At 34.4% G+C, this 57,671-nt stretch carries 51 protein-coding genes (1 of these 51 running past the window's edge); 33 read left to right on the forward strand and 18 right to left on the reverse strand.

Going from position 1 to position 57,671, the window contains the following annotated elements:
- Positions 1–244 precede the first annotated feature (244 nt).
- From KC460_01805 to KC460_01825, 5 genes are all read left to right on the forward strand, one after another.
- The gene (locus tag KC460_01805) at positions 245–1,204 is read left to right on the forward strand and encodes a rhodanese-related sulfurtransferase (protein MCA9770081.1); all 960 of its coding nucleotides are present in this window, start codon (positions 245–247) and stop codon (positions 1,202–1,204) included.
- A gap of 2 nt (positions 1,205–1,206) precedes the next feature.
- A complete protein-coding gene (murB, locus tag KC460_01810) occupies positions 1,207–2,130 on the forward strand; it encodes a UDP-N-acetylmuramate dehydrogenase (protein ID MCA9770082.1) in 924 nt (307 codons plus the stop codon).
- Positions 2,131–2,218: 88 nt separating this feature from the next.
- Entirely contained in the window at positions 2,219–2,884 is a 666-nt protein-coding gene (locus tag KC460_01815) for a queuosine precursor transporter (protein ID MCA9770083.1), read from the forward strand.
- A 35-nt stretch (positions 2,885–2,919) separates the two neighbouring features.
- Positions 2,920–4,050 (forward strand): tRNA-guanosine(34) transglycosylase, encoded by a 1,131-nt coding sequence (locus tag KC460_01820; protein ID MCA9770084.1) that lies wholly within the window; start codon positions 2,920–2,922, stop codon positions 4,048–4,050.
- A 25-nt stretch (positions 4,051–4,075) separates the two neighbouring features.
- Positions 4,076–4,837, forward strand: a complete 762-nt coding sequence (locus KC460_01825; GenBank protein MCA9770085.1) for an RNA methyltransferase — start codon at positions 4,076–4,078, stop codon at positions 4,835–4,837.
- A gap of 1 nt (position 4,838) precedes the next feature.
- On the opposite strand, the gene KC460_01830 is transcribed toward KC460_01825, so the two are convergent.
- The 3 genes from KC460_01830 to KC460_01840 form a co-directional block, all read right to left on the reverse strand.
- Positions 4,839–5,987: a leucine-rich repeat domain-containing protein gene (locus KC460_01830; GenBank protein MCA9770086.1), complete on the reverse strand. Its 1,149-nt coding sequence runs from the start codon at positions 5,985–5,987 to the stop codon at positions 4,839–4,841.
- Positions 5,988–6,176: 189 nt separating this feature from the next.
- A complete protein-coding gene (locus tag KC460_01835) occupies positions 6,177–7,481 on the reverse strand; it encodes a hypothetical protein (protein MCA9770087.1) in 1,305 nt (434 codons plus the stop codon).
- A 108-nt stretch (positions 7,482–7,589) separates the two neighbouring features.
- Positions 7,590–7,991: a hypothetical protein gene (locus KC460_01840; GenBank protein MCA9770088.1), complete on the reverse strand. Its 402-nt coding sequence runs from the start codon at positions 7,989–7,991 to the stop codon at positions 7,590–7,592.
- A gap of 100 nt (positions 7,992–8,091) precedes the next feature.
- Here KC460_01840 and KC460_01845 point away from each other — a divergent pair, with 100 nt between their 5' ends.
- Positions 8,092–9,396 carry an APC family permease gene (locus KC460_01845; GenBank protein MCA9770089.1) on the forward strand — a complete coding sequence of 435 codons (1,305 nt, stop codon included), beginning with the start codon at positions 8,092–8,094 and terminating at the stop codon, positions 9,394–9,396.
- On the opposite strand, the gene KC460_01850 is transcribed toward KC460_01845, so the two are convergent.
- Complete coding sequence (locus KC460_01850; GenBank protein ID MCA9770090.1) at positions 9,382–10,446, reverse strand: phospho-N-acetylmuramoyl-pentapeptide-transferase; 1,065 nt, start codon at positions 10,444–10,446, stop codon at positions 9,382–9,384. The two genes, KC460_01845 and KC460_01850, sit on opposite strands and share 15 nt — an antisense overlap.
- A 179-nt stretch (positions 10,447–10,625) precedes the next feature.
- Here KC460_01850 and KC460_01855 point away from each other — a divergent pair, with 179 nt between their 5' ends.
- The 12 genes from KC460_01855 (at position 10,626) to KC460_01910 (ending at position 26,345) form a co-directional block, all read left to right on the forward strand.
- Positions 10,626–11,393, forward strand: a complete 768-nt coding sequence (locus tag KC460_01855; GenBank protein ID MCA9770091.1) for a hypothetical protein — start codon at positions 10,626–10,628, stop codon at positions 11,391–11,393.
- A 111-nt stretch (positions 11,394–11,504) separates the two neighbouring features.
- Positions 11,505–13,337 carry a tRNA uridine-5-carboxymethylaminomethyl(34) synthesis enzyme MnmG gene (gene mnmG / locus KC460_01860; GenBank protein ID MCA9770092.1) on the forward strand — a complete coding sequence of 611 codons (1,833 nt, stop codon included), beginning with the start codon at positions 11,505–11,507 and terminating at the stop codon, positions 13,335–13,337.
- A 192-nt stretch (positions 13,338–13,529) separates the two neighbouring features.
- A complete protein-coding gene (locus KC460_01865; protein ID MCA9770093.1) occupies positions 13,530–14,093 on the forward strand; it encodes a hypothetical protein in 564 nt (187 codons plus the stop codon).
- Positions 14,094–14,265: 172 nt separating this feature from the next.
- Positions 14,266–14,832 (forward strand): hypothetical protein, encoded by a 567-nt coding sequence (locus KC460_01870; protein MCA9770094.1) that lies wholly within the window; start codon positions 14,266–14,268, stop codon positions 14,830–14,832.
- Between the two features lie 161 nt (positions 14,833–14,993).
- Positions 14,994–15,947, forward strand: a complete 954-nt coding sequence (locus KC460_01875) for a hypothetical protein (protein ID MCA9770095.1) — start codon at positions 14,994–14,996, stop codon at positions 15,945–15,947.
- Positions 15,948–15,980: 33 nt separating this feature from the next.
- On the forward strand, positions 15,981–16,754 hold the full coding sequence (locus KC460_01880; GenBank protein MCA9770096.1) for a prolipoprotein diacylglyceryl transferase: 774 nt from the start codon (positions 15,981–15,983) through the stop codon (positions 16,752–16,754).
- Positions 16,755–16,761: 7 nt separating this feature from the next.
- On the forward strand, positions 16,762–18,594 hold the full coding sequence (dnaG, locus tag KC460_01885) for a DNA primase (protein MCA9770097.1): 1,833 nt from the start codon (positions 16,762–16,764) through the stop codon (positions 18,592–18,594).
- A complete protein-coding gene (rpoD, locus tag KC460_01890; GenBank protein ID MCA9770098.1) occupies positions 18,575–20,773 on the forward strand; it encodes an RNA polymerase sigma factor RpoD in 2,199 nt (732 codons plus the stop codon). The genes dnaG and rpoD overlap by 20 nt, the downstream gene beginning before the upstream one ends.
- 13 nt (positions 20,774–20,786) lie before the next feature.
- Positions 20,787–22,115 carry an HlyC/CorC family transporter gene (locus KC460_01895; GenBank protein MCA9770099.1) on the forward strand — a complete coding sequence of 443 codons (1,329 nt, stop codon included), beginning with the start codon at positions 20,787–20,789 and terminating at the stop codon, positions 22,113–22,115.
- A 124-nt stretch (positions 22,116–22,239) separates the two neighbouring features.
- The gene (locus KC460_01900; GenBank protein ID MCA9770100.1) at positions 22,240–22,929 is read left to right on the forward strand and encodes a hypothetical protein; all 690 of its coding nucleotides are present in this window, start codon (positions 22,240–22,242) and stop codon (positions 22,927–22,929) included.
- A gap of 145 nt (positions 22,930–23,074) precedes the next feature.
- Complete coding sequence (locus KC460_01905; GenBank protein MCA9770101.1) at positions 23,075–24,409, forward strand: hypothetical protein; 1,335 nt, start codon at positions 23,075–23,077, stop codon at positions 24,407–24,409.
- Between the two features lie 31 nt (positions 24,410–24,440).
- Positions 24,441–26,345 (forward strand): ABC-F family ATP-binding cassette domain-containing protein, encoded by a 1,905-nt coding sequence (locus KC460_01910; GenBank protein MCA9770102.1) that lies wholly within the window; start codon positions 24,441–24,443, stop codon positions 26,343–26,345.
- A gap of 74 nt (positions 26,346–26,419) precedes the next feature.
- Here the strand turns inward: KC460_01910 and KC460_01915 are convergent, their stop codons facing one another.
- The 3 genes from KC460_01915 to KC460_01925 all read right to left on the reverse strand — a co-directional run bounded on the left by KC460_01915 (position 26,420) and on the right by KC460_01925 (position 28,264).
- Entirely contained in the window at positions 26,420–26,665 is a 246-nt protein-coding gene (locus KC460_01915) for a hypothetical protein (GenBank protein ID MCA9770103.1), read from the reverse strand.
- 154 nt (positions 26,666–26,819) lie between these two features.
- Positions 26,820–27,818, reverse strand: a complete 999-nt coding sequence (locus KC460_01920; protein ID MCA9770104.1) for an SPFH/Band 7/PHB domain protein — start codon at positions 27,816–27,818, stop codon at positions 26,820–26,822.
- A 2-nt stretch (positions 27,819–27,820) separates the two neighbouring features.
- Positions 27,821–28,264 (reverse strand): NfeD family protein, encoded by a 444-nt coding sequence (locus tag KC460_01925; protein ID MCA9770105.1) that lies wholly within the window; start codon positions 28,262–28,264, stop codon positions 27,821–27,823.
- A 431-nt stretch (positions 28,265–28,695) separates the two neighbouring features.
- On the opposite strand from KC460_01925, the gene KC460_01930 reads away from it, so the two are divergent.
- The 4 genes from KC460_01930 (at position 28,696) to KC460_01945 (ending at position 33,302) form a co-directional block, all read left to right on the forward strand.
- Positions 28,696–29,244 carry a hypothetical protein gene (locus tag KC460_01930; protein ID MCA9770106.1) on the forward strand — a complete coding sequence of 183 codons (549 nt, stop codon included), beginning with the start codon at positions 28,696–28,698 and terminating at the stop codon, positions 29,242–29,244.
- A gap of 315 nt (positions 29,245–29,559) precedes the next feature.
- Positions 29,560–30,351: a hypothetical protein gene (locus KC460_01935; protein MCA9770107.1), complete on the forward strand. Its 792-nt coding sequence runs from the start codon at positions 29,560–29,562 to the stop codon at positions 30,349–30,351.
- Positions 30,352–31,005: 654 nt separating this feature from the next.
- Entirely contained in the window at positions 31,006–31,965 is a 960-nt protein-coding gene (locus tag KC460_01940) for a hypothetical protein (GenBank protein ID MCA9770108.1), read from the forward strand.
- Between the two features lie 119 nt (positions 31,966–32,084).
- Positions 32,085–33,302 (forward strand): hypothetical protein, encoded by a 1,218-nt coding sequence (locus KC460_01945; protein ID MCA9770109.1) that lies wholly within the window; start codon positions 32,085–32,087, stop codon positions 33,300–33,302.
- A gap of 97 nt (positions 33,303–33,399) precedes the next feature.
- On the opposite strand, the gene KC460_01950 is transcribed toward KC460_01945, so the two are convergent.
- From KC460_01950 to KC460_01960, 3 genes are all read right to left on the reverse strand, one after another.
- A complete protein-coding gene (locus KC460_01950; GenBank protein ID MCA9770110.1) occupies positions 33,400–35,316 on the reverse strand; it encodes a transketolase in 1,917 nt (638 codons plus the stop codon).
- Positions 35,316–35,822 carry a hypothetical protein gene (locus KC460_01955; GenBank protein MCA9770111.1) on the reverse strand — a complete coding sequence of 169 codons (507 nt, stop codon included), beginning with the start codon at positions 35,820–35,822 and terminating at the stop codon, positions 35,316–35,318. Before KC460_01955 ends, KC460_01950 begins: the two co-directional genes overlap by 1 nt.
- Before the next feature lie 146 nt (positions 35,823–35,968).
- Entirely contained in the window at positions 35,969–36,127 is a 159-nt protein-coding gene (locus KC460_01960; GenBank protein ID MCA9770112.1) for a hypothetical protein, read from the reverse strand.
- A gap of 101 nt (positions 36,128–36,228) precedes the next feature.
- Between KC460_01960 and KC460_01965 the strand changes: the two genes are divergently transcribed.
- From KC460_01965 to KC460_01975, 3 genes are all read left to right on the forward strand, one after another.
- Positions 36,229–37,233 carry a hypothetical protein gene (locus KC460_01965; GenBank protein ID MCA9770113.1) on the forward strand — a complete coding sequence of 335 codons (1,005 nt, stop codon included), beginning with the start codon at positions 36,229–36,231 and terminating at the stop codon, positions 37,231–37,233.
- A gap of 94 nt (positions 37,234–37,327) precedes the next feature.
- Positions 37,328–37,867: a DJ-1/PfpI family protein gene (locus KC460_01970; GenBank protein ID MCA9770114.1), complete on the forward strand. Its 540-nt coding sequence runs from the start codon at positions 37,328–37,330 to the stop codon at positions 37,865–37,867.
- Between the two features lie 237 nt (positions 37,868–38,104).
- A complete protein-coding gene (locus KC460_01975) occupies positions 38,105–38,584 on the forward strand; it encodes a hypothetical protein (protein MCA9770115.1) in 480 nt (159 codons plus the stop codon).
- 446 nt (positions 38,585–39,030) lie between these two features.
- Here the strand turns inward: KC460_01975 and KC460_01980 are convergent, their stop codons facing one another.
- The 5 genes from KC460_01980 to KC460_02000 all read right to left on the reverse strand — a co-directional run bounded on the left by KC460_01980 (position 39,031) and on the right by KC460_02000 (position 44,427).
- A complete protein-coding gene (locus tag KC460_01980) occupies positions 39,031–39,651 on the reverse strand; it encodes a cyclase family protein (protein MCA9770116.1) in 621 nt (206 codons plus the stop codon).
- Positions 39,648–40,553, reverse strand: a complete 906-nt coding sequence (gene gnd / locus KC460_01985) for a decarboxylating 6-phosphogluconate dehydrogenase (GenBank protein MCA9770117.1) — start codon at positions 40,551–40,553, stop codon at positions 39,648–39,650. Before gnd ends, KC460_01980 begins: the two co-directional genes overlap by 4 nt.
- Positions 40,550–41,941: a glucose-6-phosphate dehydrogenase gene (gene zwf / locus KC460_01990; protein MCA9770118.1), complete on the reverse strand. Its 1,392-nt coding sequence runs from the start codon at positions 41,939–41,941 to the stop codon at positions 40,550–40,552. The genes gnd and zwf overlap by 4 nt, the downstream gene beginning before the upstream one ends.
- 2 nt (positions 41,942–41,943) lie before the next feature.
- On the reverse strand, positions 41,944–43,239 hold the full coding sequence (locus KC460_01995; protein ID MCA9770119.1) for a hypothetical protein: 1,296 nt from the start codon (positions 43,237–43,239) through the stop codon (positions 41,944–41,946).
- A 69-nt stretch (positions 43,240–43,308) separates the two neighbouring features.
- Positions 43,309–44,427 carry a glucokinase gene (locus KC460_02000; protein ID MCA9770120.1) on the reverse strand — a complete coding sequence of 373 codons (1,119 nt, stop codon included), beginning with the start codon at positions 44,425–44,427 and terminating at the stop codon, positions 43,309–43,311.
- Between the two features lie 180 nt (positions 44,428–44,607).
- Here KC460_02000 and KC460_02005 point away from each other — a divergent pair, with 180 nt between their 5' ends.
- Positions 44,608–45,654, forward strand: a complete 1,047-nt coding sequence (locus tag KC460_02005; GenBank protein ID MCA9770121.1) for a hypothetical protein — start codon at positions 44,608–44,610, stop codon at positions 45,652–45,654.
- 7 nt (positions 45,655–45,661) lie between these two features.
- Entirely contained in the window at positions 45,662–47,944 is a 2,283-nt protein-coding gene (locus KC460_02010; GenBank protein MCA9770122.1) for an ABC transporter substrate-binding protein, read from the forward strand.
- Positions 47,945–47,969: 25 nt separating this feature from the next.
- Here the strand turns inward: KC460_02010 and KC460_02015 are convergent, their stop codons facing one another.
- Complete coding sequence (locus tag KC460_02015; protein ID MCA9770123.1) at positions 47,970–49,847, reverse strand: metallophosphoesterase; 1,878 nt, start codon at positions 49,845–49,847, stop codon at positions 47,970–47,972.
- A gap of 228 nt (positions 49,848–50,075) precedes the next feature.
- Between KC460_02015 and KC460_02020 the strand changes: the two genes are divergently transcribed.
- Genes KC460_02020 through trxA form a run of 5 tightly spaced genes read left to right on the forward strand, consistent with a single transcriptional unit; the run spans position 50,076 to position 55,004 of the window.
- Positions 50,076–51,464: a TolC family protein gene (locus KC460_02020; protein ID MCA9770124.1), complete on the forward strand. Its 1,389-nt coding sequence runs from the start codon at positions 50,076–50,078 to the stop codon at positions 51,462–51,464.
- Entirely contained in the window at positions 51,461–52,651 is a 1,191-nt protein-coding gene (locus tag KC460_02025) for an efflux RND transporter periplasmic adaptor subunit (protein ID MCA9770125.1), read from the forward strand. The genes KC460_02020 and KC460_02025 overlap by 4 nt, the downstream gene beginning before the upstream one ends.
- Before the next feature lie 6 nt (positions 52,652–52,657).
- Positions 52,658–53,890, forward strand: a complete 1,233-nt coding sequence (locus KC460_02030) for an ABC transporter permease (GenBank protein ID MCA9770126.1) — start codon at positions 52,658–52,660, stop codon at positions 53,888–53,890.
- 3 nt (positions 53,891–53,893) lie between these two features.
- Entirely contained in the window at positions 53,894–54,577 is a 684-nt protein-coding gene (locus KC460_02035) for an ABC transporter ATP-binding protein (GenBank protein ID MCA9770127.1), read from the forward strand.
- Positions 54,578–54,587: 10 nt separating this feature from the next.
- Entirely contained in the window at positions 54,588–55,004 is a 417-nt protein-coding gene (trxA, locus tag KC460_02040; GenBank protein ID MCA9770128.1) for a thioredoxin, read from the forward strand.
- A gap of 20 nt (positions 55,005–55,024) precedes the next feature.
- On the opposite strand, the gene KC460_02045 is transcribed toward trxA, so the two are convergent.
- Complete coding sequence (locus tag KC460_02045) at positions 55,025–55,609, reverse strand: hypothetical protein (protein MCA9770129.1); 585 nt, start codon at positions 55,607–55,609, stop codon at positions 55,025–55,027.
- Positions 55,610–55,712: 103 nt separating this feature from the next.
- On the reverse strand, positions 55,713–56,288 hold the full coding sequence (locus KC460_02050) for a hypothetical protein (GenBank protein MCA9770130.1): 576 nt from the start codon (positions 56,286–56,288) through the stop codon (positions 55,713–55,715).
- A 190-nt stretch (positions 56,289–56,478) separates the two neighbouring features.
- On the opposite strand from KC460_02050, the gene KC460_02055 reads away from it, so the two are divergent.
- Positions 56,479–57,671: the 5' portion of a phosphodiester glycosidase family protein gene (locus KC460_02055; protein ID MCA9770131.1), read on the forward strand. The gene runs 28 nt beyond the window's last position; 1,193 of the gene's 1,221 nt are visible here — the first part of the coding sequence; it begins with the start codon at positions 56,479–56,481; its stop codon lies off the right edge, out of view.

Below are 57,671 nucleotides of genomic sequence, written 5' to 3' on the forward strand. Positions count from 1 at the left end.
ATTTTTGTGTAATTCCGTTCTGTACAATTTCGTCAATTATGTAGTAAACTTCTTCTATGCTTTTTAGCATTGGCTAGCTCCTTTTTTTTCCAAAAAACGAAGCTAGCCTACTCTATTTTTACTTATTTTTTAATTTCACAATTCGCTCGTCAAATGTAATATCGACGTTTTATCAAAATTCTGTTATAATTCCGAACATATTGACAAACTTCTTTGTAACCAAAAGTAAATTCTGAGTTTGAATATGGGGAAAATTTTACTGTACTATAAATATACAGATATTTCGTGTCCAGGTTCAATTGCAAAGTGGCAACGTCACCTGTGTGAAGAGCTTGGCCTAAAAGGTCGTATCATTATTGCTAAAGAAGGCATTAATGGCACTGTAGGTGGTGTACAAGACGCAACTGAAAAATATAAAAAGGCCATGGAAGACCATGAGCTTTTTAGTGGCATTGATTTTAAAGAAAGTGACGGTGGTGCTGATTGTTTTCCTCGCATGCGAGTCATATTACGAGATGAAATTGTTAACCTTGGCATAGATCCAGAAAAAATTACTCCTAAACAGGGTGGTACATATCTAACTCCACAACAAACTCACGAATTACTAACCAACAAACCTAATGATTTAATTATTATTGACTGTCGTAATAAATGCGAATCTGATGTTGGTACTTTTATTGGTTCTATAAAGCCAAACACCAAACATTTTCGTGAATTTCCTAAGTATGTCGACGAGCATGCTCAAGAACTTAAAGATAAACAAATTTTAATGTTTTGCACCGGTGGTGTACGATGCGAACGCGCATCTGGTTATGTAAAAGAAAAAACTCAAGCAAAAGAAGTTTTTCAAATTAAGGGCGGTATACATCGTTATGTTGAACAATTTCCCAATGGTTTTTTTCGCGGCAAAAATTATGTATTTGACAGTCGTATTACAATAAAAATTAATGACGACATTTTGGGTAGTTGCTCTTTATGTAGTAAGCCTAATGATAATTACATTAATTGCGCTAATGCACTATGCAATAAGCATGTTATTTGCTGTACCAACTGCATTGAAAAATATAAAAACACGTGTGGAGCAACATGTCAGCAACTGTTGGTAGAAAAAAAAGTTGAAACTCGTCCGTTGCAACTTCGAGTCTCTTACGAAAGCAGCTTCGAGGAACAAGATCCTACGAAAAGTAAAAATTACGAATCATGAAAATGATTCAACAACGTGTTCCTCTCAAAAATAAAAATTGGTTTGCAACTGGCGGACCGGCGCATTTTTTTACCGAGCCCGCAACAGCACAAGAATTTCGGTACGCATTAGAGTTTGCACACAAAAATAATCTACCCATTTTTATTTTGGGTAGTGGTGCCAATGTATTAATTTCTGAAGATGGCTTTGATGGGCTTGTTATTCGACCAGCATTAAAAAAAATCTATACAAAAAATACATTTGTTACGGCTGGTGCAGGAGTAACTATGCATGATCTGATTGAGTATTGTTTAGATAATAATTTAATTGGCCTAGAAGAATTCAGTGGCATACCTGGTACAGTTGGTGGATCAGTATATATCAACTTACACTACTTCAATTTTTTGCTTGAACATTTTTTAGTTAAAGCACGGGTAATTAATAAAACAACTGGCAAAATTATTAATGTTGATAAAAAATGGCTCCATTTTGGCTATAATCAATCAACACTCCATCAAGAAGATTATTATTTACTCAATGCAACATTTGCACTAAAAAAAGTAATCGATTTAGAAACTGCATATGCACGTGGCCGCCGTGCAGAAATTACTCGTCATCGAGCAGCTCGTTATCCAACATCACACACATGCGGAAGCTTTTTTAGAAACTTTAAAGAGAATGAAGTTACGTTAACATGGAACGGCAAAAAAATAATTTGGGTTGCGTATTATTTGGACAAAATTGGCGTAAAAGGTCAATTAAAATTTGGTAATGCTATTGTCTCATATCAGCACGCAAATATGTTAGTCAATAGTGGCGGAGCAACAACAAAAGAGATCATTAACCTTGCTAAAAAAATGCAGATGCTTGTATACGATAATTTTGGCATCATACCACAGCCAGAATGCCGTTTGATTGGATTCAAAAAGTATCCGCTTTATAAATAACACAAGTTTTTCACTATCATAATAATGTAAAACTACTAAATTTCTGTAGTGTTATACTCATTTTTTCCAAAAATGTTATCATAACACTATGAATGAATTATTTTTGCTTATTCACACCCTTATAATTTCCATAGCGGCTCTTATAGCATTAAAGCTTGGTAAGCATTGTCTCATTGCTTTTATTGCTGCTCAAAGCATCTTGGCGAACCTATTTGTTGTCAAACAAATTACCCTTTTTGGCTTTAATGGAACAGCGAGTGATGCCTTTATGATTGGATCCATTTTTGGTCTTCATCTATTACAAGAGTACTACGGTACAAAAGAAGCACAAAACTCTGTAAAAATAAGCTTTTTTTTGCTTATTTTTTACACGGTTATATCGCAAATACATCTGCTATATACTCCAGCAACGCATGATATCATGCAACAGCATTTTTATCCTATTCTGCATTTTATGCCCCGTATTGCTGTTGCTTCAATTACCGTTTATACCAGTGTTATGTATCTTGATACATTGCTTTATGCGTTTCTTAGAAAGCTATTTGGTGGTAAATATTTACTTCTGAGAAACACCTCATGCATTATAATATCGCAGCTTGTAGATACCATTCTCTTCAGCTTTTTAGGCCTCTATGGTATCATAGATCACATAGGGCAGGTTATTGTGGTCAGCTATACGATAAAAATAGTAGTTATGCTCATCACGAGGCCGTTCTTGATATTTTCAAAATATGTAGTAATTCCCCAGAAATAGCACGCATTAATACGTAAAAAATTATATAAAATATTATGGGCTACTTTCGCTTTGAGCTAATTCATCAATCAAAAAAATCTCGTGCTCGTGTTGGCCGCATTTATACACCACATGGCATTATTGATACTCCAAACTTTGTTGGTGTAGGAACCAATGCAACATTAAAGGGAGTTGACAGCAGTATAGTAGAAAGCATCGGTTTACAGCTGATGTTCTGTAATACGTATCATTTGATGCTTCAGCCAGGAACTAAAACAGTTGCTCAAGCAGGGGGCCTACACAAGTTTATTAATCGCAACCAACCAATTATTACTGATTCTGGCGGGTTTCAGGTTTTCAGTTTGGCCTATGGTACAGTCAAAGATGAACTCAAAAGCAAGGGTAAGAAAACAGGTAACAATTCGGTGATAAAAATCACTGAAGACGGTGTTTTATTTCGGTCATATCGTGACGGACAAAAAGTTTTATTAACACCAGAAATATCAATTCAAGCACAAAAAGAATTGGGTGCAGATATTATTATTCCATTTGACGAACTACCACCCTATCACATAAACCCACGGAATTTACGTAATTCACTTGAACGCACCCACCGCTGGGAAAAACGCTCACTCGATACGCATTTGCAAAATCTAAACAAACAGGCAATGTATGCAGTTATACATGGTGGTATTGATAAAGAGCTGAGAAAAAAAAGTTGTGATTACTTAACGCAATTGCCATTTGATGGATTTGCTGTAGGCGGCAGCTTGGGAAAAACAAAAGAAGAAATGTTTGAGATTCTTTCATTTACTATGCCACAGTTACCTATAGATAAACCGAATCATTTACTTGGTATTGGAGATTTACCATCACTACAAGCATGTATTACCTTTGGTGTTGATACCTTTGACAGCTCACATCCAACACGTTGTGCACGTCATGGTTTATTATTCACCTGGCAAGGAAACAAAAAAATTCTGCATTACAGCAACAAGGAAAATTTCGATCCTGTAGATAGAAATTGCACCTGCCATACGTGCCAGCATTATACAATGGCGTATTTACATCATTTATTTAAAGCAAAAGAATTAACCGGCTATACACTTGCTACTATTCATAATTTGCATTTTATGGTTGAGCTGATGGCTGATTATCGTAAAAAAATTATGGATAATGATATATAAAAAAAATAAAAACTGAGTTAAGTCTGTGAAAAAAATAAGTTCTCGCCAAAATCAGGATATTAAAAACGTTACTGCGCTACACAAAAAAAAAGAACGCTATGCACAAAAAAAGTTTATTGCCGAAGGCTTAAGAGTCTGCAACACATTATTGGTTAACAATTACAAACTTGTGCATATGTATGTAACAGAAAAAACACAGCGCAGGGTACATGAATTAGTTTCTACAGATAAAATCACATTAGTTGACGATATTGTCATGTACAAAATGAGTTCTGTAAAAACACCAAGTAATATTTTAGGTGTTTTTGAACTACCACAACAGCCTGACACACAAAAAATTGCTCAGCACAATCACCAAAATAATTCTCCAGGTTTGGTTTTAGCAAATATCACTGATCCCGGAAACATGGGAACACTAATTAGATCGGCTGCAGCAATGAATGCTCAACATGTCGTTATTGTTGATGGAGTTGATCCGTTTAGCCCAAAAGTAGTACAAGCAAGTGCTGGAACATTAGCTCAAATTGATATTTTTCAACTGAGTTGGGAACAACTAGTAAAAAATAAAGGCAACACAAAACTCTGTGCACTCGTTGTTTTTGGTGGCAATAAACCTCAAGAGCTTAATTTTAAAAACTCACTATTAGTGATTGGTAACGAAGCTCATGGTATTGCAAAAAAATGGATTGATGATTGTGAACAAAAACTCACATTACCTATGCCCGGTAATACTGAAAGTTTAAATGCAGCTGTTGCAGGATCTATCGCATTGTATCTAACATTATAATCTACTGGTAAAAGGGTACCGCATCGTGCTTTTTTAATACATACGGAACAATTGGTAGATTAACTAGCACTTGATACTCATAATGTGAAAGTCCATAAAAATCAGCATCTTTATCTTTTGAAAGCTTTTCAAGCGGATTGTCTCTGACCTTACATTCCACTAAATTTTTCATTAACAAAATTGATTTTGGTATTTTTGAAATCATATTTTTTGAGAAATTTACAACTTTTAAGTGGTCTAAATTACTTATTCGCTCATCAATTTTTCTTAGCTGTGCACCAAATATACATAGTGTTTTCAATCCCGCTAGAGAAAAAATGACTTCTGGGATTTTATCCAAGCAACTATTGGTAATAAATAGGTGTTGCAAATTTTTAAATGCAGTTAACTCTGATGAAATATTTGTGACCGGAGTTTCATATATATTGATTTTTTTTATTTTTTCACATATACCAAGCTTTTTTGCTTTGTCAGTCTTGCTCGTCAAATCTTGAGTTATTCCGCAACAACAGCCCAATAAAGGATGATTAACTGAAAGAGTATCCAAAAAATCACTGTCCTGAACATAGGATTTATTTTTCTGTGTTTTTAGTACCTCTATTGTTATATATTTAGGGATCTGACCCCTAAAAAAACAGTTCTGAATCCCACTGTCAAAAACAGATGTTTTCTTTTTTAGAAAAAATGATACTTGCTTTAAGGCCTCTATATAAACAAGATTTCTTATATCCTGATTATAAGACTCGCTATTCTTCTCTTCCATTGTTGTATCTACACATTCCAAAAGCTCTTTTCTCAAATCTTGCATAAAATTATTGCACTGAACACTTAACTTCATACCTAGCATGGAGGCCAAATTATGAAACAGTGGACTTTTAAAATCAAATCCCTGTAATTCATTATCCGTTTCTAATATGTCATTAAATTCTTGCCGTTGTAAGATATCTTTTTTAATTTGGTCTACAATATCCAACTCTTTGAGATATTTACTTGCGGATAAAACAGTAAGTGGAGCTGGATTGCAGTTATCGCAGCGAGATACAACCTCTTTATTTCTGCTTTTATTTTCAATAGTTTCTTGACTTGCATAAAAAAAACTAAAAAAACTGGCACCAAAAAACAACATGTACAAGCTAAGTTTATTTGTCATAAAACCACCCCCCAAAACAAAAATTTATTTTTTAATATAAAGACTTGTGTAAAAAATAAACTAAAGATAGTAAAATTGCAATAATCACTAATATAAGAAGGTATTAGCAAAAACTCACCCTTGCAATGTCTGGCAATACTAAAAGTTTAAATGCCTCTGTTTCTGGCTTTATTGCATTATATACAGCAGTTAATATTTTTTAGATAAAAATTTCAGAATATCTTGAAAAAGCTTTGGAAATGCCATTTCGTATTTGTTATGCGAGATAATTGGCTTCTTCCACAAGCCATAGTAATCAACTTTACTGATCTTCAATTTACTCGGGTCAATTTCTTTTTCTGGAACAAATTGCAAAGGGTTGCAAGAAACAGCAAATTTTGAATATCCATCCAAAAAATTTTCTGTGCTCACAAAATCAACCGTTTCTTCAGGAACTCTGGAGATATAGTTATCCTTGAAATCCACGTTGCCCAGTTTTGGCAGTTTGAATATTGCACGAGGAATCTTTTCAATTGCATTATTAAAAGCTGACAAAGAACGCAAACGCACACATCTGCCGATACTTGAGGGAATTTTTTTAAACTTCTTGCTAAATCCAATCATTACACCCTCAAGAGAAGTCAATGAATTAAAAAAATCTTTCGGTAATGTTGTTAAACCAAGATAAAGAAAAATCAGTATTTTTAAATTTGTTAATCGAGAAATAGTTGGAGAAAGACGAATTAAACCTTTGCCCGCACAGGAAAAATGTTGAATACTAGCATAATTGCTGATATCGGGGCTTTCTACAAGTGAACTCGCACAACATAAGCTTAACTCTTGGGCATCGTGCGCATTTTCAACATCATTAATTCCGCAATAACAGCCAACATGCACTGCGCCTGGGACTTTTAGCACTTTTTTCTGAGAATAATTTAAGGTTATAGCCATTTTTTTCCCAAGCAAAGACTCTACCTCTTTAAATGTAAACGGCCGCCCTATCAGCCCTGTGAGCCTTGATTTTTCTCCGGGAAAATAAACCTTATTCACCTTACATGTTATATAAAGCGGTCTCATAGCTTCTTGGCAAACAAGCGCCTTTGCTTGTGGTGTCAATGTTTTTGGCATATGATTTTCAATAATATCATTAACAATAGCGATCAAAGCGCGCTGATAATACTTCCGTTCTTTATTTATTTTTTTGACTTTTTCTTTCTTGAAAGCAAACTCGCATGCATCTTGATGAGTCTCACCTTCCTGTATGTCACAGTCAACAAGCGCTTTAATCGTTTCTTGAGTTTTTTTATCGATATCTGGAATCATACATTGCTGAGCAATAAAAAAAGCCGTGCGCTGCGCAAGTGTTGGAAAAACACCACACTGCCCACACGTAAATACACGTAAACAAGCGCCTTTTCCTATTTGTTGATTACTCGTTTCAACTCTAGACTTTTGCATCGCTGCAAGTTGAATAGAAAAACACAATACAAAAAATAATACAGTTCGATTAAACATGTCCCAACCCTAACGATTATTTTTAAGATAAAAAACATTTGAATTAGAGACATTGTAAACAAATAAAATCACATTGCAACAATTTATCGGCGACTCATTTACTATGAGCTATTTAATTCCAAGAAGCTCACAACATTTCGGATCAGTAATTTGCTCACAAATCCAATTGGTATCATCTATATCACGCCCATTTTGAGAATCCGGTACTGCCCCCAGCTTTTTAAAAGCAGCAAAAATAATTTTTTCTTTTTCCATTAAACGATGTTCTTTAAATGTGTTACACAATAAAAACCTTGAAAGCACAAAATTCACCAGCGGCGTTCTCCCCTGACCGTTACGAATATTAACATAATATTCTCTTGCCGAGGCAGGTTTAAGCCAATCATCTCTTTGCTTCATGAGTATTGTATGCAACTCTTTTTTAGAGTGCTCTAGATCTTCTATTTTTGGTAAGTTCACACCTAAATCAACCTTAAATATTATGCTTGATAGGGTTTTTTTAATAAACATTGCCGCCATGCCACAAAACAACAATACCTGGTTTTTGTGGGACAGTTTGCTATCTTTTTTATAACAATACTGCAATCACTCTTAGCAAAGGAATAATTACATGTCACAAGATCATAAATTATCATTACCCGCAGCAATACTTGTTAATATCAACATTATGATGGGTGCTGGTATTTTTATAAACACAGTAGAACTTGCAAAGAGAGCAGGATCGCTAGGTGGTATTACTTATTTACTTGTTGGCACACTCTTGCTTCCACTAATTATTTCTATTGCTCGTTTAGTAAATATGTATCCTGAAGGTGGTTTTTATACTTTTGCACAAAAAGAAATAAATTCATTTGCGGGTTTTATTAGTTCATGGAGCTATTTTACTGGCAAACTTGCATCTGCAACATTAATGATGCATGCATCAGTACATCTGATTCAACAATTAATCCCTCCACTTGCAGTTATTCACCCTCTTATTTTTGACGGATGTATTTTGAGCATCTTTGTGACATGCAATATGCTAAATATTAAAACCGGCAGTTATATTCAAGCATTATTTATGGGGCTTAAATCTGTGCCTATCACATTTGCTATTTTAACTGGCCTGTTTTTAATTTTTAATAAATCAGTGACAACACCAAATTTTGTATGGACTGGTATTACCTCAAGTTTACCCCTTGTATTGTATGCGACCACAGGATTTGAAGCAAGCTGTTCATTGAGTAATAAAATAAAAGATGCACACAGAAATGGACCTTTAGCTATTTTTATTTCATATGGGATTGTTGTGTTGATTGCATTTTTATATCAAACAGTTCTTTACACAAGTCTTGGCTCAATTCTTACCGATGCGGGTAGTTATTTATTTGCATTTCCAGCATTAACTAACACACTTTTACCATTAAAAGTAGTTATTACAAGCAAACTCAATATGATGTTGCACCTTGCCATTGCCTCTTCGGCATTAGGTGGTGCATATGGAATTATTTTTAGTAACAATTGGAACTTGTATACACTTGCGCAAAACAATCATACATTTTTTCCAACATTTTTTACCACGCTCAACAAACACGCAATTCCATTTGCATGTGTATTAGTTGAGGGGTTAATTTGCGCAACCTACTTTATTTTTACACAAGGCACTACTGTGGGCTTGCAACAAGTTGCTGCTCTTGGCTGTGTACTTGCCTATACACTAAGCGTACTCGCATTGTTTATTGCTAAAATAAATCGTCCAACACTAAGCATATCAGCATGGATTCCAATACTCGGTTTAGTTAATTGTTCAGTTCTGATTGCTACTTGCCTAAAAAACTTTTTCACCTCTGGAATGACTCCACTATTTGCATTCATAGGACTGCTAGCAATTGGTGCTATCATGTTTGTTACAACAAAAAAATTAACGCAACTTTAATGAAACTAGCGCAAGCAAACAGAGTATCAATGAAATAATACCAAAGCGAGTGGTAATCTTTGATTCTTGCCATCCGAGTAGCTCAAAGTGATGATGAATCGGCGCCATTTTAAACACCCTTTTGCCCCGTAACCGGTAAGATAAAACTTGTATTACAACAGTAACCGTTTCTACAACAAATAAACCACCGGTAATAGGCAACAACAATTCTTGTTTTGCCATTAACGCAATTAGCCCGAGACAAGCCCCCAAAGCAAGTGAACCAACATCACCCATGAAAATTTGAGCAGGATATGTATTGTACCATAAAAAACCCAGTGAAGCCCCAACTAAATTTGCGCTAATGACTGCTATTTCTGCACTTCCAGCAAACGGAATTTGTAAATATGATGCAAAAGTAGCGTGGCCTGCTAGATAAGCAATAAGCGAAAACATTACAAAGTTCGGCAACAACGAACCAATAGCCAAACCATCCAAACCATCTGTCAAATTTACTCCATTGCTGGTACCTACAATTACAAAAATCGCCCACAGAATAAAAAATAAACCAATATCTGGCATTAACCACTTAAAAAAAGGAAAAACAATTGTAGTATCTATAACACCAAACCACAATGCCGCGCTAATTGCTATAAATGATGTAATAAGTTGCAGACTAAATTTTTTTACTGCATAAATACCCTTATTTCTCCGTATTTTACTCCAGTCATCCCAAAAGCCTATTGCGCCAAAACCCAACAAGCAAAATAAAAAAATCCACACTCGTAGATCTGCTAAATTATTCCATAATAGTATACTTATACATACTACAAACAAAATCCATAATCCTCCCATAGTCGGCATATCATCTTTTGTTTTGTGATTATCTGGTGTCCATGGACGTGCTTTTGATCGAAAAAATGATTTTGATTTTTTTATAAACCAATCACCTACAATAAAAGAAAGCAATAAGGTCGTTAATAATGAAGCAATAGCCCTAAAACTTACATAATGAATAACATTCAAACTCGATAAATAGAATCTTAAATAAAGCGCTATATAATATAACATGACAAAAAATTTCCATCTTAGAATATAAATATTTTTATACCAAAATGATACGCGATAAACCGATTAAATCAATATTTTTGAGTACCATTTGACTTCGTCAGCCTCTCATTTAAACTGTTAACATGCAAGAAGAGTTTCACCAGTATAAGAATTTTACCCCTAATTTAGGAGCTTTTGCTATGAGAATCGTTGCTTTAAAAACAAAAAAATATGCATTCATTGGCTTACTCAGTATGACAGCAACATCTGGCATGTTTGGTATGATAACAGTTACTTCTAATATAAAGACGGTAGTGCTCGCTGCGGCACATACAGGCTCAGCCCAAGTATCAGTGATAGATCCAATTACCAGGGCACCGATAGGCCAAGAAACTGGTAGCACTACATGCACCAACTCAGAAATTGCTTTTACACATGAAATCACAGAAAAAATAAAATTCCTATTTGATGATGCAGTACAATTACTATTGAACTTTGTTGATGACAAAAATACAGAATCATATGGAGTACATGTTGATAACTTCTCCGCAAAAATAAAAGAACTACAAGAAAACATCATTAATCCTATTGATAGACAACTTACATCTGCAACAGGAACGTTCAGAATAGCACTAGAAATTGCTCGCGACCTTGTACAAGATATGCTAGCAAATATTACTAAAGTACATACTGTATTAATAAAACACTTGCCTAAAAAAAATGCTATTGATCTTAAAGCTGATTTAGAACCCGTGATAACAAGAATTACTTCAACTGAAACATTCACCAATTTTAATAACAAATTGGTGAAACTTCATACAGCGCTTATAAATGCTGGACATATAAAAACCGCTGAAAAAATTGCTAATGTTCGCACAGAACTTAAAAAAGCAAAGGCTGAATACGATACACAAAAAGTAAGCGCTAGAATGCTTGGTGTACTTCGCCGTAGATTGCGTCGTAAGTAAAGAAGTTGGGGTAAATGGTGTTTTCTTGCTATAAAACAGTATTATTCGTAGACTAATAAAAGAGCTGGGAAATTACTTCTCGGCTCTTTTATTATATTATGGATATCAAAAATGAATACTGGTTATGACTTTGATGTTATTGTTGTTGGTGGTGGTCATGCTGGCATAGAATCAGCTTATGCTGCAGCAAAAATGGGTTCTAAAACACTCCTAGTTACACTCGATGTTGAAAAAATAGGCCTTATGCCATGCAACCCTGCTATTGGTGGTGTAGGAAAAGGACATATAGTATATGAAATTAGTGCGCTTGGCGGCTTAATGCCACAGCTATGCACGCAAACGTATTTACAAGCTCGCATACTCAATACACGCAAAGGACCTGCTGTACAAGGACTCCGTTTGCAAATTGATAAATATGCATACAATCAGCTAAGCAAAAAAAAAATATGTGAAACTGAAAATCTTACAGTATTAAGCGGCAAGGTAGAAAAAGTACTTGTAAATGATAAACGCATTGTAACCGGCATTCAAACAGAGGATGGTGGTACATACAATTCAACAAACGTTATTTTAACAACTGGCACATTTTTAAATGGAAAAGTTCACGTAGGTAAAAAACATTATGCAGCTGGTAGACGTGGAGAAGAAGCTGTCACACATTTATCACTTTTTTTGCAATCACTTGGTCTAAGCATGGGACGACTAAAGACAGGAACACCTCCGCGATTGTTACAATCAAGCCTTGATTTTAGCAAAATGGAATATCAAGAGGCTGACAATCTTGACCAATTGTTTGAATTTTATCCACACAAAACTAAAAATACACATCCTTGTTACATTACACATACCAACAAAAGTACTCACGAAATTATTAGAAAAAATCTGCACTTATCTGCAATGTACAGTGGTAATATTACTGGCATTGGACCACGTTATTGTCCATCTATTGAAGATAAAATTGCTCGATTTCCAAGCAAACAGTCACATCATGTTTTTGTAGAACCCGAAGGTGCTCATTGCCAAGAAGTATATCCAAATGGTATTTCAACATCACTTCCCCTAGAAATACAACAAGAGTATGTACAAACAATTGCTGGATTTGAGCAAGCAGTGATTACAAAACCTGGATATGCAGTTGAATATGATTTTGTTTTACCAAATCAGTTAAAACATACTCTAGAATTAAAAACAGTTAGCGGCTTATTTTTGGCTGGTCAAATTAATGGAACAACTGGTTACGAAGAAGCAGCCGGACAAGGTATTATCGCTGGTATTAATGCACACTTGAAAGCGACTGGCAAAAAACCATTTATTATAGACCGCACACTTGGGTATATAGGCGTGATGATTGATGATTTAGTTACCATGGGTGTTGATGAACCATATCGTATGTTTACCTCGCGTGCAGAGCGGAGATTATTATTACGTCAAGATAATGCATTTTTACGCTTGACCGATAAAGCACATAATTTAGGACTTATTGATCAAAAATTATACACAGACTTTTGCCAAGAAAAGGAAATTGTACATAACACCCTGCAAGCATTACGCAATGGACACAATACAACACAACTTCTGCGTTTATATGGTCAATCAGAATATGATATCAATTCTTTACAGGAAAAAATTGATCAACCAATTTCACGAAGAGGCCTGCAAAATATTCATGCAGAAATTCGCTATGCGCCCTATATACAACGAGAGTTAGATGAAATAAAAAAGTACGAACAGTTTAAGAAATTGACTATCCCAAAAACATTTAAATATACAGATACGCCTGGTCTCTCCAAGGAATTACAGTTAAAATTATCTAAGAACAAACCAAAAACAATTGCTCAGGCAACCCTTATTCCAGGTATGACACCGGCAGCGATTTCTCTACTCATTTTTAAGGTACGACAAATTCATACCAGCACAAACAAGCATATAAATCAAGAATCTTGACATAGCGCTTTCTTCACAAATAGAAATGGAATAATACCCGCTAAAATCACACTATTGAGGTACCATTTGAGGTTATAGTCCTGATATGCTATAGTGATAGTCGGCCTATTAAGCATGTCGGAGGCGAATCAAAACAGTGGCCATGCACTGCTACCTCTCTTAGTTATTATACTACCACCATGAGGAAAAATTATGAAAAAAATGATATTAAATAAGATTTTTTTACTTGTTTTCATATGTGCAATCTCATTGTCAACTTTAGTAAGGCCCATACATACAGAATTTACCATTCCTATGGTTACTTTTAAGAATGATATAACTACTTTACATAAACTTAACTCTGAAAAAATTATTAGAAGCTTGAATCTGTTAATAGACACATGTAAAGTATTGGTAAATGGCCAAATCATAAAAAAAGGACATATGGCAAAAGTACCAGTGATTAACGGAAAATGTACAGTAACTATTGTTGGAAGATTAGATTATTTTCACCCTATCTTTGAACTCAATTTTTTCTTGAGAAAAATTGGCCGTTTTATTAAAAGTCACCTTATTTTTTCATACGAAATTCATCAAGAAGATTTAGTTATTGTTGACGGACATGAAGGTCATATTGATATTAGCAATGTTATTATTGATCTTGTAGATAAATATGACTTATGGGAAGGCAACAATGGAACAGCCGAATATCTCACTGAATTTTCAGCTGCAACTCGCAGTACAAAAATTACTATTATCGATCCAGAGCAATACTAAAAAAATTGATAATTTTTAACCCGGCCTTAAAAAGCCGGGTTTTTTATACATCAACAAATGCACATCATCAGCACACTCAAAAACATGCATTATTTATATACGATCTTATTTCAAACTATGCTATACTTTCTCAAAAAATAATAAGTAAGTAACAGTAAAAATAGGAATTGGCGTGCGTAAAAAAATAGCATTGATGGTATACGTTACGAGTGTACCTCTTTTATGTGCAGTAGATAGGTCTGCTCTATCAACAACAGACAGAAAAATGGAGTTTATTATAGAAAAAGAAATAACACATCATAAAAAAAGCCTTCAGCCTGCCTCCCATCATATAGTTTCTGATCTTCCTAACACAACATCCAACAAATCAACAAAACATAAAATCTCCGTGAACATAACAAACAAAACACTACAAGAAAAAACAAAAACAATCACCATAAAAAATGGCATTACCAAAGATATGACTGGATATACCTATTTTGGCACAACCTATTATCCAACATTTAGCATTCGCATAAATAATATAATTATTAAATCTGGCCAAGAAATTACCATAATGACAACAAACAATATTGTAGAAGCAGAATATGAATATAGTTTTGCCAAAGGACTGTATCAAGGAAAAGAAATAATCAAAATTGATGTAACTCGAGACAACATTGAAAATGGAGAACTCACTTTTTGCTGGCACGACAAAAAACGCATCAAATTAAATAAAAAAGCATTGCAAAGAAATTAGAATTTTTTTCCAAAATTGTTGCTTTTAAGCGTTTTTTCTTATTATTTTGATAGCTGTTGTATACCTGGGAAGGGGGGCAACAAAAAGGAATTGTACTCTTGATAACAAAAAAAGTCCTCCAAAACATTTTAATATTTAGCATTGCTCTACCAGTTTGTTCAATGGAGCAAAAGATAACACCAACAAGAAGACTTGTTCAAATTCATTATGAAGAAATAGAAACAAAAAAAAATCAAGAAACAAATTTCTATAAAACCATTTTAGTAAATGACACAGAGGTAACTGCTGGTAAACCGGAGAGCATGTTTATTTTCAATAACACATTACAGATCGCTCCTAAGGCTACTAGCAAATTAGTTCAGAATCGGCTACAATCAAAAAAAGTAAAAATAAACCCTGATCACGACATAATCTTTTTTGCTTCTATCAAACAAACTAATCGCAATACAAGCGGCGCGTTTCTTCCTCCACTTGAATTTGAACAGCCAAAAATTATTTTTGATACAAGCAAAAAACAAAAATTCGATTGGATACCTGTTACAGTCACAAATCAAATTCAAGAAACTGAACCAGTTTATTTGATTAACGGAGAACAAATTGAACAAGGAAAATCAAAAAAAATATTAGCACCAAATGGAATAGTATTAATTGAGGAAATAAAATTTTACTATAATATGAGAACCAACCAAAATCTTTCTAAATATGGTAAGCAGTTATTAAACTATTTAGAACAAAAATTGCCAGCACGAAGTTCTTATTTACAGCAGGTGGGATCTAAGGTTAAAAAACGTCCACATCTATCTAGAACTAATACTACTCAATTTCTAGTTTACAGAACCCCCGATCAAATCTCACCATTTTTAAATCCAAAAAACAAAGATAAGAAAAAAAATTTTGAGAAAAGCTATTATTCAAAATTACCCCATGAGCTTATTACTAAAATTGCATGCTATTATTATCTCCACGCATATCACGTGACTATTGCCAACCAGCTATGTTCCAACGGCCGGGTAATTCCATCAATTGTCAAAAGTACCTACCAATGGCCATATGAAAAAAAGAAAGAATGGCCAAAGCCAAAAACAATTCCTCAGAAAAAAAGAGAAGAAGACTAGCGTAACAACAGCTTTTTTTTTATAGTAATAAGCATGTACAGAAAACTTATTCATTTTTACGGTCCATTTTCTATTAATAGTTTTGGCGTAATGATCGCTATTGGCTTGGGTATATTTACCTGGCTCACCTTACGACATCCATGGCGTGAAAAATTGATTAGTAAAGACAGTTTTATTCAAGTACTTTCAATTGGAACAATTGTTGGTATCATTGGCGGTCGTATATTATTCATAATAAGTGATTGGAAATATATCACACGGTGGTATGACATTTTTGCAATATGGGAAGGTGGCTTCTCGTTACTTGGTACCGTTATATCCATCGCATTCTTCCTACCTATGTATCTAAAAAAAATAAATATACCCATCCTACCCTTTTGTGATCTAGTTGCTCTACATGCACCACTTTTGCAATCAATTTCTCGTATTGGTTGCTTTATTGCTGGCTGCTGCTACGGCTCACAAACTCAATTGCTATGGAATATCACATATACACATCATGATGCCTTTGCACCACTATGCATTCCGCTACATCCAACACAACTGTATAGCGCTATTGGGTTGTTTTTCATTTTTTTATTAATGTATTTCATCACACAAAAGTTAGTCACAAAACCAGGGCAAGTACTTTATAGTTACTTAATGCTTGTTAGTAGCGAACGTTTTATCATAGATTTTTTCCGTGGAGATAGAGAGTTTTACGCTTTTTTTCATCTTTTTTCAATTCATCAATACATCGCTTTTGGTATATTTTTTATTGCTAGTATATTATTGCTGCTTACACTAATTAATAAAAAAAAGAATTAAAAATAATATGCCAGAAATAAATCCGTTTAGCATTGTAAAATCACATGTTACTATCTTAGAAGTCGTAAGCCAGTACACTGCACTCAAAAAAGCGGGTATGTATTGGAAAGGAGTCTGCCCTTTTCATGCTGAAAAGACTGCATCTTTCACTGTAAGTCCTCATCGAGAGATTTTTTATTGTTTTGGATGCCATGCGGGTGGGGACGTAATAACTTTTATTAGCAAAGCAGAGCAATGTACACCCCTACAAGCTATTCAACATTTGGCACAACATCATAGTATCCATTTACCAACAGATATCAAAGTTGAATCAAAACGAGAAAAACAACAATATGCTCACTTATGCGAACAAGTAGCACGTTGGTGCCACTACAAATTAGTCAAATCACCCATCGCACTCAATTATTTAAAAAAGCGAAACGTTACACAAGAGAGTATTAATTACTTTATGCTTGGCTACTTTCCAGGGGGTCTGCAAGAAATAAAATCATTTATTCATACAATGTCCAAACATAATATCTTGGTACACGATCTCATAGAAGCAAACATACTTTCCCAGGGAAAAACCGTTTTATACAGCCCATTTGAAGATCGGCTTATGTTTCCAATCAAAGATCATATTGGCCAACCTTGTGGCTTTGGTGGGAGAATTTTTAAAAAACATGACACTCGTGCAAAATATTATAATTCACGAGAAAACCAACACTTCAATAAAGGTTCATTATTATTTGGCTTTGATTTGGCTAAAAAAAGTATACAGGAAACGAAAAAAGTTTTTTTGGTTGAAGGTTATACAGATTGTGTCGCAATGGTGCAAAACGGCTTTAACAATACCGTAGCGACGCTGGGCACTGCATGCACGGCAAGGCATTTAAATCAACTTTCGCGGCACGCACAGCAGGCATATGTCCTTTATGATGGTGACAATGCAGGTCAACAGGCATTACTGCGCCTCACTCAGCTATGCTGGCAAACCAATATTGAGCTACATGTGATCACACTGCCGTCACAAGAAGATCCAGCATCACTACTGGAGAAAAAGCAACAACTTGAATCCTATATAAAAAAATCCCAAGATATATTCACATTTTTTATACAAACAGTAGGACATGGCTTTGCTAATAAATCGCTCAGTGAAAAGGTCCAATTAACACGAACTATTACCGATATCATCGCAAAAATTATCGATCCACTCACACAAGACCTGTTGCTTGATAAAGCAGCAAAAGTACTCGCAATACCGTTTGAGAGTCTTTATCGAGAACTTAAAAGTGCACAAAAAAAAATTAGGGCCACCACGGCCCATTCAGCAGGAAACAACGCTGCTGAAAAAATTATACAAAAAAATGACTCCCTTATTGATATACTCGATCAGATACCACTACTGGAAAAAAAGATATTTTTTGCTATAATGAACAATATATACTTGCTTAACGAAAGAAATAATGGCTATTTGACTAGTCATCTTTCGTATCCGTTGCGTGATATTCTCAAGAAATTAAGTCAGATACAGAAAGAAAAATCAGATATCACTTTTACTATTTTTTTCGATACACTTGAAGAACGAGAGAAACGTGTGGTAAGTATGTTGTGTCTAGAATCAAATGAGATAATCGATGAAGCAACATTTAAACAATTATCGAATCAGTTGCAAAAAACACATTGGAAACGTATCGTAAAAGATATTACGGTAAAAATAAAACAAGCACGTTCACAAGGTGACAAAAAGCTTGTTGCTCAACTGATAAATAAATTTGAAAAACTAAAAAAGCTATATCACGATGCTACAAATAGATTAATAAATAAGGGGTACTATTCAGATGACACGCAAAAAAAATAATACTAAGGTAACACATAAAAAAACACGTGAAAAAAAAGTAACACGCACAAAAAAGACACCGAAAAAAAAGTCCAAAAATATATCAAAAAAAAGCGCACATACTCGCAAAAAAGTCACAACAGGCAAAACAGTGAAAAAAAAGATTGCAACAAAAAAAACACTGAAAAAATATACTCCAAAGAAGCTCAAAATAGTGGAAAAAACATCCTCAGCAAAGACAAAAAAAACTGCTAAAAAAATTGCAGGAATAAAAAAGCAAGTGAGCCGTATAAAAAAATTACAAGCAGCTGAAACTCTAAAAAAATCAAAATCAACATCACGAAAAACAGCACCCTCAAAATCAGAACCTAAGAAAAAAATCATGTTCAAAGGAGTAGATCTTAAAAAAGAACTGCTCGATGAATTACTTGATAAAGGAAAAAGATCAGGCGTTCTGGCATACGAAGAAATTATTGAATTTAGCGAAAAAAATCATCTACCGGAAAAAGAAGTTAATGAACTACTTCATCGATTAGAAAAAGAAAATATTGATCTAGTAATGCAAGAAGAACTTGAAAGCGAGTCCATTAGGGTGGATGAAGAAGAATCAGCTGAAAAAAACCCCGCAACCTTAAAGTCTAGACTAAAGGATTCTATTGATGATGACGAAGATGATGACGAAGATGATCCAGAGGGTAAAGAGCTAGGAACTGTAACACCAGCAGCACAAATCACTGATCCTGTAAAGTGCTATTTGCGTGACATCGGAAAAATACCTCTTTTGAACAAAAAAACAGAAACACAAATTGCAAATCAAATTTCAAGTAGCAAGCAAGAATCAATTGATTCACTCTCTCGTTTTCCTTTTATTCACAGAGAATTCGTTTCAATTGCTGACAGATTAGAAAAACAAAGTCTTCCACTTAAAGATGTTATTCAGTTTTCTGAGTTTGATGAAGAAAATTTACCAAAAATAGATAAAGAACAAAAAAGTCTACTTGCAACAATAGCACAAATAAAAACACTCATTGGCAACGAAGAAAAGATCTATTCATCATATCGAAACAAACTTGATTCTGCGTCTAAAAAACAGGAAATGCTTGATAAGGTTAAACAAAATAAGCAAGAAATTAGCAATACTATCAAGTCTATTAAGCTTTCCAATAAACTTATCCGTAAACTCGGTAAGCGACTTGAAAAATATGTTAATAAAATCAGAGAAAAAGAGCTGATTATTCGCTCTACTGATAGACAATTAGCAGAACAGAAAAAAATAAAAAAACCAAATAAAGAGCAAAAAATATTTATCGAAGAACTAGAAAAAAATTATCGAATGGCTGCAAAAAGTATCAAAAAAATTGAGCTTGAAGTAGGCTTACCACTCCAAGATATGTTCAAATATTATAGGCAATTTGTCACCAGTCAGCGTAAAGACAAAATAGCTAAAGATAATCTTGCTCGAGCAAATCTAAGATTAGTTGTAAATATTGCAAAAAAATATGTTAATCGAGGCCTACATTTCCTTGATCTTATTCAAGAGGGAAATATCGGCTTGATGAAGGCTGTAGAAAAATTTGAGTTTGAACGGGGATACAAATTTTCAACTTATGCAACCTGGTGGATCAGGCAGGCTATCACTCGTGCAATTGCAGATCAGTCTCGTACTATTCGTGTACCAGTTCATATGGTAGAAACACTCAACAAGATAAATAAAATAAAACGTACATTCATTCAAGAACATGGCCGAGAGCCAACACACACTGAGTTGGCAAAAGAGCTAAATCTTGATGAGAAAAAAATTAAAAATATTATCAAAATATCAAAAGAACCAATATCACTAGAAACACCGGTTGGCGACAGCGAAGATGCCTTTATTAAGGATTTTATTGAGGGAGAAAATGATTTTTCTCCATCTGATACCGTCACAACTAATGATTTAAAAGAGCGCGTACGAGAAGTTCTAAAATCATTGACACCACGTGAAGAAAAAGTTCTCAAAATGCGTTTTGGAATTGATGTTGCTTCAGAACACACACTAGAAGAGGTTGGTAAAGACTTTTCTGTAACTCGTGAACGTATTCGACAAATTGAGGTAAAAGCATTACGCAAACTACGCCATCCTTCTCGTAGCAAACGATTACGCACATTTTTTGAAAAAGAAATTGACGAACAAACATCATCAGATGAATCAATGGAATAAGGTGAATTAGTATATGGAGATCGTACCAATTAATACGTTGTTAGTACCAGCATTACTTTTTTTGATCGCACTGTGTGCTCGTGCTGTTTTTGCTTTTTTAGAGACAAGTATTACTGCACTACGGTTATTCAAAATAAAGGAATTAGCACAGTCAACTGAGCACTATGCACGATTATTTCACGCACTGGAAAAACATCCTCACAGGGTACTGATAACGATACTGATCGCTAATAGTTTTGCCGATGTAACCAGTGCAGCCTTGGCAACACACATCATGGAAACAATCTTTGCACACTTTGATTTATCAAGTAGGCTTGGTTTTTCTGCCGGTATTGCAATTGCCACCATTGCCATATTGGTCTTTGGGGAAATATTGCCAAAAAATATCGCAAAAAACCGAAGCGATCGATTATTTCGATCTACATTATGGTTAATCAATACTGTTTATTTGTTATTCCGGCCACTTGTTTCTCTTTTATTACAATTTTCAGATTTTGTTATGGCAAAAACTGGAAGCAAACGCCGAATGGAAAGCACTAGCGAATGGGTATCTTCTGAAAGAGAAATTCGCTTTTTAATTGAGCATGTTTCGAAACGTGGTATCATGGAACAAGAAAAAACACAAATGTTACAAAATATTTTTGAGCTTGGTGACACACCAATTAAAGAAATAATGGTTCCTGCCACAGATATTGTCTCTGTGAATGCACATAGTACAATTAATGATATTAGATATATGTTCATTAAGCACTATTTTACTCGTCTACCTGTATACAAAAATACTATCGATAATATTATTGGAATGGTCTACCTTAAAGATATATTTGCTTTACAAGCCACACAAGAAACTAAACCACTCAAGGATATTATTCGTCCCATTTTATTTGTGCCAGAAACTATGAAGGTTAACCAGCTATTGCGTGAATTTCGCCAACAGCACCTGCATCTAGCTATTGTACTTAATGAACATGGCAGCATAACAGGATTAATTACGCTAGAAGATGTGTTAGAAGAAATTGTTGGTGAAATTAGCGACGAGCATGAACCTACAGACAAAAAGATTATTCAGCTTAAGCAAGGTGGTTGGCTTGTTGATGCGAGCATTCCACTTGAAGACTTAGAAACCCTTCTAAGTATCACGTTTGAAACAGAGGATTCCACAACGCTAGGCGGATTTCTTACCGAACAATTACAACATGTTCCTAAAAAAGGTGAACGGATTTTGTACAAACATTTTTATCTACAGGTACAAAAAGCAAGTCAAAAACGTGTTTTTCAAGTTCTTATTTTTGAAAACAAAAACGGCACTTATGATGAAGATATAGAAAATTTTGAAAAATAAAATAATACCTGTTGCACATATACATTTAAACCGCTAGTCTTTATTTGTTGCTCCAATGCGACCATTTTTTATACGCTTAGTGACAGATTTTACGTATATTTTTATCTACAAAAAGGGAGCCGCCATGAAATATATCGCATTATTTTACCTTCTTGTCACGTTATTATCTTCTAACATGGTATGTGCGCAATCGATGGATATAGTTGAACAAAAAACTATAGATCTATCATCAAATGATAGTTCGAAAAAAAGAGTGTGTCATCAATGTATGAAAACAAAGTGTCACTGTAAAAGAGCAGTTTATAACGAACGTCATGATAACCATGAACACATTCATGAAGAAAAAGGTATAGAAAATTGCTGTGACCAATGTAACGACAAAATAGACATTGTTGATGAGTTACAAAGTAAATGCAGTTGTAACCAGCAAGAAAAAGATGACGATAAAAACAAGGGCTGTTGCGTATGTGACAAACAAAAATGTGATTGCTCCGAACATGCAAATCAACCAAAAAGCAACGAACAAGATAATACAAAATGCGATAATTGCCCGGAAGGGGATCCAATAGAAGAAACAACGCAGCTTGTTTTACAAGCAGCTCCCTCAGTACTCAATAGTTTTATCAAAATCGTCCAAGACCCTGACAACAAAGAGAATGTTACTCAAAACATCACTAATATTGTTGCCAATATTGCCACAATCGCCGCCAACGCATTTAAGGGTAAAGAAAAAGAAATACTAGAAAAACGACTAAGGCAGCAACTCGAAAGAATTGTTGTTGTACAGATATTAAAATTAAGAAAGTCTCTTTAAGAGTAAGTATATTATCTAGTCAATGGCTCCTCCCCGTCTTGGAAACCTCTTTTCATTTGTATCGTATGTGATACGTTATAAAAAAAGCGTGCAAGAATGGCATAAATAGTATATCTTACTGTATTTTTTATAAGGAGCATAGGTTATGGCGCCCATAAGGATCGCCCATTTTTCTCCCGCACGAATTTTATTATTGTCAGTGATTACCACAATTATAATCGGTGCCCTGATTCTTTCATTGCCCATATGCCGCAAAGTATACATGGCCCCGATAGACTTGCTGTTTACCTCAACAGCAGTTACCTGTGTAGCTGGTTTTTTAACGGTATCCCTAACTGATTTTACCACTGTTGGTCACACAGTCATTTTGATACTTATGCAGATTGGCGGACTAGGTATTGTAACGTTGACACTTTTTCTAATGTCTCTTTTTCTCAGACTTAATTTCAGCACTCAGCTCATGGCTGGACAATTACTCGACCTAGACTCATGGAAAAATATTAAAAACGTTATCTTTTTTATTATGGGTTTTACCCTTTTGCTAGAGCTTATCAGCGCAGTGTCTATTTTTTATGTCATTCGTAATGATTATTCATTGGGGCGCGCCCTCTTTTTATCTGCTTTTCATGCAGCCTCTGGTTTTTGCCATGCCGGCTTTTCATTATTCCCAAATAATTTTGCACTCTATAAAGAATCTCCATTAATGCTTATCCCCATGACTTTGGTCATTTTTGCGAGTAGTTTAGGTTTTCTGGCATGGTACGAAATTATACGCGGGCTACGCCAATGGCGAAAAAAAAAACGATTTGTTATTTCACTACATACAAAACTAGTACTTTTCATTTCTTTTACACTGGTCTTTTTAGGCACTACTCTTTTTCTACTTGTAGAATACAAAAATACACTCAGTGGTTTATCACCCTTTATAAGCTCGATTAATGCTTTATTTAATATAGTAGCCTCTCGCGGTACTGGTTTTACTACCGTTAATGTAGCAAATTTACACAATGCAAGCCTTTTTCTTTTTATGGTACTAACTTTTATCGGATCTTCTCCCGGATCACCCGGTTCTGGAATTAAAACCACCACGTTTGCCGTATTTTTTTCTACAGTTAAGTCGGCAATTGCAAGTAGACCTTCTGTTTCTTTGTACGGAAGAAAAATTGCCAAAGATCAAGTGGATCGTGCGCTTTCTATTATTGCTCTCAGCCTTGCATGGCTCCTTATCGCTATGTTCTTATTATTGCTAACAGACTCAGATAAACCATTTATAGATATGTTATTTGAACTTCTTTCCGCATTTGGTACTCTCGGCCTTTCAACTGGCATTACCCAAAATCTCTCTTATTGGGGCAAACATATTATCATCACAACGATGGTGCTTGGTCGTGTTGGTAGTCTAGCCTTTTTTTTAGCATTGTTCAGTATTCCACGAAAAACTGAATTTACCTATCCTGAAGAACGAATAATGCTCGGATAAACTCAATTTTTTCGCTATACTAAAGCTTATTATGATTACAGTACATAAACTATGCCTTGAATTTGGCACACAAAAAATTTTCGATAATGTTTCATTTAACATAGATCAAAACCAACGAATCGGTTTAGTTGGTCGTAATGGCTCTGGTAAATCAACTCTCCTTAAGCTAATTGCTGGATATAGCCAAGCAGATAGTGGCACCATTGCCAAAGCAAAAAACAAAACAATTGCCTACTTACCACAAGAAGTAGTATTAAATTCAGATAAAACTATTTTACAAGAAACATTCAGCACATTTGAAACTATTTTTACCATACAAGAAGAAGCTAAGAAACTTGAACCATTGCTTGAAAAGCATGGTGCTAATGCTGATCAAAAAATCATTGATCGTTATATTGAAATTCAAGAACAACTTGCAGAATTTGATCCTAATAAGGCATTGGCTGAGACAAAAAAAATTTTGATGGGATTGTGTTTTACCCAAGAACAATTTGATAAACCAATAAACAGTTTGAGCGTTGGCTGGAAAATGCGTGTGGTACTTGCAAAACTTTTGCTTAAAAAAGCTGATTTTTATTTGTTCGACGAACCAACTAATCACTTGGATATTGTTGCTAAAGATTGGTTTCTAGAATTTTTACAACAAGTAGACTTTGGTTTTATGATTGTATGCCATGAGCGCTATGTACTTGACAAACTTACAGATACTATTCTTGAACTTGAAATGGGCAAAGGTAGCTTCTATACAGGTAACTTTTCAAAATATGAAAAAGAAAAAGAACAGCGTCTAGAATTACTCAAAAAATCACATAAACAACAACAAGAAGAAATTAAGCGTAAGATGCGTACCATCGAGCGATTTCGTGCAAAATCAAGCAAAGCGGCAATGGCACAAAGTATGCTCAAAGCCGTAGAAAAAATTGAGCTAATTATTTTACCACCAGAACTAAAAACAATGGTATTTAAATTTCCGCCAGTCCAACGTGCTGGTAGAATTGTTCTCAGAGTTAAAAATATTGCTCATACATTTAATGATAAAAAAATTTTTCAAAATGTTAGTTTTGATGTAGAACGCGGTCAAAAAATTGCCATAGTTGCACCTAATGGTATTGGTAAAACCACCCTCTTCAATTTGATTGTTAATAAGCTTCCTCTTCAAACTGGCAGCATAGAATTAGGTCACAACGTAAAAACGGCTATATTTGATCAGGATCAAACGAAAGCACTTAATCTTAATGCAACTATACTTGAAAACATAGAAGATCGCTGTCCGCCCGAATCTAGAAACAATGTACGAGGTTTCTTGGGTGCGTTCTTGTTTAGTGGCGATGATGTAGAGAAAAAAGTAGGTTTTTTGAGTGGTGGAGAAAAAAATCGCGTAGGTATGGTCAATGTACTCCTTCAAAATGCAAATGTTCTTTTACTTGATGAACCCACTAACCACTTAGACATTCCATCAAAAGAAACTCTCCTCAATGCGCTCAATCAATATCCTGGAACACTACTTTTTGTCTCTCACAATCACGATTTTATTAATAAATTAGCTACGCATATTATTGAGCTGAGCAAAAGTGGTACTGTTGTATATGAGGGCAATTACGAAGAATATTTGTATCAAAAAAATATGTGTACAAAAAGTCAAAAAAACAACGCTATGGGTTATGGCTCAACCGAGCAAAAACAAAAACCAGACAATGTTAATACAGCAATAAAGAAAGAAAATAACAAAAAACTTTTATCTAAAGAAGAGCTCAAGAAAATCAGTGCACTCGAACGAAAAATAGAAAAACTCGAAAAAGAAATTGATACTGTTGGGTATAGCTTTGCTAACCTTGCATACGGCACAAAAAAGTTTGCTGATACACAACAAAAATTAAAAAAACTTAAACAAGATCTCAAAGTTACAATGGATGAATGGGAAAGTCTGCATCGATAGATTTAATAGTGAAAGTGCCGACACTAAAGCCGGCACAAATTGTTCGCTGTTATACAAGTGATTTTATTAATATATTAATCTTCATCCTCATCTTCGTAATCCCAATCATCATATTCGTCATCATCCCAATCATCATCTTCATCTTCATCTTCATCTTCAGACCGGGTTTTTGATTTCTTTTTCTGTGATGGGCCAAAGTCATCATCATCTTCATCGTCATACGCTGCATGTAATACAGCCGCACTTAATGTACTCAACAACTGTAGCAACTTAAGCTCTATTAAATCAAATAATTCACTTGTTTGTAATAACACAAGCATGGCTCATCCTCACCATAGGGTTTATGTACTATGTCAGAAACTATGATAATCATTTCTTTGTATTTGGTAAACATTTTTTTACAAAATATCTTTTTAATTCTGCAAAACGTGTAAAAACAAGCGTATTTTATAAATTCAGTAGTTGCCTTTCCAACTACCCAATATCTCTAAAAATCCTCTTAACAGAGGCCAAAGAACCAACCAAAGAGCTTGCCTCATATGGTAGTATAATCATTTTATCATCTTTACCCTCAGTCATTTTTGGAAGTGCTTTGATGTATTCAGTTGCAATCATATATGGCAACGGATCACCTTGTGGTACTGCACTTTGAATAACCTTAATTGCTTGCGCTTCCGCTTCGGCTATTTTTAAACGTGCAAGCGCCTCTCCTTCTGCACGGGCAATTTTTGCCTCAGCATCACCTCGTGCACGTTGTACATGTGATTCACGTTCACCTTCAGCACGCAAGATTGCAGAGCGCTTATTACCCTCAGCTTCAAGAATAATCGCACGCCTATCTCGCTCAGCACGCATTTGTTTTTCCATTGCTTGGCGAATATCAGCTGGCGGATTGACCTCCTGCAGTTCAACACGGTTAACTTTAACACCCCATTTATCAGTTGCTTCATCTAAAATCAAACGAAGCTTCTCATTAATCTCATCACGAGATACCAATGTTTCATCCAAATCCATTGAACCAACAACGTTACGTAGCGTTGTTTGTGTTAATTTTTCTATTGCTTCTGGTAAATTATTTACTTCATAAATAGCAGATTTTGGATCAGTAATTTGATAATACAGCAATGCATTAATTTCCATCGTCACGTTATCCTTAGTAATAACGTTTTGCTTTGGAAAATCATACACCGATTCACGTAAATCAATACGATTAAACGTTTTGGTAAAACGATAGTATCGTTTGCGTTCCACCTCTTCTACATAACTCCACACAACATTACGTGCATTATCAATGAATGGCACAACGAAATGCAATCCAGGCCCAAGAGTACGGCTATATTTGCCCAAACGCTCTATCAAAATAATTTCTGCTTGTCTAACCAAAAAAACTGAACGGACAGCAAACAAAAATAAAAAAATTACACTCACTGAGAAAAATATACTAAATCCAACAGGCAATAACGTAAATATCATGATTATCCTTTCAGTTTCTTAACAATAAGGTGTACGCCCCTGATATCAATAATTTCTACTGCGCTATTTTTTTCAATGATTTGATTGTTGTATGATTGCGCCGACCATACCTGCCCACGCACCTTTACCTGACCTGAAAAATCTTGTTCAATTTTTTTTATGACATAACCACGTTTGCCCTGCAATGCGTAAACATTTGTCGGAAATACATGACGAGGTATCATTTGTTTCTTTACCCAATAACGCAAAAAAACAAATGAGCCACTAGTTACACATAAAAACACGATCGTTTGAACGAAAAACGAAAGTAAAAATAAGCTTGCAACTGCGCTACCCAATGCACCAGCAAAAAATGAGATAAAAAAGAAAAATCCTGGGCTTCCCATTTCCATAATCAGAAAAAAAAGCGCTATGACAAGCCAGCCATAAAAAAATTGATCAAACATTGAGCACTCCTGTCCTCATTCAAATACTTAACGGACAAAATAGTGTAGAATAAATAGCCCCAAGTCACATTAAACTGAAAGGCCGAACAAAACGCCTGCATAAAAAATTTTACATGAATAGAAAATTTTGAAAAGAGTTAAGAAAAGTCATTTCTCAGAAAAAAAGCATTCGCAGGACAAGAAAAAGCGCAAAGAACATTATGCAAGCAGTGCGCTTTATTTCAAACAATCCTTAGTAACAACTCAAACAAGTTCTGATAATATATTTTTTATATCTATATTAATACAGATAGAAGCACCCCTATCCCTGTAAACACGCACTAGGAGCAACAATTGAGTATATGCCAAAATAGGCAATATATTTTTATTTATTGACATTTATTTCTATCTGTGCAAAATTACACATACGAAACACGATAAAAGGGATTATTATGAAAACTAACATACACTATATTTTCTTACTCGGCTCTGTTCTCCTTGCACTCAATAGTATTACAACATGCGCACCAAAAGATAAAACTAGACAAAAAGAAAAAAGAGCTAGAATAAAATTAGAAAACAAAATATTAAAGGTTAAAGAAAATAGGGTGGCGATAAAGCTTGGATATGCAAAAAGAATTCGTTTAATAAACATAGAAGCTGGTGAATTTAAAGAAGAAGATTCTCTCAATGGCCCGCTATTAAATGGTAGTGAAGAGAGAGAAAAAGAGTTTTTATATAACAGATTTACTCTGACTGAAAGAAGAAACCCAACTGCAAGGTGGATACTTTTTGGTCTTTATAAAGAATCAGAGAAAGAGGAAATAGAAATGTGTAAGGAAGAACAAGAATACAAGAAATTTTTAGATAAAAACCAGAAATGGATAGACAATAAAATTAATGAAATAAAACAAGAACGAGAAAGAGATAGAAATATAAAAATAGCGCTTATGTACCCCTTATTTATAATAATGAAGCTGAAAAGCTATTCATTTTTCTAATTAACCCATCACTAAAAAAGGCATGTCATACATATATCTATAAATGTTGCTGTTTATAGAACGTGTTTTGCTACATGAAGTGTGTATGGCCCGAGCAGTATTCAGGCAAGAGCGTAGTAATCAAGCAAAGTAGTGCTTTATCAATCTAACAAACAATATGAGGAATATCATATGAATTTCAACAAAATAACTTTGTTGTCACTATCTTTACTTAGTACACTCTCACATGCCATGTAAGAAAAGAATACCACAGAATCTTCATATAATAAAGTACTTGAAGGATCTGGCGAGTATACCATTATTCCGAGAAAAACATTGAGCAACCATAATTTCTATAGCGATATAACAGATAAAACTCTTTGTTTCGCATTTCATGTACTCAAAACAGGTTGGATTCCTGAACATGCCGAAGATAAACTTACTCTACCAGAAGATGCTACTAAACCAAAAAAGAAGCTTTTATCTATAGATGATACACAACATTTTATTGTGAAGCGCATTCATGACTATTACGTTAAAAGACACAAAAAGAATGATAGAAGGAAAATCAATAAAGTAATCAGTAACAGCTTGCTCATCATTGATAACAAGAAAGTTAGGAACAATACAATTAATAAAAATAATAATGATCAAAACATACCTACTAAACTTTCTGCATGCGCTAATATGTTTACTAATCGTACAAAGAATTACTTAGATCATCACTTATCATCAAAATGGCCAAGACAACACGTTATTGAAGTTGGTAATCAACTTATTTCATGTGTACAGCTTGCAGTTGCTGGAGATACAGCAACATTCTCTAAAAAAGAGGTTGATGGTGTATACAGTAAAAACAGAATCCTAAAGCAGAAGAAAGCGAATTTAAAAGCTGAGATTGCAGATAGTCGAAATCAAATTGCACAACAACAAGCTCTTATTGATGCTGCAAACAAAAAAGCTAGAAACCGTGGCGCAGCGCTTCTTTTAACTGCGGGTGCAGCTGGTGCTGCTAGTGGTGCAGTATATTTAGGTGTTCAAAAAGGATATATAAATATCACTATAAATACTGAAAAAATAGCTGAAGATTCACCTGAATGGCTTGCTAATATCATCAACAAGAAATAACAATATTCCCTGTTATCGGGGTTAGTATGGTTGAATCCTGGAGTGTATACTCATACTCCAGGATTCAATACATACACTATCGTTTATACTATTTTTTATTCTTCTTATCTGATCTTCTTTTTAGCAACCGGCTTTTTATTATTATTTTTTTTAGAAATAGGCTCATTATGCTCTATCTTGAAGCAATATCTAAAAGAACACAAGAACAACATATACGATGGAAAGAAAATATAAAAAGATGAGTAGGCTTAGGCAAAAGGTGATATGTTGGAACTGTTTTTATATTCAATTTTGATTAGCTTGTTCTTTCCATTTCCATGTTTAAGCAATCATAGTTTAAGCAATCACATAAAAAACGTAGGTAGAGAGTCAGTATACTTGCATTACCATCTCTGATAATGCAAGGAGCTTTATGGTGTAACAGCCGAAACCGTTAGATCATAAAGGCTACTTCCCCCTACCTACTTTCATAATATCGAAACGTACGATATAATTGCAACAGTTTTTAATGTTTTTATTTATCTTTTTTTATTTTTTTCCAATACAAGCCATCAATCATCTTTTGCATCAAAAAAGACCTTTTATTTTTGAGGATTTTGAGCTATAAAAATCCATACATTATAATTATCAAAAGCTATACGTTATAATGAGGGTATGAAGAATATTAGTAGTAAAAAGTTTTTTTTATGTATAAGTACTATTTTAACCTGCTTGACCGGTTGTAATCCCTATAAAAATATGATCAAGAAAAAGGTGATCATAAAAAAACAAAGCTTATTTAATACAATAGAGCAAGAAAAAAAAGAAAAAATACCAATCATTACTATATGGATTCATGGCACACGGCCATCAATAAGAGCATTAAAAATTCTACATAAACTTGCTCAAAAACCTGCACGCATTTTGGGAATTAAAAAATTACCCTATTTTCATTCAGTACCAGGACTTAAGCACATTTCAGAAGTTGATCCACAATATCGTTTGCGTAGGCATATGGAAATATTAACAATCAATAATCCTGATACCTATCCACGAGAACACGCATATATTTTTGGCTGGTCAGGAAAATTAAGTTTTACTGAACGAGAAAAAGAAGCACGCAACTTGTATCATGCATTACAAAACATTTCAATTAAATATAAAAATACATACAACACACAACCAATAATACGAATCATTGCACACAGCCATGGTGGAAACGTCGCACTCAATCTGGCAAAAATACATAAACAAGAAAATGCGTTTGCTCTGTATGTTGATGAACTTATCTTACTTGGATGTCCAGTACAAAAAGAAACGGCATATTATACAGCAGATCCTATCTTTAAAAAAATTTATTCTTTGTACTCACACAGCGATATTATTCAAATCATTGACCCACAAGGATTATATAGCCGAGGACGACCATTTTTTTCTAAACGACGATTTCCCTTCCACGAAAAAATGAAGCAGGTATATACAACATTTAATGGTCGCCCAATGCTTCATTTGAGTTTCATAATAGATAAATTTATTAAAAATTTACCTGCAATCATACAAAAAATTAATAATTGGTACGAAACAAAGCCAATTCAAAAATATGAAATCAGAAAACTGAGAATATTTATTCAATAAGAAAAAACTAGCTTAAAAATATTTACATATAGCTATTTGTATATATAATTACTTTTCAAGGTGTATCAACATCCATATTTTCTAGATACGTTCACAATTTTTTTCTTTAAGGAAAACTTATGAATTCTAAAAAACAATTATCGCTATTTATTTGGCTTTCCATTGCATCCACTATTTTTTCTGCTTCACTCGCAATGGAAGAAGGACCACCTACAAAATATAATCTTGTCTGTAAATCTAAAAAACACCGTACAAGTAATATAGTACACGATGCTAGTACTGCTAAATGGAATAAAAAGAAAAAAAAAGAGCTTAAGATCTATCGTAAAAATGGTGGCAAAGATGCAGATCTTTATCAACCAAATTCACTTTTTGCTGAAATATTAAAACAATTTCCATATAAGAATATAGGGCAAAAAGTTAACCTCAACAATATTAGGCTTAATAATTTGATAGATTTTGAAAATCTCCTTGATACAATGATTCTTAAAAAACAAATTGTACCAAATAATAATTTATTACAAAAAGCGCTCATAATTGCAAATTCACTTTCAGTAGGATCAGAAGAAACATATATTTTGCTAAACAAACCACAAAATATTACTCAATTATGTCAAGCAGCTGGCAATATAGTTCTATCGCATGCTCTAAGTAGTATAAGCACTCAAGATGCTATTAATTTTTTGGATAAAACAAAGACATTTTTTACTATACAACTAAAGAAAAATCCATTTTTATCCGGTGTATTTTTAAATAACATTTCTTGCATAGTTACAAGTGCCGGACCAAGAAAAATATTATCCAATATAATACAAAAAAATTATGGATTACAATTTAATAACACAGAAATTGCTAAGTTAAAAACAAGCGAATATCTGAAGTGGAATAAAATATGTAACGAATGGGATAAAAAATATGGAACTATAAAAAAAATATCATATCATACAACAAATAGTATGTTTTCCTTATTCCCTGCACTTGCGATCGGACCATTAATGATAATGACATTTAGACACTACACGCAAATAACAAATAACAAACCTAATAGTAATATTGGTAGTATTATTACTGGAACATCATATTTCATTTTGTCAATAGCGTGTGCCCTAATGACATATGAATCAATAACTGATAAAGAAATACCATTCACAACAAAAAAATTGACCGATTACCCACGGAAGCCAATCTTAAGAGCAATATCTCATATACATCACCAAGATCATACTGCACAAAGCTATACAGATTTAACAATAAATCAGAGATTATGTACATTTGCTGCTTTTAATATTAGTTATTTAATCATCCTATCTCTAGTGAATAATATAAAATATAAATGATAATTTAATTTATATATCTAGATGCCATTAAAAAAGACACTAACGCAATAAGCACTAGTGTCTTTTTTCGCTTATCTCAAAAATCATCTACCATTCACTAAGTTATTATCTTTCTATCTGTTTTTGATTCTTTAGTAAGCATCATTTTTACTTTCTGTACAATCGCACCTGCATTAATCTTCATCAAAGCAAGTAATTCTTCTGGCTTACCTGAGCGTGGTAATTCAGTTACTGCTAAACATTCGATATGAATATTAGTATTACGTAATACATATGTAATTGCTTGCCCTAAGCCACTCTCAAGATAATGGTCTTCTATTGTAATGACTTTTTTACCTGATTTATTAGCAATATCAATAATTGTTTGTATATCAAGTGGTTTAATTGAATATAAATCAATTACTGATGCTACAATACTATCACCAATTAATAATTTATAAGCCTTGAGCGCTTCATGTAGTGTAACACCAGCTCCAATCAAGCAAATATCATCACTTTCACTTTGTTTAACAACCTTGCAACCTCCAATAGGAAAATTATCTGAACTATCATATAATACTGGTGTTGCCATCCGTGTTGTACGTAGATAACTAATACCTTGATTATATTCACCCATCTCTCCAATCAATTTATGTGTACTTATTGCATCAGATGGATATAAAACAACCGAGCCCGGTAGCGCTCGCATTAATGCAATATCTTCCAGTCCCATTTGTGATGGTCCATCTTGCCCAATAGAAATCCCAGCATGTGAACCAACTAAACGCAAACTTGAATTCCCAATAGCTGCCATACGAATTTGATCGTACGCACGGGAAAAAAATGATGCAAATGTAGAAATAAATGGTATTTTACCTCTTCGCTCCATACCAACACCCATACTCACCATATTCTGTTCTGCAATAAAACATTGCACAAAACGATCTGGGTGTCTTTCTTCGAAAATATCTGTAAATGTAGAATTCTTTACTTCAGCATCAAGACACACAACACTTTTACACTCATCACCCAAATCAGCGAGTGCTTTCCCATACGCCTTGCGTGTTGGTACCATATCACCAAACTTGTATAGTGGATCTGGTATTTCTACACCAATACACTGTTGTGGATCTGATACATCAGCAGAAACTTCTGGTACTTTTGGTTTCCAATCAAAGTTTTTTTCATCAAATACCGCTGAATCTGGGTATTTCTCTGCCAACTCTTGCAAAACTTCATTAACTTCTTCTTTCTCAAATGCTTTGCCATGAAAACCTATTTTGTCTTCGACACGCGTGATTGGGTGACCTTTAAATGTTTTGGCAATAATTACCGTTGGATGATCTTTATGTTCACGGGCCTTTTGCAGTGCTTTAACAATATGATGCATATCGTGTCCATCAATAACAAGAGTATGCCATCCAAATGCTTTAAATTTTTCTTCATATCTGTGTACATGATGTTCATGTATCGTCGGTGCACTTTGGCCCAAACGATTACAATCAACAATCGCTATTAAGTTATCTAATTTATAATAGTGTACAAGCTCAGCGGCTTCCCATATAGACCCTTCAGCAATTTCACCATCACCAAGTAATACATAAGTACGAAAGGCACGTTTATCAATTTTAGCACTAAGCGCCATGCCAGCACCAATTGATAATCCCATCCCTAATGAACCAGTTGCCGCTTCTGCATATTTGAAGCGTAATGTTGGATGCCCTTCAATCGGTGAATCAATATTTCGATAAGTATATAAATCACTTTCACTGATTACACCAACCTCTTTCCATGCTGCATATAACAATGGAGACGCATGGCCTTTTGATAAGACAAAACGATCATTATCTGGGTTATCAAAATTATGCGGATCATAATGCATCGCATCAAAAAAAATAGCAGCAGTCACATCTGCTGCAGACAAACACGTTGTTGGATGCCCCGAACCAGCCTTAGAAGTCATTATTAATGAATACATGCGTAACTTATATGCTTTGTATTCTAAAAAATCCTTTAGGTTATTTTCTGATTTCATTATGTTTCTTTCTCAGTTTTTGTCTTTTTTGATACAGTTAAATACGCTAGAAACGCCCCGTGAACTATAAATATTTGTTGTATAACATGCTGCTTAAATTCGTTTGAGTAAGGAGCTTGCGCAAAAGATCGTAATATCTCAACACTAGTATCAATTTGTGTATAAAGCACTTCTTTATTTTTATTATCAGGCATTTTTATTACATAGTTTGTTAGACCCAAAAGACTTAATAGCGTGTCCCGTAAAAATGCTGTTTTTATGTGGTTACCGGTCGTCTTTCCAAGTAACGCATGTACAGCTTTTATTGTAAAATCATTTATATTTTCTGTTTTTGTTATGTCATAAGGCAAAGACTGTAACAAATTCTCTTGCTCAAAAGTATTTTGATTTTGATCACTATCTATTAAATTACCAACAAATTCACTATCTCTATTATTCTGTTCCTCCATTGTAAAAGATAAACCATTAACACCCAATAATAGAAACGCAACTATTAATTTTTTCATACTACCTCTTAAAACAACTAAAATAGTGTTGTCAGATAGGCTATAATGCATAAAGAGTAAGTCAAGACAAAACATTACACGCTCAGAAACAGCATTATTAGTTATCGAAAAAAGTAAGTAATCTGTAGTAAGCTACTAAGTATTTGCTATTTTTTGTTTTCTTTTCTACCGCGCCAGTTTTCACAGCGTGCCCATGAGATAATTTTAGAGATGTTGGAAGCACCACGAGACATCGCTCTTTTGCTTGACTCCATTGTTCTTTTCCAATATTGACGAACTTTTTTATTATCAAAAATTGTTTTCATAATACACTCCTTTGCCTATTATGAACATTTTAATAGAAATAATAAGAAAAAATCAACGCTATAAAGGGACTTTTGTATATAAAAAATATATACTAGCAAATATGAATCATACCAAAATAAACCCTTTGACCCTCTGGATCGTACGTTTTGTACAAATTCAGCTTTTTATGACACTCATTTCTTTTCCGATTTTGGTTTGCTGGGGTATTCCCCTTTCAATGCTATCTCTACTAGGCAATCTCATTTTCAGCCCTGTTCTAACAATTTTTTTACTACTGTGTTCTCTTATATTTTTTGGAGAACTTATTGGACTACCAACTAGCTTGCTTATTCGATTTTTGGAGTATATGAGCTCATGGTGGTGTTGGTTGTTAGAGTGGCCCAGCAATCGCTTTATATTCGGTTTTCCTAAACCTCCACTTTATATACTTGCATTGATACCAATATGCATTCTGATAACATTATTCAATAAACAAACTCGGACACTCTTCATCAGTACAATAATTTTTGCAATATTATTATTTTTAACACTTTTATTTTGTAGTTTTTACAAAAAAGACAGGTGCCATACTATAGAAGTACCATGCAATAACGGCCATGTTACACTCATCAACACCAAAAAAAAGTTAGTTCTTGTAGATCCCGGCGTTATTGGTCAACGAATTTCTTCATGCTCTTGGATTGAGTATACACTTATTCCACATATCATCAAAACTACGGGTAAAACAAGAATTAACCATATCATTTTACTGCAACCAAATAAAGTTACCTTTGATGCAATTGCACTTTTGTGCACGAAAATAGAAGTAAAAAAAATATATATGCCACTATGGGAAGGAAGTATGAAAAAAACAGGATTGATAAGCTTTTTTGATTTAAAAAAAGCTATTAAAAATAACAACGTAATTCGTATTACCCAAAAACCACTATCATTTATACTAGACAACAATAGTTCAGTTATAATTGAACCCTTAGAACAGAAAATTAAAAAAAAAGAAATCAATTATCAAGCATGCAAAGTTACCTGGTGGCTAAAAAATAATGCTAAGAACATAAAAAGTCTATACTCAACTGCATACAAACAACCAAAGCTCTTGCAAACTTGATAATCAACAATAAGCTGAGGTAATATGGGGCGATTCCTCTATTTATACAGGACAATAGCACACATTATAAGCGCATATACAAAAAAGGATCATTATGAATCATAAAAAAATTGTTTTTGTCGTTGCACATGAAGGCTATCAGCATGAAGAATATGGTATACCAAAAAAACTATTGGAAGAAGTGGGTTTTCAAGTTATGACTGCAAGCAACAAACCGGGAACAGCAATAGGAAAAGATGAATCCACAACAACCGTTGATATGGTTATTAAAGATATTAATATTGATGATTGCGGTGGTATTTTTTTTATTGGTGGCCCTGGAGCAATGGAACATCTTGATAATCAAGTAAGCTACGATATAATCAAAAAAGTAAACACTGCCGGCAAACCACTAGGAGCAATTTGTATTTCTACCCGTATTTTAGCGAATGCTGGTGTACTAACTGGTAAAGAAGCAACTGGTTGGAACGGTGATGGTAAGCTTGGTGATATTTTCAAAGAACATGGCGTAAAATATATCAACAAAGAAGTCGTTGTAGACGATACGTTAATTACTGCTACCGGCCCAAGTGCTGCACAAGAATTTGGAGAAAAAATTATTTCTTTGTTACAAGATCAGCGTAGCTGGGGATAAAAGCCACTTAATCTTCTATAAGTGAATCAAACAAATCAATAATCTTTTTTCTATATTTCTAAAAAGATTATTGATAAGACAAAATTAGTATTTTCTCTATCAAAATAAACCATTAGAAAATACCCTATCATTCTGTCAAAAAATTAGCCTCTTGTTTAGTCAAAATATTGTTGATTTTTATATATAAAATTTACTATTATAAAATAAAAAGGGCTCTTAGTTTTTTTAGGGGAAATCATGAACAAAAAAGGGTTTTTAGTACTATTAATAGCTATTTCAGCAGTATTTGCTACCAGTTGCCGCTATTGGAGAAACAGGGGTTTTGGTTGGCATAGACGTGGTTGGGGCTATCATAGACCATGGGGCGGTAGTGGCTACTACGGTAGAGGAGGATGGTGGGGAGCACCAGGTTTTGGTATTACCATCGTAAGTGGTAACAAACGCCAACCAAGTCAATATTACGATGATTATGTAGACTCTCAAGGAAAAGATTATTGGCGTGTTTTTAACGATACACCATATAGCATTCGCTTTAAAGCAGAAGGCCACGATTCTCGAACATTATCTCCAGGTGAATCACGTAAAGTTCCTCACGAGTATGGTTTCGATTTTTATGTAGAAGCAAATGGTAGAAGTATTAGTTCATCAACATCACATCATCGTATCAAGATATATGATCGTGGACGCGGAAAGATTGGCATACGCAAATCAAGATAAGCATTATGATAAAACCAAATAAACCGCACAAATTAATAATCGTCATCGTTTTAATTCTAGTAGGTAGTACGATTTTATACACACAGCGTGCTGTACAAGCTGCAAGACATGCAAATAGAAAACAAAGTACGAGAATTTCTCGCCTGACAATCCCACAAAGAAGTGAAAGACAATCAAAACTAGCAAGGCGCTCACGTGGGGTACGACTACAGCCCTATCCATTACGTGGCACTCACTATCCGTACAAAAAAAAACAATATGGTTACAAAAAACAATCTCCAAACACCCAAAGACGACACTACTCCAGGTTTTGGTATCGAAGGCCATATGGCTACTATCACCATGTTTATCCATATAGTTATAGCTCTTATGTATATGATGATTACAACGGCAACCCACACCGTTATAGCAATACATACCCTTAATTCACAAAATAAAAATTATAGTTATCTGAGTAATACAGCTCGTGCAGGTGCCGCTTCTAAACCAATAGTAAGAAGTGGCAAACAACACAGCATATATTCTCCCGGATCAACATGATTTAAACGTAGGCCCTCAATGATAGCAATATTGTTTTCTAAAAACGTCTTGTGTGTTTCATGGTCCGGCTGGCCACGTTCAATACCAAGATAATCAATACCAACGGTATTGATTTTTTTTTCAGATAAATACTGCGCGGCATCTTTATTAATAAAAATAAAATCGTAGTTAAACTTTTGTGTTGGAACTAATGAGCTATTTTTTGTCTTAAATAATAAAATATCGCCAGACTCAATAAAAAATTTTTCTAAATCTCTCACTGAGATAGATTCTGTTACCTGCGTTAAATCGAACACCTTACATACGCCAATAAAATATTCAAGACTTACTCGATCCGCAGTTTTACCACCTTGTAAAAAATGTGATGGCGCATCAACATGCGTACCAGTATGTGAACCAAGCGTTATTATTGAATCTCGTACACTATCTTTTTCAAATGTTTTGTTTTGTTTGAACTGGACTACTTGTTTGTCTTTGTAGTTAGTCATATCTTCTGTTATTGGCCAGCTAATATCAATTATTTTCATTTTTCAATTTTTTTAAATTCATGCCCACCAAACGAGTTTCGCAACATCGAAACTAATTTAGTTGCATAGTTACCACCCGTTTGTTGCGACCAATCTCGAATTTCAAGTGAGCGTTTAATCAAATCTACCGGAATATTTCGTTGCTCTGCTTCCTCAACTGTCCACTTACCCATCCCGGTTGCTGCAACTTCACCTGAAATATTCTTTAATTCTTGATCCTTTTGAACAATATCATGCAACAATTGCAAGATAAATGAGCGAATAATAGACCCATTATTCCATACACGTGTAATCTCATCTAAATCAAGCACCTGATCTTTAAATGTGCCCTCTTTGATAACATGCAAACCTTCCGCATACGCTTGTAACAATGCATACTCAATACCGTTATGTACCATTTTTACATAATGACCGGTTCCCGATGGACCCATATAACCGACACCCTCTGGCATTGCAATTGCTTCTAGTAATGGATAAATTTTTGTATACGCAGCCTTATCTCCACCAACCATCAAACAAAAACCAACTGCTTTGCCATGCAAACCTCCAGATGTACCACAATCTAAAAAAAACATATCTCTTGCCGCAAAAAGATCTGCTCGTCGCATCGAATCATGAAAATTACTATTACCACCATCAACAACAATATCGCCACCTTTCAAATGTGGTAATAATTGTTCAATCACACTATCAACAACTTCGCCAGCTGGAACCATAAGCCATATGATACGTGCTTGCTGGGCAACCTGCTCAATCAAATCTGTTGTATCGCCACCCATCATTGTTAATTGACCCATTAATTCTTTGGACAAATCAAAACCAACCACAGTATGACCTGCATTAAGTATACGCTGCGCAATTGCAAGACCCATTCTACCCAAGCCAATAATTCCCACATTCATGATCTCCACCTCATTCCATGTTTTTGCGCAAATGTTTCTAATGCTTTTGGCCCAGTGCTGCCCGGTTCATATTCATGTATCGGTAAGTTCATGGCATCAACATTATCAATTAACTTCCATGCATATTCGATCTCATCAAAACGAACCGAAATAGAGCGTTCGCCTTTAATAATCTCGTACAATAAAATTTCATGCGCTTGCGGTGTTTGCTCTGCAAATAAACAGCTATGGCAAAATTCCATTTTTATTGGCATCACACTTGATTGGCCAAGTTTTTTTGCGTTTAAACTTAATGCAAACGTCGCTTCTGGAGCAATTTGAATTGTCAAGTAATTAGAATCACTCGGACAATCTTTGGCCAACAAGCAATCAACCTGTTTAAATTTAATATGAATAACTGTTTCTTTCTTATCCAAACATTTGCCCGTTTTTAAATAAAACGGCACTCCAGCCCATCGCCGATTATTAACCTGCAAATATAACGCTGCAAATGTTTCTGTTTTTGAATTCGGTACTACCGCTTTTTCTTTTGTATAATTTTTATATTGACCAAGTACTGCATCGATAAGTTGTACATTTTCCAGCACTTTCGCACGCTCGATGGCAACCGACTCACCACTTAATTTTTCTGGAGATTCCATACCAATAAGTGCAAGCAGTGACATCATATGATTTTGTACTACGTCTTTAAGTGCGCCATATTTATCGTAATATGCACCTCTATTTTCTACGCACAGATTTTCGCTAACAATTATTTGTACATTATCAATATATCGATTATTCCACAATGGCTCGAATACACAGTTGGTAAAACGAATTAATGAAATATTGCCGACCAACTCTTTTGTTAAATAATGATCAATACGGTAAATTTGATGTTCATAAAAATGCTGTGCTATACATTCGTTAATTTCATGTGCTGACTGCAAATCGTGACCAAATGGTTTTTCGTAAACTATACGATGCCAATTTTGTTTTTTATCATTAATCTTTCGTGCAAGCTTTGACGTTGCTAAATGTTGTGTAATTTCACAAAAAAAGTGCGGTGCTGCAGCCAGATAAATTAATCTATTGCCAGAAAGCTTATATTTTTTCTCTAATCTTGTAACTGTCTTTTCAAGTGCTACAAAATCTTCTTGTTTCGTAAAACTTAATTGTTGATACACGAAGCTATTAGTAAGTTTTTGCCAAATAGCTTCATTTAGTTTTGTAATGAATGGTTTTGCACGCTCTAAAATATTTTCAACTGTTTCATCTTCAAACGCAGCACCGACAATACACACTTTTTCGATTTTTTCTTCTGCCAGTAACTTGTATAACGAAGAAATTAATTTACGTTTTACCAAGTCACCTGTGGCCCCTAAAATAATAATGGTACAATTACTCATACTCATCTTTCAGCCAATAGTTTTCGTGTTTCTTTTTTATATAGTTGAACATGCGGCTGATCAAACGGATTGACCCCAAACAAAAAACCGAGATACATAATTTCCATCATCATTGTCTGTAACAGCTGCCCAACATAAAATGCAGATTTTTCTGGTAATGTGATGCTACAAAAAGGCAATTGCTGCTTTTTATATACCGTATACACACTATTAAAAATTGCCTGCATAATAGAGGATACTGGTATGCCTTGTATGTTGGCAACAAGTTTTTCAAAATCATCAAATGTCGGTAACACAATATTTGATTTACTTTTTTCTATTGTCACAAACGTAGTAAATCGATTATTAGGCCCACCTAGATAGAGCTGTGCCATTGAATGCAAATCAGTACTACCAATCGAAATTGTCGGCATTAGCCCTTTACCATCTTTTCCTAAACTTTCTGCCATCAGTTGCCGATACCACCGGCCAATACTTTTCAAATCAACTGAAAATAAAAATAAGTCATGTATCGGAATGTTTTTTTTATACTGCGCAAAAAGAAGTACTGCGCGAACAGCCGCTATATTGGTATCTCCAGCACCAATACATGAATCAATAACACTTTCAGCGCCAGTGCACAATTGCTCAATAGCAACATTCATCATGCCAAGCGGAAACAACCCAACGGCAGAAAAAACAGAATACCGACCACCAACTATTTTTGGTATTGCCAAAACTATAACATTGTATTCCACTGCCCATTTCCACAGCATAGAACCTTGATCGGTTGTTACCACAACATGCTCATACCAATCTTCTTTTTTATATCGCTTGAGTAGTTCTAAAAAAAGTTCAAAATTCGCGATTGTTTCTGTAGTAGTACCAGACTTGCTGACTACATTTAATAAAATATTTTTACCTGCTTCTAGCTCTTGTTCAACAAGCAAAACAATATCCCACAAATAATCAGTATCAACTGTATCTGCAAAATATACTTTTGTTTCAGGAATATGCTCATTATAAAAACGGCCAAATAGCGCTTCTTGCACAGCAATTGTTCCCAGATTAGATCCGCCAATACCTACGACTACCATCACGCTCGGCTCAAGTTTTTTTTTCTGAGCAATTACTTTCTTTACGCATTCAATATTCTTTTTGTCCCTCGGCAAATTAATTGATGCATAGTTAGTTTCATATTCTGACAAGCGCGTGCTACTAACCCGTTCAACTTCCTGCTGCAACCGCACTACATACTGCTGTAGTTCATCATGATCAACCAAACTGACTTTTTGGTACTCGAAAGAAAATAGTTTCACCGATGATCCCATTTGTTATGTTCGATTTTTCTTTTTTTACAAATGTGCAACAAAATAATAAATGCTTAACTATTTATCGCACATATTATCCATCACCAGATACTGAGCAGCACCATAAAGACTTACATTATAATCGGCAACGATAAAAATGGGTACTGTTTTGAGCAGCTCTTGTTGTTTTCCACAGTTAATAAATTCTTCCATAAAACCTTTTTCTCGAAACATTTGTACATTATGTGCAGCAATGCCGCCAGCAATATAGATACCGCCAAGAGCAAGCGCATCAAGAGCAAAATTTTTTGCACATCGAGCATATAATTTTTTATATAGCTCATATGTTTTTTTGCAATGTTCATCTTCGTTACACGCATTAAAAATTTCATCCGGATGTGGGCCATTGCCAAGACTTTTTATATCATCACTATTGCATGATCTAAAAAATGTATACAATCGCCTGATACCATCACCAGAAAGTACATCTTCCCACGAAACATTGCACTCTTGCCCTTCATTTTTTCTTATGAAGGCCATCAAATCATACTCAATATGGTTTTGTACAACAAAGTCCGCATGGCCACCCTCTGAGGGTAACGGTATATAACGATTATATTCATCTGACCAATACAAAATTGACTTTCCCAAGCCAGTACCGGCACCCAAAATAGCTTTATTGGCTTTAAATCGAACATTACCTTGATTGACTTTAATTAAATCTTTCTCGTCAATACTACTCAAACCATACCCGATAACCAAAAAATCATTAACAATAAAAGCACATTCTAAATCGGTATTTTTCATAATATCTTGAGCATCAATTACGAAATCTAAATTAGTTGGCTTGCAATACATTCGATCTTCAGACGGTACCCCTGCTGCAGCAAAACAACAATATTTTAAAATAATGTTATACTCTTTTTGTACCTGCTCAAGGACATCGCGCACAACATCAGTAAAATTTTTTACTGTTTGGCTTTTTGTATGCAAAGAAAACAACATGTTTAATTGACTATTTTTTTGCTGAAAAATACCAAAATTACTATTTGTTCCACCAATGTCTGCAGCCAATAAACATTCGATATCTTTTGGAATTGTTTCAACATACTTTCTGAATGTAAACTCACGCATTACTCTTCCACCCGTTTCTTCGTTCATATTAAAGCTGGCCAACGCATCATCGTAAACAGACATACTTATTTTTAAACAAACAACTTTAAAAGCATTATAACGGATAATCCTTCTGTTGTACTAGATAGCACCCTACTTTTTTTTTGCTTCATTGCTCAAGGGTATTATTACTTCATTGACTTTCACCACCAGTGATTGCAACACTATGACCAATAAAAAGGTGCGCATACAAATGAGGATGACATGACAGACAATGTAGAAGATAAATTAATAAAAGTTATATCTCCTATTTTTCAAATTACCGCAATTTGCATAAGTGTCGCCTGCATTACGTTCGCGTTATTTAAGGGACTATCAGCATTACATATTCATGAAAAATCACCACAAATAGAAATAGTTACACCAAAAACAGTAAAAGAACTTGGTGGATTCCCTAATGAGGTTACTACAGGATTATACATACATGAATTTCAAAAATTCGATATAGTTAATAATGATTTTTTATTTTCTGGCATTGTTTGGTTCTTATTTAATCCTGGTATTATTTCACTTGAAACGCTTAAAAAATTTGAGTTTGATCGCGGAACTATTATAGAAAGAAGCGAACCTAACGTTACCGTCCTGGATAAAAAACTTCTGGCACGATTTCCCATACGAGCACATGTTGCTGCCAATCTTGATTATAGATATTTTCCACTTGATGATCATCGCATTTATTTTGTTTTAACACATCCATTAGTTTCACCAGAAAATATTTTACTTGCATCATCCAATCAAGAATTTTCAGTCAAACCCGATGTACGTACAACAGGATGGCAAAAAATTGATATAACAGTTATTTCTGGATATGGAGAATCGACACTTGATATACATGATGAGCGTAAAACATTACAATACCCGAGCATTGTATTTTCCATTGATTATGCACGTCATGGTACTCGATACGTTATTTCAATTTTATTGCCATTGCTTCTTATTTTTTATCTCACCTTGTTTACGTTCTCTTTTGGTGATACATCATCTCGCACCAGTATTTCTCTTTCAACTGGTAGCATCACAGCAATTTTGGCATACAGATTTGTCATCGAAAATTTATCACCAAACACCGGTTATTTTATGCTTTCTGATTATCTTTTCTTCTTATTTTTGGGTGGTAGTTTTTTAGTCTTTTTTACTAACATTATCGACGCTTTTGCGATAAACATACCAATTGTATATAAAAAATTTATTATTATCCTTCTACATACCATAGTCATTACCACTTCAATATATTTATTTATATTTTGGTAGGAAATTTATGAATATAAACAAAAAAAAAAGCTCTACTCTCAACTCTCTTATTATATTACTTGTTTTTGCAGCTAATAGTTTACATGCTTTTTCAACACTTACAAAATTAAAAGAATATGTACTTGCATATTCTGAATATCCACCAAGTGATAACAATAACTGGCTTGATCCAGACTATACTACCTTCCATCAATCAATCACCACGAATCCATTACTCAGATGGACACATAAAATTGGACTACGAAAAAAAATAACATGGAATGAAGTAAACTTTCACACATTACTCAAAGAAGTTGTTGACCACAGAGAAACACAAAAATTAACCGGTGATACAGTCGTACATATACACTGTAAACCAAACACAAAAATATATGTATGGTCAGATTTACATGGTGCACTTCACTCACTTATACGTTGTCTCACTAGTTTACAAAAACAAAATATCATCGACGATACACTTAAAATAACTCAAGCTGATACTTATTTTGTTTTTAATGGCGACTCTATTAATCGTTCTGCATACAACCTGGAAACACTCAATGTGTTGCTTAATCTTCTTGAAAAAAATCCTGATAATGTTTTTTATATTCGTGGAAAACATGAAACCAAAAGCTATTGGCAAAATTTCGGACTAAAGCGTGAGCTCAAAATACGCATGGCCCATCTTTCTGAAGAAGCAATTCCACTTGCCTCATGGATTAATCGTTTATTCAATACGTTGCCACTTGCAATATATTTAAGTGTAGATAAAAAGCCATCAGAGCTCATCCGTATCTCTCATGTTGGTAGAAAAAACAACATAATTGATGAAGAAAAAATGGGAAATTTATTTAGTACCCATATCGATTCAACTATTACCTATCATCAGTTGAATAATAAAAAGGATAGAACAAGTCCAATTGATATCAAAGTAATTATCAAAACAGAAGATTGGATGAAAGAGCAGCGCGCAAGCAATGGTCTTGGATTACTCGATCAAGACAAAGGCGCTACCGCATGGGCAGTTCTTTCTTCACCTACTATAGCACATCGTAAATATTACAATTTTTTTTATGATGCGTTTGCTGTTATCACCGTTGGCTCAAGTGTTGATACAACTCCTATCACGCTATATCGGAATAATTTGAAAACAGAAGAAAATTTTGCTCTATATCAAACATATAATATTGTGACGGCAATTGCTAAAGGAACACCCACATATAAACAAAAAAGAAAAAAAGATTTTTTTATTGGATCTTCAATGGCACTAGAACTGGGCGTACCAATTATGGGTCAGCGCACTAAACGCGGCATGTCCGTAGCTATTAACCAAACAAATCAAACTGGCGGCATTAATGGACATCAACTGCGTACTATTATACACAATGATGATTATGTACCTTATTTAACCCGCCAAAACATAAACGGATTTATAAAAAAAGATATAAACACTATTTTACTACCTGTTGGTAGCCCAACACTTAATTCATATCTTGATTATATTCGTAAACAGCAAATTGCAGTACTATTTCCCATTACTGGTGGTCCGCAATTCCGCGCACCTGATCTTAAAGGCTTAATCCATTGGAGAGCAACCTATAACGATGAAGTGCAAGCACTTATCAATTATTTAGTAACTGAGTATAACACATATAAATTTGCATTTTTCTATCAAGATGATGCATATGGCCAAGAGCCAGTCAAAGCGGCACATGAAACACTAAAAAGTCTCGGCATCACTGAGTGGGTAGATATTCCTTACACACGCGCAGCAATCGATTTTACTAAACAAGCACAAATAATAGAAGAAAAACAACCTGATGCAATTGGATTTTTTTCCACCGGACAAGCAACTCAAGAGCTCATCAGACAAATTGGTATCCCTACACTTACTAACAAGCAACTATTTGGCATTTCGTTTCTAGGTGAACAACCATTCCGACGCTTCATAAAACAACATGGACTTGAAGTTTTATTTGGCGCAGTTGTTCCTAATCCATATACAAGTGAACTTGAAATTGTAAAAAATTATCGTACAGCAATGGATGCCAATAATCATCCATATGATATTTTTTCACTTGAAGCATATATTACTACCAATATCTTAGCAGATATTCTCAAAAAAATTGGAAAAACACCAACCAAAGACAATATTATTAAATACATTGAGACCCTCAAAAATTATACATTTAAAGGCCTCACGCTTACATTTGATCCACAACGGCGCGATCTTGCACAATATGTATGGATTGAAACAGGTAAAAATGTGCAGTGGATTCAACAGGAAATCAATAAAAAAACGATAAGGTAAACAACAAAATATAAGATCACATTTACTAATGTTGATCTTTACCTTTTTCTTCTTCACCATCTTCTTCATCGTCATTCTTGTCTGAAACAACCACCTTACCGTCTTTTAACCGAATAACATCGAGATTCCAATTTTTAAAACCATTTTTTAGGGTTAATAGGCCAAAAGCATCCCCCATTTTTTTAACTTCAGCATCTAAACCATAAAATCCTTTTGGTGTTACAGCAAACGTACAAACAATACCATCCCATAGACCTCCTGGTCCATTATTTGCTTTTTCATCAATCCAAATTTTGCCAACACCAGTATCTTCTTCAGCACCTATTCCATCTTTATTCCAAATGCGTTTCATCATTGGACTTACAGAATCTCCAGATAACGTACCATGCTGATGGGCTCTAAAAATACCACATACTTTATACTGTGCGCCTTCAGGTCTATATATATGCTTAAGCACTCTGTTTGTTTCAAATTTTCCATAAGATAAAGCACCTCCTCTAGCTATCTTTATCTTATCTATTGGACTCACGTTAAAGTCATTCCACATAAAACCCAAGGATCCTACTCCAAATATACTAACAGGTGTTGTAAATTCATAGTTTATTAAACAATCGATAACTGCACCTTGATCATCCAAATTATTAATATGCTCGTGTAGATTCTCATACGTCTGCTCTTTTGACTTATCATGAGATTTGTCTGCCTCTGTCTTACCACCATTAGATTTGACTTTGGAACTGTCTAGCTTTATATTCTTAATTCGCGTTTTTTTACTTATATTTAACAATTGATACATACAAGATTTTTCATTTTTTAATAGATCTCCTGGATGATATCCAATCTCAATTCCACCATGGCAACACTGAATGACTTCTGTTATATTCTTTTCATTTTTGTTACCAAGATATAAAACAACCGGCATCAGTTCTTGCATATTATATAATTTGTTAGCCAAAGAATTATACTTACCTTCTTCTGTTGTCCCAAGATTAATCTGAAACTTATTCTTAAGCTCATCCGCAAAACCGTACATGCCTTGTACCGTTACATCTTCATGATTACCACGAACTAAAAATACTTGATCCCAATTCATAAGTTTTAATGTCAAAATAGTATTAAGAACTTCTGCTCCGTACCAACCACGATCAACATAATCACCCAAGAAAATCATATAAAAATTTTTCTTAGCTATCTTATATGCATTATTCTTTTTCATATAACCCTGATCAGCAAGATGTTGAATAAATTCCAATGTTGAATGAATATCACCATGCAGATCTCCATGGAATGCTATAACAGATTCCGCAGGCAAAATAAGTTTCTGAGCAACTGGTTTAAACGGTAGCCTTATCTCTTTTTTGTCTCCCTTTTCAACTTCCCTTTTAACTTCTTTTTTTCTATATGCCCAAGAAATAACCTTTTGCCACCACCACATTCTCTTACGCTCTTCTGCTATTCTCTTTCGCTCTTCTGCTATTCTCTTTCGCTCTTCTTCACGGTTTTTTTCTACATCAATATCATACCTTTCTAAGTCATATTGTTGCTTATTAATAAATTTACCAATTAATTTTTCAAACTGATATTTTTTAAGTGGCGTTTTTTTTGGTAGTACATTTTTGTCACTATGTAGTACATTTTTGTCACTATGTAGTACATTTTTGTCACTATGTAGTACATTTTTGTCACTATAAAGAGGAAGCTTCTCACATTCTTGCTTAAAATATGCAAATGATCCAATAAACCTATAATATGGAAGCGTATCTTCCTCTTTCTTTTCAATAGGCATATTACCATCTTGGTAACTTAATTTATTCTTATCGCCTGTTTCTTCCATTGCTAAAGCAACAAATGCAGAAAAATAAACAATAATAATAGAAGTAAACAATTTTTTCATTTTTTTCATCATAAATCCCTAATAAAAATAGCGTACAAAACCCACCCAATTATTGCAAATAGAAAGAAATAATCTAAAATAATACTGTGCACAGCCCAGATAGAGGGCAGCACTACTACCCCACACCCACTACTTGTTTATGGTAACACAATTTATTGACTTTCACCAACTCTTTTGTATCGTAAAATAAAAATGCTATGCATTATGTATGCATAATTCAGAGTAGTAAAGGCAGTCATGAAAACAGCTTCCAACACATTTTTTTGTATCTCGTTCTTACTATCATTTTTTTTGGAAGCACGATCAACAAAAACACCACCCTCTGTAAAACGTCATTTTTATCGGCCACAAAAAATTACCTTTGCCGATATACAACACGCCGTTACCCCTTATAAAAAAGCAGATATACAGTTATATTTACCTCATCTTTCACTAAATAAAGCTCGTGCAATTGGCCATGAATATCGCTCTATTATAAAGATAAATCAAGAGCTTTGGCGCTCACTTAAACGATCTGAATTAATACCCATCAGTGAATATCTGCCCCAGGTACGGTTTTCTATGAGCGCATCTAATAATAGAGCCGATGTGCTGCCAACAAAGCAACTCGATGTTATTATCACGCAACTTCTTTATCAAGGAAATGGCCCAATACAAAAATATAAAATTGCTGTACATGAAAGCGAAATTTCTTGGTGGCAAGTAGCATTAATAAAAGATCAAGTACAATCACAAGTAGAACAAAGCTATTTATCTTTATGGCGTACACAGCAAGAAGAACGGTCAATTTATTTTTTACATCAGGCAGCAACACATGAATTTGACCAAGGATGGAATGTAAATAACGTTGGCTTGCTTGCCAAACCAGAATGGGAACAAGAACACGCCCGTTATGCCAGTGCTTTAAGTATTATCAATGGCTATCAAGATAGAAAAAAGCTAGATCACGACAAGCTAAAATTTTTTGTTGGCAAAAAAAAAATAGATGAATCACTTGCTGTAAAGAGCACCCTTGAATTTTTAGCAAATAATTTATCTTCAGCACAAAAATATGATTTACCTTTTTACCTAAAAAATGCATTCAAATTGCGAAAAGAACTACGAATTAATGAACAGGAGATTTTAAAAGAACAACGTAAAAGAGATTTATTTGCCCAATCATATTTGCCAACTATTTTTGTACAAACAAATATTACCAATACGTTTTTTCGTAGAGGATCAACACCTAGTGGAACCTTCTGGCAAATCGCTCTTCGACTCGATTGGCAATTTGACGGACTTGGTAACGCACATCGTGCACGAGCAAATGATGCCATCGTATTAGCAAAAATGATTGAACGTATTAATACTCAAAATATCATTACTGTTGAGGTACAAACAGCATATCACACGGTACAAGGACAATTAAAAGAACTACAAGCAGCGCAAGCACAATTAAAGCAACAACAAGCCCAATATGAACGTGCAGTTGTACAACATGATATTGGAGAAATTAATGGTGTAGCTTTTTCTCGTGCGCAAGAAACATGGGAACAGGCACAATTTGATGTGATGAATCTCACCGTAAAAACTGTACAAAATTATCGCGATTTATTATTTAAAGCTGGTTACCCGGATAATCTATGAATATAAAACATTTCATTGCTCCAAGTCTTTTATTTCTTTCTTTGATTATTATTATTTGGTTTGGCTATCTTTACTTTTTCTCCAAGCCCGATCAGGACTTTTTTACCATTGGCAAAGCGCAAAAACGCACTATTACACAAATTATAAAAGCAACCGGTTCACTTAAAGTGGAAGACTCTATGCGTATTGGTAGTATTGTACCTGGTGTTATTCAAAAAATGTATGTTGAAGAAAATGAAGAAGTGAAAAAAGGCCACCTTTTAGCATCAATTGATGATGGTAATCAAGATACATTGGTTCGCTCTACACATGCGATATGGGAAAGTTCACAAGCTGTGCTCAAATATCAAAAAGCATTTTATGGAAGGCAGCGCATTTTATATGAACACAATCATATTTCTCGTAATGATTTTGATCAGTTTACCCAAAATTATGAAATTGCTGTTGCACAAGAAAAACGACGTAAAGCAGAGCATGAGCGAGCACTGCTAGAATTTAATAACAAACAAATAAAGGCGCCTGATGACGGTCTTGTTGTTGAAAAAGTTTCTCGAGAGGGTGAAACAGTAACATTAGCCTCTCCAGCAACTATTATTTATATTCTTGCTCGAGATATTACTAAAATGGAAGCAAAGCTTGAAATAGATGAGAGTACTGTAGGAATGCTCAAAAAAAACATGGAAGCACACATGACTTTTGATACATATCCAAATCAAGTATTTAATGGCCCGATTACGGATATTAGTAACGCACCAAAAACAAAAAACGAAGCTGTCAGCTACAATGCAACAGTCTATCTTGATAACACTGAGAGATTATTTCGCCATGGCATGACGGTTAATGCCGAAATTATAGTAGCTGAAAAACAAAATGTTTTAAGTGTTCCCGGTAATATTTTTAAAATTAGCCAAATTACACTGGAGCAGATTGCACAAGCAAAAGGTTTTGCTGTACAAGCATTGAGCCAAGAAGAAAAAATAAGGCTCAAGCGCGCTGGTAATATGAAAACAGTATGGCTTGTCAAAGGAAAAAATTTTGTAGAACATTCAGTGCAAGTTGGCGTAAATGACAATGCTTTTTTTGAAATAGTTAAAGGATTAACCGGTCAAGAAGATTTGATTTTCGACACTGCAGAACCAAACGTCATGGAAGAGTTTTTTGAACGATTCTTTGGTAAAGGGTTATAATACATCATGAATATCACGATTTTAGTTCGCAGCTCACTCAAAGCACTTCGTAAACACAAAGTCCGCTCATTTTTAACCGTACTTGGGATCATGATTGGTATTGCTGCTATTATTGTGACCTTCTCTGTTGGATCTGGCGCTGAAGTTAAAATCAGAAAACAAATTATGGCAATGGGAGAAAATGCCGTATACATTGTACCGGGAAGTGTTATGGAACGCGGCACTGTTCGCTCGGGAACAGCGCGTCTTGTACGCCTTAAAGAAAAAGATTTGTATGCTATCACACAACAGTGCCCTGAAGTTGAAAAAATCTCACGCGGACAAGAATCATTACAAAATATTGAATATGGACCCAAAGGAGTAAAAGACCGAATTGTTGGTAGTGATGCAAATCTACTTGAAATTAGTAAAAAGAAAACAATTAAGGGTAACTTTTTCACTCAATATCATGTCAAACAACGCTCAAATGTTGTGGTACTTGGTATGGATATTGCAACAAAATTATTTAAAAAAGAGGACCCAATTGGCAAAACCATTTTGATTAAAAAAATTCCATTTACAGTAATTGGCGTTATGGAATACATTGATTTTTTTTGGGGTATTTCCGATCCTAACAATCGCGTACATATTCCATTTACCGTAGCACAAAAATATTTTCGTAAACCCGAAGAAGGTCAATATGACGTTGGCTTTATTGGTTTGAGCATACGACCAGGGTTTAATGCAAGTTTAACATTGCGTAAAGTCAGAAGAATTTTACGATTTTCTCACAAGATTGATGATGGCGAACCAGATGACTTTACCATTTTTGATCAGCAATCAGTTTCTAGCTCAGCAACAGCTGCTTCACGTGTCATAAAATTATTTGGTTTAATTGCTGCATCAATTTCGTTACTTGTTGGCGGTATCGGCGTAATGAATATTATGCTTGTTTCAGTACAAGAACGCACTAAAGAAATTGGAATACGCTTAGCACTTGGAGCAACTCAAACAGCAGTACAAAGTCAATTTTTAATAGAAGCTGTGTTTCTTTCTTGCGTCGGTGGTATTCTTGGTATAGCGTTTGGCATACTAGCACAACATTTTTTGAGCAACGCTACCGATTTGCCGGGTACTATTGAAATTATTCCACTGTTAGTGTCATTATTTTTAACTATTTTTACCGGAATTTTCTTTGGCTATTACCCCGCACGCAAAGCATCGTTATTAAATCCTGTTGACGCCTTACGACATGAGTAGTTTATGCCATTTTTAAACGTACATGACATTACTAAAACATTTCTTATCGGAGAACAAAATCTCACAGTACTACATGGCATTACCATGGAGGTAAAAAAAGGTGAGTTTTTAGCACTAACCGGAAAATCGGGTTCAGGTAAATCAACGCTTATGAATATTTTAGGCTGTCTGGACGTACCAACAACTGGTTCCTATTTTTTTCAAAAGCAAGATATTTCTAAACTTAGTCCTGATCAGCTAGCTCACATTAGAAATAAACAAGTCGGCTTTGTATTTCAACAATTTAATTTATTACCTGACTTAACCGCACTTGATAACACTGCACTACCTTGTTTGTATAGTGGTATGAAAGAAAAAGAAGCACAAGATAATGCAAAAAAAGTTTTAGCTCTTGTTGGGCTTGATGATCGATTGCATCACTATCCAACACAACTTTCTGGCGGCCAGCAACAACGTGTTTCTATTGCACGCGCACTGGTTAACAAGCCAATTTTAATTTTGGCCGATGAACCTACCGGAAATTTGGATTCAAAAACTGGCAACCGGGTCATGGATGTTTTCAGACATTTAAATAAAACACAACAAATTACAGTAATTTTAGTAACACACGATTTGGACTTAGCAAGTACCACAAAACGTATTATTACACTCGTTGATGGTCAGATTGAAACCGATCGATTAACTTAAAGGAATTTTTATGTTTAAAAAATTTTTATTGCTATCATTACTTCCTACTGCACCACTTATTTTAAAAGCACAAAATGAAAGTGTATCACAAACACATATGCAAACTGGTTCTGTTATACACCTATATTCTATTCAACAATTTGATACATTAATTAAAGAATACAATCGTGTTGTAGTTGATTTTTATGCTCCATGGTGCAGTCCATGCAACCGTATGAGTCCTATGATGGATGAATTAGCCCAAGAATTTAACGATATTTTATTTATAAAAATTAATATCGATAACATGAAACAACTTGTAAGCCGATATAGCATTATGAGTATTCCTACATTCATGTTTTTTAAAAATGGCAATCACGTGCATCGATTTACCGGCATACAAAGCAAGAGCACTATGAGAAATGAAATTCGCTCACGTATAGGATAATTTTACACACTATATATTCTTTATACAGTAGCTGCCGTGTATAGCAAAAGGCCAGTATTAACAGTAGCTAATACTAAAGTCCCAGCGCCTATTAGTGTATTACAAACACTCAAACGATAGTTCTTTTTATTTCGCTTAATAGACAGCTGTGTTGCAGCCTGATCAGCCTCCCATCGAGCATCATCAAGTTCACCACCGTGCTCTCTACGCTCATCTTCTTTTTGTAAAAACTCTGTTTGCTTTTCAAAAAATTCCTTCTGAGCGACAAGCATCTTTGCCTGTGCAGCAGCAATTGCATCAGCTGTGTTATTGGAATTTTTTTTCATATTATTACTAAATACATCAAATCCTAATTTAGCTATTTCACTTGCTTTTTTAGGATCTTTTTCTAAAATATCAACCCCAACCATATTTCGAAAATGGTCTTTAGTAAAACCTCCAACCTCTATTTCTGCAAAATCTCCCTCTATTCCAGACTGAGTCGAATCAGTGCGAGCTAAAAAACTGCTGAAACTTCTTTCTTCAACGCTTTTATTATTATTCATCCCAAAAGCAACAGAACTCAACACACACAATGACAAAACAAAAAAAATAGATTTTTTCATACTTTTTCTCCCGTAAAATAGTTAATAAGTGCAAACAGATATTACCTATTTATAGTAACGGAGTAGTTCAATAAAAAACAAGCATTATGTAAATAATTGCTTTTTAACAAGATGGATCACCTGCTTGCGTCATAAATAATGACATAAGCAACATTCCTAAATTTACTAATGCAACAACAACAGCGAGCCCTCCACCCGAAACAGCAGTTATTAACTTGCATTTTAATCGTTTATTCGCTCTTCGCTCTTCGCTTGCTATATCAGCCAAGATAATACTACCCATAGCAGCCGTCTGCTTCTCTAGCGCAAGTTGCGCTTGTGCGTATGCTAATTGTTCTTTACTGTTTTTGTTTTTTTTACCTTTTTTTGCTTGCCAATTCTCATTTCCTGCTACCACAAGCTGATTATATTTTTGCTGATCTAATAAATATAAACCCTCGATTCTGTCTTTCACGTCTTGCTTTATACCCCCTTTTTTAAACATTGTTTTTACTTGATCAGGAAAACTATCGTAAACCTTATTTGTAAAAATTTTTCCGTACTCATCCATATCTGCATCAAACTCGGTCATAGAAACCTCAACACCACTATCCTTACTAACGATCTCTTCCATTGCTATTATAAAAATAGGCATTAAAACAAAAAAATACACAATAAACAACATAAAAATACACTTCATATTCTCTCTCCCTCAAAAAAAGAACACATCATATATGAACAAAGTTAAAAATTTTTACCGTTTTTCTTTTCCATTTAACCAATTAAATGCTAATGTACTTATTCATATCACTTCCCAATCGTAGGAATTTAATTTTGGTATATGATACTTAATCAATTTTACTGAAAACAATAAATTTAAACGAATAGTAATGAAGTACTTAATATTTTTTTTACTAATATTTTTTTTTAACATACAAATACACACAATAAAAAATTACAAACATCTTGTATATAAAAAAAAGATACTACAAAGCCCCGATCAACTCATTATTCATACATTAGAGATAAACCCTCAATGTTATGACATAGTATTACATCGTGCACAACATGGTGCCGAATCTGTGTATCAGATGGCACAAGAAACTGGTGCAATAGCTGCCATTAATGGTGGCATATTCCGATTTCTCGGTACATTCAAAAATACCCCATTAGGACTACTTGTTATAGATAGAATAATACACACCGATTTACAATTTTTACGTGGGACTATTGCATGGAATAATAATGGCACACCGCCAACAATTGCACCAATTAACATTGCATGGCATCTCAATATCAACGGACAACTATTACCGATTGATCGTATTAATCAACCACGTGCTGATAATGAAGCAATTGTGTATACATCAGAATTTAAACCAACAACCTTGACTAACAATAACGGTATTGAAATTACTATTGAAAATAACAACGTTTTCTCTATTAAAACCGAATCTGGCAATAACAAGATTCCAAAAAGTGGATTTGTTTATTCTGTTGGTATAGATACTTATACTTTTTCTTCTTTAAAGAATATTAATGTTGGTGATCATGTTAATCTGTTTTATGATATACAAGTGGATGGCATATTAAAAAAAAAATATTCACCATTTCAATATATGCTGAGTGGGTCAGGATTACTTATCTATAACAATACATGTTCAACAAAAGAACAATTACACAAAGAGTTATTAGAGGGAAGCTCAATTTTTTATGGAGACCATCCACATATACCAGATTATCACAATACAAAAAATCGTACATGGTTAATTGAACAAAAACATCCTCGTACAGCCGTTGGCGTCAAAAAAAATGGTAACTGGCTTTTTATTGTTGTGGAAGGTAATCGTACTACATGCAATACAAAAAATAGCGGTATAACTCTGCCTGATTTAGCACACCTTATGCAGTCACTAAAATGCATATATGCACTTAATCTTGATGGTGGTAGCTCATCTACCTTATATTACAATGGAGCTGTACAAAATAAGTTATCGAGAAGTTTTTTAGCGCCTCAAAATCCGATACATCAAAACGGCCGATCAGTTACTGATGCATTTTTAATTTTTCCAAAACATTTTAA

It is taken from the genome of Candidatus Dependentiae bacterium, from assembly GCA_020431705.1.
In the GTDB taxonomy this organism is placed as follows: Bacteria; Babelota; Babeliae; order Babelales; family Vermiphilaceae; genus JAGQHQ01.

Bases quoted from the DNA above. Each gene is read 5' to 3' on its own strand.
- KC460_01910 (MCA9770102.1), top strand. From the start codon at position 24,441: ATGATTACAGTACATAAACTATGCCTTGAATTTGGCACACAAAAAATT.
- KC460_01850 (MCA9770090.1), bottom strand. From the start codon at position 10,446: ATGTTATATTATATAGCGCTTTATTTAAGATTCTATTTATCGAGTTTG.
- KC460_01815 (MCA9770083.1), top strand. From the start codon at position 2,219: ATGAATGAATTATTTTTGCTTATTCACACCCTTATAATTTCCATAGCG.
- murB (MCA9770082.1), top strand. From the start codon at position 1,207: ATGATTCAACAACGTGTTCCTCTCAAAAATAAAAATTGGTTTGCAACT.
- KC460_01840 (MCA9770088.1), bottom strand. From the start codon at position 7,991: ATGTTTATTAAAAAAACCCTATCAAGCATAATATTTAAGGTTGATTTA.
- KC460_01960 (MCA9770112.1), bottom strand. From the start codon at position 36,127: ATGAAAACAATTTTTGATAATAAAAAAGTTCGTCAATATTGGAAAAGA.
- KC460_01820 (MCA9770084.1), top strand. From the start codon at position 2,920: ATGGGCTACTTTCGCTTTGAGCTAATTCATCAATCAAAAAAATCTCGT.
- zwf (MCA9770118.1), bottom strand. From the start codon at position 41,941: ATGAGTAATTGTACCATTATTATTTTAGGGGCCACAGGTGACTTGGTA.
- KC460_01805 (MCA9770081.1), top strand. From the start codon at position 245: ATGGGGAAAATTTTACTGTACTATAAATATACAGATATTTCGTGTCCA.
- KC460_01920 (MCA9770104.1), bottom strand. From the start codon at position 27,818: ATGATATTTACGTTATTGCCTGTTGGATTTAGTATATTTTTCTCAGTG.
- KC460_01925 (MCA9770105.1), bottom strand. From the start codon at position 28,264: ATGTTTGATCAATTTTTTTATGGCTGGCTTGTCATAGCGCTTTTTTTT.
- KC460_01980 (MCA9770116.1), bottom strand. From the start codon at position 39,651: ATGAAAATAATTGATATTAGCTGGCCAATAACAGAAGATATGACTAAC.
- trxA (MCA9770128.1), top strand. From the start codon at position 54,588: ATGTTTAAAAAATTTTTATTGCTATCATTACTTCCTACTGCACCACTT.
- KC460_01855 (MCA9770091.1), top strand. From the start codon at position 10,626: ATGAGAATCGTTGCTTTAAAAACAAAAAAATATGCATTCATTGGCTTA.
- KC460_01865 (MCA9770093.1), top strand. From the start codon at position 13,530: ATGAAAAAAATGATATTAAATAAGATTTTTTTACTTGTTTTCATATGT.
- KC460_01895 (MCA9770099.1), top strand. From the start codon at position 20,787: ATGGAGATCGTACCAATTAATACGTTGTTAGTACCAGCATTACTTTTT.
- KC460_01880 (MCA9770096.1), top strand. From the start codon at position 15,981: ATGTACAGAAAACTTATTCATTTTTACGGTCCATTTTCTATTAATAGT.
- KC460_01845 (MCA9770089.1), top strand. From the start codon at position 8,092: ATGTCACAAGATCATAAATTATCATTACCCGCAGCAATACTTGTTAAT.
- rpoD (MCA9770098.1), top strand. From the start codon at position 18,575: ATGACACGCAAAAAAAATAATACTAAGGTAACACATAAAAAAACACGT.
- KC460_01905 (MCA9770101.1), top strand. From the start codon at position 23,075: ATGGCGCCCATAAGGATCGCCCATTTTTCTCCCGCACGAATTTTATTA.
- KC460_02005 (MCA9770121.1), top strand. From the start codon at position 44,608: ATGACAGACAATGTAGAAGATAAATTAATAAAAGTTATATCTCCTATT.
- KC460_02035 (MCA9770127.1), top strand. From the start codon at position 53,894: ATGCCATTTTTAAACGTACATGACATTACTAAAACATTTCTTATCGGA.
- KC460_02000 (MCA9770120.1), bottom strand. From the start codon at position 44,427: ATGTCTGTTTACGATGATGCGTTGGCCAGCTTTAATATGAACGAAGAA.
- KC460_01915 (MCA9770103.1), bottom strand. From the start codon at position 26,665: ATGCTTGTGTTATTACAAACAAGTGAATTATTTGATTTAATAGAGCTT.
- KC460_01940 (MCA9770108.1), top strand. From the start codon at position 31,006: ATGAAGAATATTAGTAGTAAAAAGTTTTTTTTATGTATAAGTACTATT.
- KC460_01875 (MCA9770095.1), top strand. From the start codon at position 14,994: ATGGAGCAAAAGATAACACCAACAAGAAGACTTGTTCAAATTCATTAT.
- KC460_01830 (MCA9770086.1), bottom strand. From the start codon at position 5,987: ATGACAAATAAACTTAGCTTGTACATGTTGTTTTTTGGTGCCAGTTTT.
- KC460_01930 (MCA9770106.1), top strand. From the start codon at position 28,696: ATGAAAACTAACATACACTATATTTTCTTACTCGGCTCTGTTCTCCTT.
- KC460_01950 (MCA9770110.1), bottom strand. From the start codon at position 35,316: ATGAAATCAGAAAATAACCTAAAGGATTTTTTAGAATACAAAGCATAT.
- gnd (MCA9770117.1), bottom strand. From the start codon at position 40,553: ATGAATGTGGGAATTATTGGCTTGGGTAGAATGGGTCTTGCAATTGCG.
- KC460_02030 (MCA9770126.1), top strand. From the start codon at position 52,658: ATGAATATCACGATTTTAGTTCGCAGCTCACTCAAAGCACTTCGTAAA.
- KC460_02050 (MCA9770130.1), bottom strand. From the start codon at position 56,288: ATGAAGTGTATTTTTATGTTGTTTATTGTGTATTTTTTTGTTTTAATG.
- KC460_01975 (MCA9770115.1), top strand. From the start codon at position 38,105: ATGAACAAAAAAGGGTTTTTAGTACTATTAATAGCTATTTCAGCAGTA.
- KC460_01900 (MCA9770100.1), top strand. From the start codon at position 22,240: ATGAAATATATCGCATTATTTTACCTTCTTGTCACGTTATTATCTTCT.
- mnmG (MCA9770092.1), top strand. From the start codon at position 11,505: ATGAATACTGGTTATGACTTTGATGTTATTGTTGTTGGTGGTGGTCAT.
- KC460_02010 (MCA9770122.1), top strand. From the start codon at position 45,662: ATGAATATAAACAAAAAAAAAAGCTCTACTCTCAACTCTCTTATTATA.
- KC460_02045 (MCA9770129.1), bottom strand. From the start codon at position 55,609: ATGAAAAAATCTATTTTTTTTGTTTTGTCATTGTGTGTGTTGAGTTCT.
- KC460_02015 (MCA9770123.1), bottom strand. From the start codon at position 49,847: ATGAAAAAAATGAAAAAATTGTTTACTTCTATTATTATTGTTTATTTT.
- KC460_01970 (MCA9770114.1), top strand. From the start codon at position 37,328: ATGAATCATAAAAAAATTGTTTTTGTCGTTGCACATGAAGGCTATCAG.
- KC460_01945 (MCA9770109.1), top strand. From the start codon at position 32,085: ATGAATTCTAAAAAACAATTATCGCTATTTATTTGGCTTTCCATTGCA.
- KC460_01965 (MCA9770113.1), top strand. From the start codon at position 36,229: ATGAATCATACCAAAATAAACCCTTTGACCCTCTGGATCGTACGTTTT.
- KC460_02025 (MCA9770125.1), top strand. From the start codon at position 51,461: ATGAATATAAAACATTTCATTGCTCCAAGTCTTTTATTTCTTTCTTTG.
- KC460_02020 (MCA9770124.1), top strand. From the start codon at position 50,076: ATGAAAACAGCTTCCAACACATTTTTTTGTATCTCGTTCTTACTATCA.
- dnaG (MCA9770097.1), top strand. From the start codon at position 16,762: ATGCCAGAAATAAATCCGTTTAGCATTGTAAAATCACATGTTACTATC.
- KC460_01955 (MCA9770111.1), bottom strand. From the start codon at position 35,822: ATGAAAAAATTAATAGTTGCGTTTCTATTATTGGGTGTTAATGGTTTA.
- KC460_01835 (MCA9770087.1), bottom strand. From the start codon at position 7,481: ATGTTTAATCGAACTGTATTATTTTTTGTATTGTGTTTTTCTATTCAA.